Here is a 57,671-nt window from a genome sequence, read left to right on the forward strand (position 1 = left end):
AGCTGGCGCTCACCGCGCTGGAAAAATCCAAAGTCGCCTCCGCGCACAAACTCAAAAGCCTGGCCGTGATCAGCGCCCCCCAACTGCCGGAAGAAGCGGAATACCCCCGCAGGCTCTACGTGCTGGGCTCGCTGCTGCTGCTTTGCGGCTTGCTGTACGGCACCGTGCGCCTGACGCTGTCCATCATTGAAGATCACAAAATTTAAAACAATGCGCCTGACACCCCTCATCCTGTTGTTTGCCTCCAGCTCGGTCTTCGCCCTGCCAGGCACGCCCATGGGCAGCCCAGCCGCGCCCGATGCCGCCACCGTAGCCGCGATCAAAAGCGCGTCGACCACGCCCCCGCCCGCCGCGCCGCAGGCGGCCGCGGAACCGCAAGTCCCGGTGCAAGCGCCCAGCCGCATGTTCGGCTCGCAGCTGTTCGGCGGCGCCTTCCGCCACAGCGCCGGCATCGGCTTCAACCCCGACTATCAGATCAGCATCGGCGACCGCATCTCCTTGCGCCTGTGGGGCGCCTTCATGTACGAGGGCCAGCTGGCCGTCGATCCGCAAGGCAATATCTTCGTCCCCAATATCGGCCCCGTCACCGTGTCCGGCGTGCGCAACGGCGAACTCAACACGGTCCTCTCCAATCATGTGCGCCGCGTATACAAGGCCAATGTCCATGCCTACGCCTCGCTGGACATCGCCCAACCGGTGAAAGTCTTCGTCACCGGCTTCGTCAAGCAACCCGGCCTGTATGGCGGGATCGCGGCCGACAGCGTGCTGAGCTACCTGGACAAAGCCGGCGGCGTGGACGCCGAGCGCGGCAGCTATGTCGACATCTCGATCCGCCGCGGCGACGCCCTTCGTAAGCATCTGAACCTTTATGACTTCCTGCTGAATGGCAAACTGGATCTGGTGCAATTTTCCGATGGCGACGTCATCATTGTCGGTCCGCGCCAGCACACCTTCGCCGTCAACGGCGAGGTATACAACGCCAACGACTTCGAGTTCGGCAAAAACCAGATCAGCGTCCATGACGCGCTGGCCATGGCGCGCCCCAAGCCCGGCGCCACCCATATCAGCATCACTCGGCGGCAAGGCAGCGCAAAAACCAGCGAATACTATCCTCTCGCCGGCGCCGGCAGCGTCACGCTGAATGACGGCGATCAGCTGACCGTGACTGCCGATCGCTATGCCGGAACGATCCAGGTCCGCGTGGAAGGGGCGCATTCCGGCGAGCACGCCATCGTGCTGCCCTATGGCGCGACGATGGCTGACGTATTGGCCAAAGTCCGCTCCAACAGCATGTCGCAAACCGACTCTATCCAGCTGTTCCGCAAGTCGGTGGCCGAACGCCAGAAAGCCATGCTGGCCCTGTCCTTGCAAAAACTCCAGGAAACCGCCTTTTCCGCCCGCTCCTCCACCAAGGAGGAGTCCGAGCTGCGCACCCGCGAAGCCGAGTTGATTGAGCGCTTCGTCGCCAAGGCCGGCAAAGTCGAGCCCAAGGGCCAGGTCGTGCTGAACGAAAAAGCGCTGCAAACCACCCTGCTGGAAGACGGCGACGTGATCCGGATACCGGAAAAAACCAGCGTGGTCATGGTCCATGGCGATGTGCTGTTCCCCAATGCCGTCAGCTGGCAGTCGGGACTGAACGTGGGCGACTACGTGGAGCAAGTGGGCGGTTACAACCAGAGCGCCGACAAATCCCGCCTGGTTCTCATGAAACAGAACGGCGAGGCGCTGCCCGTCAGCGAACGCGCCAAAGTCGCAGCCGGCGACGAAGTGATGGTGATGCCCAAGATAGACAGCAAAAACATCGAGGTCACCCGCGGCATCACCCAGATTCTGTACCAGATCGCCGTAGCGGCGAAGGTGATTCTGGATCTCTGATCCGCACAAGAACACAAAGGGCCGGCGCGATGCCGGCCCCGCGCACAAGCTTAGGAGCATGCAATGAACAGAATCGTCATCGTCGGGCATCCGGCATCGGGCTATCAAGACATAGAGCACACCCTGCACCAATGCGGCATGCAGCCCGCCCTCCCCTCCCGCAGAGACAACTTGCTGCCGCAGGACATCACCGCCGCGCTGTGCAAAGCGCATGCCGCGCCGGCAGTCCAGATCCCAACGGAAGAAGCCGACCTTTCCCCGTTGGCGGTGGGGCCGCTATGGAACGGCATGGCGATGGACCTGATGCTCGGCAACCTGGACCAGGAATTATGGGGTTGGGCAGACCCGCAGACGCTCTACACGCTCGACTACTGGCAAGCGCTGGACCCGAAGCTGACCTTTGTCCTGGTCTATGATGAGCCGCACCGCGCGCTGATGCAGGCCAGCGCCCAGCTCCAGCCGCCGACGCTGCCCGATGCCCGGCGCATCCTGGACAACTGGACCGCCTACAATGGCGCGCTGCTGCATTTCTACCTGCGCCACCGCGACCGCTGCCTGTTGGTTCACGCGCAGCAAGTCCGCCGCGCCGCCGATCGCTATGTGCAACAACTGCAGCCGCTGCTGGATACGCCCTTGCAACATCAGCCGGCGCCGGACTTCGCGCCTCGAACCGCCGATGCCGCAAGGCCGTCCGCCTTTGCCCCCAGCAGCGTTTCGTCAACTCAGACGCTGCTGCCCGCTCAACGCCTAAGCGACATTGCCAACCTCACCGGGCTGGAAATAGGCTGCCTGCAAGACACCTTGCAGGCTTCCGCCACCGAGCGCCATCTGCTGACAGACATCCTGAAAACGGAGCATCAGGCCAGTCTGCAGCGCTATGCCGAACTGCAGGCATCCGCCTCCCTGCCGCTTGATCCTCCGATGCATGGACCGACGCAGGCTGTCGATGCCTGGAACGCCTGGACGCAACAACGCGCCATGACCGCCAACTTGGCCAACCGGCTGCACGGCGCCTATCAGGACACGGCCCAGCAGCTCGACGCGATCACAACCGCGCATGCTCAACAAGATGTGCAATGGCATGCCCGGCTGGAACAGGCGGAAGCGCGCCGGCAGGCGGAACAGGCCAACCACCATCAAGCCTTGAGCGAGCGCGAGCAGCAGCTGCAATGCGCGCATGACGAAAACCAGAGTCTGCGTGAACAAGCCAAGCAGTTTACTGATCAACAGAGCGCTGGAAGCCAACAACTCAGCGAACGCCAGCAACAGCTGCAATCGGCCAAAGAAGAAAACCACCTGCTGCTTGACCAGCTGCATCAGGTGCAGCTTGCATTGGAGCAGCAATATCTGGAAAAGAAGGCGCTGGAAACGCATCAGGAGTTGGCAGAAGAAAACGCCATGCTGCTCGATCAGTTGCAGCAAGCTCAGGATGAACTGGAACGCTACTACCTTGAGAACCAGAAACTGCAAAACGGCGGCGTCCTCCCCAACCCCAACTTGTACGGCGCCGCGGAGCACGTCAAGCAGCAGCTGGACTATCGCCTTGGCGCGGTCATGCTCAAGCACTCCCGCTCACTGCGGGGATGGCTATCGTTGCCGCGGGCTCTGGCGGCCGAAAAGCGCGCCTACGAGCGAGAATCGCAATCAGACGGCATTCGCCATCCTCTGCATGCCTATCGGGATGCTCAAGAGGCGGAGCGCATCAAGCAACACCTGTCATACCGGCTTGGCCACACCCTGCTCAAGCATGGCGGCTCGCCTATCCGCTGGATCACCCTGCCCTTCGCGCTGAGCCGCCAGATCATGGCATTCCGCGCGCAACGCTCATGAAGAGCGGCCGCGCAACAACCCTGGGCCAGTAGGAAACCATCATGCAGAACCTGCTCCAACAGGCCAATAAGGAATATCGCAATGGGAATTACCAGCAGGCCCTCGCGCTCTACGATGCCGCCTATGCCAGCTACCCGTTCAAGGGCTCCATCGCCGTACTGCGCGACCGTTGCCTGAGGCATTGCGCGGCCAAGCCCGCGCCGGTCTCCCTGCGCCAGGCTGCCGACGCCCCGACAGAAATGGCGCAAGCCTTGCACATCGTCGTCAAGGACGAGGCTGGCGCGCGCACTTACCGTTTCGATCCCTCGGTGCTGGATCACACGCTTGGAGAGGCTCTGCCCGACACGTTCTTCCCCATCGCGCCGCAAAGCCATGTGGCGGATGTTTCGTTGGCTCAAGGCATCCTGATCGAAATCGAGACCGGCTCTCTGCGCAACCGCGAGGCCTGGCTGAAGGAGCTGGTCAGCCTCGCCATCGCCGTCCATCATCATCAAGCGCCAGGATTCGACATCAGCTTCGCTTCCTATAACGATGACCATCTCGATGGGCAAACAGTCATCAAGATCCGCACCCCGTATCAGGTTTCGGCGGCCAGCAGCCTCGGTGAAACGGCTACCGGCTATGCGCGCTTGCATGCCATGCTGTTCGAGGCCAAGAAAAAACTGCAGCGCAATCTCGTTCCGCAGGCCGCGCCGGGCAAACCAGAGCCGGAACCGGCCTTCAATTGCGCAGAAGACTTTATCAGCCAGTGCCTTTCCTCACCCTATGTGCTGAATCTGCCGCACCGGACAGATCGCCGCCAAGCCGCCGAATATGCGTTTTCCGCACTGGGCGTTAAGCCGAGCTTCATTCATGGCGTGAATGGGAAAACCGCGCGCTCGGCTCAACCCCACTGGGAAAAGCATGTTCGCTACACGCGAAGCGCTCAAAACCGGCCAGCCTTCAAGTACGACTACGAGGTCGACTTCTACATCAAATATGCCAGTACTCAGCAAAGAGAAGACCATTACCTTGGCAAAAATGGAAAGCTATTAAGCCAAGCGTCTCTGGGCTATATGCTGAGCTACAGAAAGGCGCTGATTCAGGCGCTTACCAATACTCAATCAAAATATATCCTCATATGCGATGACGACATAATCATCCATAAGAATCATGCGCAGATCATCGACAGCATCGTCAAAGATCTTCCAACTGGATTCAAAATCCTGAGTTTAGGCGCGATTCAGTACAACTGGAACAGCAATATTCTCAATCGTTGCGGAGATTCGCTATACCAGTGCTTTGGCACCAGCATCGCTTCGCATGCCACGGTGTACGACCGATCCATAGCAATCGAGCTATTGGATGAACTAGAAAAAATGTCGCTGCCATTTGATGTTGGCGCATTGCATTACCTGAAGAAAAAATACTTTCACCAAAGCTATGTAGCCTACCCCAACCTTTTTATTCAAGACTCATCAGAGAGCGAAATCGCCGATACGCAGCAACAGCTGAAAACCGGAACCCAAAAAGACAACAAGTATCGTTGGGAGCTGATGGACTACCTCCATTATCCGACAGGAGCTATGGAATGAAATTCAGCATCATCGTCCCCTTCTATAATGAAGGGGAAAAAATGGTTCCGCTGATCGAGTCTTTATTGCGACTTGAGCAAGCATCCCAAGCGCACGAGGTCATTTTTGTCGACAATAAGTCAACGGATGGCAGCGTCAGCGTGGCAAAAAAATATGGCTTCGATGTCGAACCCGCTCCGCAATATGCTTCCAGCTATTATGCCCGCAACGTCGGCGTCTCCTGCGCAAGCGGCGAATACCTGCTGTTCATCGATGCAGACTGCATTGCGGACAAGAGTCTGTTGAAACAATACGAGCAATACATTGCCGCAGCCTCCCGCCCGCATCGCACCGTGTTCGCCGGCGGCATCCACCCCGCCGTCAACAATGGCAATCTGTTCGAACTGTATGCTGAAAATCGCAAGATTCTGAACCAGAAAAGCGCCATCACCGGATGGGCCTACCGTCCCTTTGCCCAAACAGCCAACGCGCTGTATTCACGAGAAATGTTTCTGGCCGTTGGCGGTTTCCATCACCAGATGAGCACCGGCGGCGATGCGGAAATCTGCTGGCGCTTTGCCGACCAGTGCAAGGCTGATTTCATCTATGCCGAATCCGCCTTCGTGCGACACAGGCATCGCGCCGATGCCGACTCTCTGGTGGCGCAATTCCAGAAATATGGCACCGGCCGAGTGCAGCAGGCGGCCTTGACGCAGGAATTCCTGAACGGCCAAAAAGACGAGAACTTTCTCGGCAAATTCAAGGCCATTGCCCCCTTGCTGCACTCCTTGCAAGAACAAGGCGTCAGGCAGGATGATCTTTTCCAGTTGCTGGATTTCATACGCGATAGCGCCTACGAATGCGGCGTCGTGACGGAAATCATCAAAACCGGCAAAACCGGCAAAAACCTGTCCGATGTCGCCGCCTTGCATCAGCTCCTGGACAAACGCGCGGAAGGCCAGCCATGTACGCGTTGACCTACGCCAACAAGCTCATCCGAAACGGGCAAATCCAAAACGCGCTGTCGGTGTGCCGGAAGATTCGCGCCGCCCTGCCCATCGCATTGCAAAAGCAAGTCGACTGGAACATCCGGTACTACGGCGACAGAGCCCATGCCGCCCCGGCGCACCCGGCAGATACTGAAGCCATCGACATCACCCTGACCACCATCAAGGCCCGCCTGCCTGCCGTGGCCAAGGTGATTGAATCGCTCCATCGCCAAACCATGCCGCCGAGGTCGATTCAACTGCATGTATCGCAAGATCCGCATCTGCTGGATGACGGCATTCAAGCCGCCGACCTGGAAAAACATGGGCTGAATGGCTTTGCCAAGCTGCAGGTTCATTTTGTCGGCAATACCGGGCCGTACCGGAAAATCATGCCTTATCTGGACAGGCATTTTTCCCAGCCGCAACGCGAAGACAGACTGTTCATCACGGTCGATGACGACACTTTGTATCCCCCGGACTTCATCGAGACACTGGCGCGGCACTATCGCCAACATCAGTGCGTGATCGCTTTCCGCGGCCGGAAAATCTGCTTTGAGAGCGGCCGCGTCGCGCGCTATGGCGCCTGGCCTCCTGGCACCAACACGCCCTCCCTGCTCAACATCCCGACAGGCAAGGATGGCGTCCTCTATGCCACATCCTTCTTCACCTCTTCATTCCTGAATCAGGATCAAGCCCTAGCCACCGCCCCGACTGCGGATGATTTGTGGATCAAGTGGCACACCTATGGCAATGGCATCCCATCCCTGATTGTCCGTCCAGAAGCCTGCCTGTCCGATCATCACGGCTTTCCACTCGTCAACTACGACCAGAGCTTCCGCGATCACAGCCTGTATCGGGCGCATAACTCGGGCAGCAGCGGAAATAACGATGCCGCCATCCAGAAGCTGGAACAACAGCTGACCCCGATAAGCCTGGTTGCGCAAGTAGAAAACCTGATCTGACAGCAGCGCCGCCCAAGGCATCCATACCAGACAGTGATCAAAGGCCATACAACATGACGACAACAAACAGAACCGCCATCGGCATCCGGTTTCACCGATACAACGACAGCGTCAAACAGACCGTAGACACCCTGCTGCAATCCGGTTGCTTTCAGGCTTCAGAGATCCATCTCGTCATGGACGTCTCCAGCGCTCATGCCCTGCCGCCACGCGACGTCATTCCCCTCTCCTCCGAGAAGATTCGCAGCATGGGCTTACTGGCCATCGAACAATATGGCTGGCATTGCGGCGATTACTTTCTATACGCGCTGCGCGAGAAAGTGAAAGCCGACTACTACTGGCTGATCGAGCCGGATGTCGCATTCGGCAAGGGCGCTGAAAAAGCGTTCTTTTCCAGAATGCGCGATATCGCATGCGACTACGCGGCCTTCAATCACACCGAAAAAGACGCCAGCTGGGCCTGGTACAAAGGCATGCGCCAGTTTTCCGACAAGGTTTATGGCTCGGCCTTTCCCATTACCCGCTGCTCCGCCAAGGCCGTGGACATGCTTTACCAGACCCGCAAGGCGCATAGCCAACAGTTTCAAGACAAGAAACTCCCCAGCCACTGGCCCAACGATGAAAGCTTTGTCAGCACCACGCTGGAAAATGCCGGCCTGCATTGCATAGACCTGCATAAGCAAAACCTGTGCTATTCCGCCAAATTCGGCACCTTGCTGCCCATCCTGCGTCACGCCGCCGCTACGCAGTCGGGCATCTTCCACCCGGCCCTGAGCTTCGACGAAATGAAGGCAAAGTTTCTACCCAAGCTGGAGATCGCCATTCGCAGCAAGCGCGTGGATGAATTTATCGAACGGGCTACGCAGGATATGACCCCGCAACAACTCAAAGACATGCTGGCGCTGGTGGTCAAAGCGCATCGTGTCCAGCCTCAGCAAGGATGAGCAACATGCAGGGCATGACTCCTCAAACCATGAGCCCCGACGCCATCATCCCGATGGAAACCTGGCTGGACATGCTGCGTGCCATTTTTCCGCCCCAAGGCGTGATGGTAGTCGGGGCAGGCATGGGTAGCAGCCTCTGGGTACAGTGGCTGCACAATCGTGGCATCGAGTCGGTCACGCTGATTGAGGGCGATCAACAGCAATTTGCCTGCTTGCAAAACCGGCAGGATGACAACCCTAGCTGGATGCTTCAACAAGCTGTTGTCGCGCGATCCCATCATGGAACCGTGTTCTATCAGGCCAGCCATAGCAGTGAGAATGGCTTACTCGCCCCAGAAACCTTGCAGAGCCTGTGGCCGAATCTGACGACTGTCAAACACACGGCCATCTCGTCCGCGACTACGCTGGACAGCCTGCATGCCGCCTCTGGCAAACCAACCAACTGGCTGGTGGTGGACTGCCTTCCCGCCGCAGATTTGCTGCAAGGCGGCGCCGCGCTGCTGCCGGCCCTCGACGTTGTCATCGCACGCGTCACGACTCGGCCAGACGGCCCTGCCGAAGCCTCGCTGGCCGCCCTCTCGGCCCAACTCGGGCAAGCCGGTTTACACCAGGTTTGCTGTCAATCCGAACGGCACCCCGACCTCGCCTCAGCCTGGTTTGTCAGAAGCTCTATCGCATTACGCGAAACAAGTCGGCATCTACAGCAGGAAATCATCCAACTCCAGCACGCATTGCAGCGCTCGCAATCGACACAGGAAACCGAACGTCATGCCATGAAGCGGCAAGCGGCGGCTGACCAAAGCCAGATAGACGAACTGCAAATCCAGATTGCACAGCTGAGCCAACAAACCGAAGCACTACGGCACGAGAAGCAAGCAGCCCAGCTGCAATATCAGACGCTGTCTGCCAGTATGAACACCGCTTTACAGGATACCGCCGCCCGACTGCAATCGCTGGATGAGCGGCAGCGTCATTTCCAGGATGGACTTGTTCAACTCGGCACGAATATCGGCCAACTGGAACAAACTGTCACCACGACACAAACCGCGCCCATCATTAAGCCGCGGGACATCGTCATGCTGATTCCTTCCTGCACGAAAAATGCAGACAAAGCCGCAGCTATCCGTAAAACCTGGGGGCGCGATGCCCTGAACAGCGGCTTCCAATGCTATTTCCTCATCGGAGATCCAGAACTGGCTGCCCCCAAACTGAATGGGGATACCCTCCATCTGCCTTGCCGAGATGATTACGAATCCTTGCTACTCAAACTGACCCTGGCTTACCAATACATCTGCGCAAACGACGCTGTCTTCAAGTTTATTTTCAAAATAGATGACGACTGCTATCTGAATGTTGATGCATTTACCTGCAACATTTTGCCTCAATTGAAAAGCAACGACTATCTAGGTGGCGCCGTGCACCCCAAAGGTGCCAAATTCAATAACCAATGGCACTTTGGAAAATGCCATAACAATAAATTTGAAAAAGCCTATGCATTCGATCAAGCCATGCAATCTTTTGCTAAAGGGGGATATGGCTACTTCTTGAGCAAACAAGCTGCACAAATTATTGCCAGCCATGCCAGCGACTTCAGGGCTGAATTAGAACAATTCGTATACGACTTTGAAGACATGAGGGTGTCAAGCATTCTGGCGAAGCACCATATTGTTCCTCTGCAATTGGCAAACTACACCGTAGCAAAAATAGAGAGCTACCGCATCAGTCGACCGCTCTTGGTATTTGATATTCAGGATGGAGAAAGCATTAAGGCCATTCACAATGAAAGCACGGCAATTCCATTGCAATAAAATCAGACTTTTAAAATAAAATTTTAACCTACTCATATTCTTGGGCAACACATGACCATTCTAGATCAGGCAATTTCTGCTTACCGTAATAAAGATTACTCAACAGCTTTGCAATTATTTTACCAAGCCGGCGAAAGATATGGCTCAAACTTGGTGGCAACCAATATCCGGCTATGTCAGCAGGGACTCACCGAGGCCGGTCAACCCTCTGCCTGCGCTCCCCTCATATCGGCCAAACTGGACCCCGCCACTCGCATTATGCTGGCCAATGCTCAGCAGCTTGAACTAACCGAGACAGAGCGAACCAGACTGCTTGCCGAGTATCGCTTAGCTACCCATAAAAAATCCGAAGACGTAGAAACCAAAACTGTCAATCCCATTCCAGCAGACTGGCCAAAAGATCTGGTATTACCTCCTTTGCCAGATAGCACCAACGACTACCTTTGGAATCGAAAACGCAAGTCTCTGCTTGATGTCGCTCCATCCCTGTCCAGTAACCCAGGCTTGAGTATCATCATCCCAACCTTCAACCGCAGCCGCATTCTGGATGTCACGCTGGCATGTTTATGCAGCCAGCAAACCCGTTTTCCGTTTGAGGTGATTGTGGCCGATGATGGCAGCAGGGAGGCGATCGATCTGATTGTTCGTCAATACGAGTCCTTGCTGGATATTAAATATGCCCGACAAAAAGACTATGGCTACCAGCTTTGTGCTGTGCGTAACCTAGGCTTGCGTACTGCCAAATATGACTTCATCGCCATTCTAGACTGCGATATGGCCCCTAATCCGCACTGGGTACAGGCCTATATGGAACTACTAGTTCAAGACGACGATGTTGCTCTAATTGGCCCCCGCAAATATGTTGACACCAGTGCCCATGCTCCAGAGACCTTCCGGCAAAGTCAGAATCTTCTTGCCCAGCTACCTGAAGTCATTACCAATAATAATGTAGCAGGAAAAATAGAACAGACTAAATCCGTCGACTGGCGGCTTGATCACTTCCATAAAACTGAAAATCTCCGCTTGTGTGATACCCCCTTCCGTTTTTTCAGTGGGGGTAACGTCGCTTTTGCAAAAAAATGGCTGGGAAAGGCTGGTTATTTTGATGAAGCCTTCAATCATTGGGGTGGCGAAGACAATGAATTTGGCTATCGTCTGTATCGTGCAGGCTGCTATTTCCGAGCGGTAGATGGTGCCATGGCCTACCATCAGGAACCGCCCGGAAAGGAAAATGAAACCGACCGCGAAGCAGGCAAGGCCATCACCATCAAGCTAGTACAAGAAAAGGTCCCCTACTTCTATCGAAAGCTGGAAGGGCTTGAAACAGCAAATCTACATGCCACCCCTCTGGTATCCATTTACATTCCAGCCTACAACTGTGCCGAGCATATCGTCCGCTGCGTCAATAGCGCCCTGAATCAGACCGTTACCGATCTGGAGGTCTGCATTTGTGATGACGGCTCCACTGATAATACATTGGAAATTATCAGCCAAAACTTTGGCGGCAACCCGCGCGTGCGTGTCATGAGCAAATCCAATGGCGGTATCGGCTCGGCCTCCAATGCCGCCGTGCGTATGGCCAAAGGCTACTACATCGGCCAACTCGACTCTGATGATTATTTGGAGCCCGATGCGGTGGAATTGTGTTTGAAGAATTTCTTTTCCGACCGTTCTCTGGCTTGTGTCTATACAACCAATCGCAATGTTAATTCGGATGGTTCATTGATTGCCAATGGCTATAACTGGCCTGAGTACTCGCGTCAAAAGCTGATGACGGCGATGATTCTGCATCACTTCCGCATGTTTACGAAACGAGCGTGGAATCTAACCAGTGGGTTTGATGAGAAAATTACTAATGCAGTTGATTATGACATGTTTCTGCAGCTAAGTGAGGTAGGTAAATTTAATCATCTGAATAAAATAGCTTACAACAGAGTAATCCATGGCCAAAACACATCTATAAAAAAATTAGACCTTCAAAAGAAAAACCATTTTGGAGTCGTAAACAAATCACTTTCACGACTTGGGATAAAAGATCTTGAATATACTCCATTAAATGAATTGGACTCAACTTGCCGACGTTATAAGCTCATCAAAATTAATTCTTGAAATTTGTGCCAATAGTGCTTAGCGGACGATTACTATTATGAAACGATTAATCTTTGATCTTGACAATACTATCTGCCAAACATTAAATGGCAACTATGTCGAATCAATACCAAACCTTCCACTAATTAAAATGATGTGGAAATACAAGAAGCTTGGATTTGAAATAATCATAAGCACCAGCAGAAACATGAGGACTTATGATGGATCAATTGGAAAGATCAATGCCAACACACTACCTATCGTAATTAATTGGTTGAACAAACATAACGTCCCATATGACGAAATATACACTGGAAAACCTTGGTGCGGCTTTGATGGATTTTATATTGATGACAAAGCGATTCGACCTAATGAATTTATAAATTTATCATATCAAGAAATTTGTAAGCTAATAGGAGTTGAACAGTGATTCTTATTACTTCTGGTGCGTTCACATGTGCAGAATTGCAGGCTGAACTAGGGAAAATACCATCCTCCTTTGTACCTCTCGGAAATCACCGTCTCTATGAACATCAAATCATTGCATTGAGAAAAACATTTCCAGAGAAAAAAATTTATATCTCAATAACCGATGCTTACCACATAGAGGGTCCGGACCAAAAGCGACTACATGACTTAGCTATCCAAGTCGTTTATGTACCTGATGGTTTTTCTCTCGGGGAGTCCTTACTTTATACAATAAATACTATAGGCGAATATGATAAAGATCTTTCAATATTGCATGGAGATACACTCCTGTCGGAAATTCCTATAGAAAGTGATATTGTTGCAATTTCGAGTTACAAAAACGAGTATGATTGGGAAATTGAGAATCAAAATAATGAAGAAATAAAAGCATGGTGCGGATATTTTTCATTCTCCGATGTAAAACTGCTCGCTCAAGTTTTAGCAAAATCTAGAGGAAACTTCGAAAGTGCTGTAAGGTTTTATAACAAGACAAGAATGTTGCGCTTTATTAATATTGAAGATTGGCTGGATTTTGGACATGTAAATAGTTACTTCCAATCTAGAACAACTATTACGACTCAACGTTCGTTCAATAATTTATTCATTGAAGATGGAGTCGTAACCAAATCAGGTAATAATTCCATAAAAATATCTGCAGAAGCAGATTGGTTCAGAAATATACCATGCAAAATTAAGAAATACGTTCCACAATTAATTTATGCAAGCAACGAAGGTAAAGCATGTTATGAAATCGAATACCTGCCTCTCTTGCCACTAAATGAACTATATGTTCATGGAAATCTGTCCCATCTATATTGGAAGAATATATATCTTTTAGCCAAAAAAGCTTTACAAGAACTTGGTTCTTGCTCCTATATTTCTGATGAGAGAAAAGCTGAGATAAACACGGAGTTTAGTGAACTAATCATTAACAAAACAAATGATCGCTTGAGGCAATTTTCCGAGTCTGCCGATTGCTCTCTTTCCGCAAAAACCTCTATAAATGGAGTAGCGCTACCTTCTCTCAAAGAAATTGTCTATGACTGTCAAAATTATGCAAATAATATTGATGCAATCTATGGTATTTCACATGGTGACTTTTGCTTCAGTAACATATTGTACGATTCAAGGTCAAATAGTATTAAGATGATTGACCCTAGAGGAGTAAATGCAAGGAATGAACTTTGTATTGATGGTGATCTTCGGTACGATGCTGCAAAATTCGCACACTCGGTTGTCGGCCTCTATGATCACATAGTATCCGGACTGTTTGAGATAAAAGAGCAGCATACTTTTCACTTTGAATTTAACATCCATATTACAGAAAATACCAAAAAATCCATCTCCGCCTTCGAGGAAATAGATCTACTACCCAATATTTCTACTTCACAACTTACCCCCGTCGTTATTTTACTATTTTTGTCCATGCTCCCTCTGCATGAAGAAAACAAAATCCGGCAAAAAGCATTTATTGCAAATGCGCTAAGGCTATACAAAAAATGGAAGGATCTCTGATATGTTCGTCATACCCATGGTTGGAATGAGCTCCAGATTTTTTGCTGCAGGGTATGAAATACCAAAATATCAGCTCCTACTTAATGGAAAATCTGTTTTCTATCATTCAGTCAGTTCATTTAAAGAATATTTTAAGGAAGATTTGTTTATCTTCCTTTGTCGTACCGATTATGGAACAGTCGAATTTATCGAAAATGAATTAAGCGACATGGGTATAAAATATTATAAAATAATTCCATTTTCTGAGAACACTAGGGGGCAGGCAGAAACCGTTTATCAAGGGATTCGAAGTGAAGTCCCTGATGATGAATTATACATATTCAATATCGATACATTTCTTACACATTTTTGTAAAGACAACCTTGATAGTAATTGCGACGCGTACCTCGAAGTATTCCAAGGTGAGGGTACGCATTGGTCATTTGTCCTGCCCGGTGAAAATGGATCCGTAATAAAAACAACAGAGAAAGAGCGAATCTCTAACCTTTGTAGTAATGGTCTGTACTACTTTAGTAAAAAATCTCTTTTCGATCTTGCTTTCGAAACAGCAATGCAGAAAATGCACACTGTTAAAGGGGAGTTTTATGTGGCGCCACTCTATAACTTCATAATAAATGATGGAAAATCTGTAAAATATAAATTGATAAACAAAAATGATATTGTATTTTGTGGGACTCCATCTGAATATGAGCAGATTTTACATGGCACAAATTACTCAGTTTAATTCCACGTTAATTAATAAGTAATTGTGAGGAAATTTTAAAATGGCTCATATGAATGTTGATGAGAAAAAATCAGAAATAATATTCTCTCCAAATGAATTAAGAAGATTAATTGAAAGATATAGTAAAGATGAAATATGCCATATCTTAATAAGAGAGTTTGATCGAATAGATCTGTTATCCAAAACTAGATATTTGTATAATTCCGCCCCTCCTTGGGGAGGATGGATTTTGGCAAGAGAGATAACAGACAACCTCTTCCGTGAGGTCAACCCTAGCTTAGATATCGAAAACAAGGGAGAAATATTTATTTCAAACTTGGCATATTTTAGCCCATCCATGCTATGGGAAAATCCTAACTTAGCAATAAATGAAATTTTCAAGATCAGAAATATTGAAAGAATAAACTTCATTTTATCAAATGAAGTAAATATAAAAAATATTGTCACTGTCATTTCCAATGGCGCTAAAAATGAATTATTTCCAGAAACAGCCATTCAAATTGCTCTTTCCGCATCCGCGATAACAGGGCTTGTTAACGAAGATGTTTTTTTCAATTTATTATTGAAATTAATACGCGACAATGAGTTTAATTCGGAAATGATTAAAGCAATCTTAAAATCAAAGCTAAATGCAAAGAAAAACTGCAATGAGATAAATACAAACTCCACACCAAAAATTGCTTTAATCGTTGCCGGTCAATTGAGAGGATATGAAAATTCACTCCCCTTGCTTGCAGAGCATTTCTCAAAGTTTGAAACTGATATTTTCTTATCAACGTGGCAAGAAGTTGGATTTACAAGAATCAACCCATCAAATGCAAGTAGAGTTTTAGATGATGATGCATTTTCTTATTTTACATCTCAGCTGGATAAAATAGACTGCGCTGATCTTTCAAATAAAATTATCGCTGTTCACGGTAAGTGTGTTTCAAAAGACTCACTTACCAAATATTTCACTTGGGCAAAAAATATATCGATATCAATAAAAGATGATAAGTCATACCCATACAATGAAATGACCAATCCTGAGAAAATGTATTACCATAACCAATATTGGATAAGTACTCTTGGTGATGATTTTTTTGACAAATATGACGTTATTGTCAAAATCAGACCTGATCTGTTGATTTCCAACAAATCTGATTTCACTCCATTTCTGATGAAAAATAATTGCATATATTCTGAATTTTCTAGCTCGTTTAGAGAGTGGGGTTATGGAATCGGCGATCAGATAATGTATGGCTCACCAACAGTAATGAAGAAAATGTTGAGATGCCACGGCGACAAAGGACAGGTCACCGGGATCATTAGAAATATCTATGGGAAATCTTCCGTCCATCAAGGGCATGTTAATTGTGGGTTAATGGCTTGGATTCATGGCTTCACCACACAGGAGTCATCTTTTAAATCAAAGGGATTATCGTCCTTCACAAGAATAAATAAAGACTCCCTTATAAATCTTATTGAAGAAATATAAAAATACACTACGACACCAAATTAAAGAATTAAAGTAAACATGAAAAAAATCACCATCGCCGGCACCGGCTATGTCGGTCTCTCCAACGCCATCCTCCTCGCACAACGCCATCAGGTAGTCGCGCTGGACATCGATCCACATAAAGTCCAGCAGATCAACGACCGGCTTTCCCCCATCGTTGATGCAGAAATCGAAGACTACCTGGCCAACAAGCCGCTCAATCTGCAAGCCACGCTTGACAAGCAAAAGGCTTATAAAGATGCGGATTTCGTCATCATCGCCACGCCGACTGATTACGATCCAGAGACAAACTACTTCAATACCCGCTCAGTGGAAGCAGTGGCGCGGGATGTGATGGCGATCAACCCGCAAGCTGTAATGGTGATCAAATCCACCGTTCCCGTGGGCTTTACCGAACGGCTAAAGAAAGAATTAGGCTGCGACAACCTGATCTTCTCACCGGAATTCCTGCGCGAAGGCAAAGCGCTGCACGACAATCTGCATCCCTCGCGCATTGTGGTGGGGGAACGCTCAGCCCGCGGCCAGATGTTCGCTGACTTGCTGCGCGAAGGTTGCCTGCGCAAGGATGTGCCGGTGCTGCTGACAGACAACACCGAGGCCGAGGCGATCAAGCTATTCGCCAACACCTATCTGGCGATGCGCGTGGCCTACTTCAACGAACTGGATACCTATGCCGCCATCCACGGATTGGATGCGAGCCAGATCATCGAAGGCGTGGGGCTGGATCCGCGCATCGGCTCGCACTACAACAATCCCTCCTTCGGTTACGGCGGTTACTGCCTGCCCAAGGACACCAAACAGCTGCTGGCCAATTATCAGGACGTGCCGCAAAACCTGATCCAGGCCATTGTGGCCGCCAACACCACGCGCAAGGACTTTGTGGCGGAAGACATCCTGAACCGCAAACCCAAAGTAGTGGGCATTCACCGGCTGATCATGAAGGCGGGAAGCGACAATTTCCGCGCCAGCAGCATCCAGGGCGTGATGAAGCGCCTCAAAGCCAAGGGTGTGGAGGTGGTTGTCTATGAACCGACGCTTCAAGAGGATGAATTCTTCCACTCCCGTGTCCTGCGGGACTTGGCGGCTTTCAAACAACTGTCGGATGTGATCGTGGCCAACCGCCGGACGCCGGAACTGGATGATGTGGCGAACAAGGTTTACACCCGCGATCTGTTTGGAGGGGATGCATAAAGCATCCGGATGGCGATGGTGAATGCTGCTTTTTTTTGGCACGGACTGCATGGCCGCTTTGCTCATGCGCTTTCCCGCCTGCCGCCGTTGACAGGACGGCAGCCAGGCAGGCTGGAACGATGGGCGCTGTACAAGCTGGGCATGCATCAAACGGCCAGCCATGCCCCATCCGCTTGCCATGCGGACCCCATCAGCGAGTTTGCGCGGACGGTCTCCGCGGCATCTTGCGGACATGCCCAAGCGGCGATGGACAGCCTGAATGCGTTGCGACAGCGGCGGGCGATATCGCGGCTGCGCATCCCGCTGGCCCATGCCCTGGCGCCATTGATGCCCGAGGCGGCCCTGCAGTTGCTGGAAACCTCTCAGCGACCGCCCGCGGCCCTGCAGATCGGCCTCTTGCTGCGCAATGGGCACACTGCCGAGGCCCGAGAGCGGCTGCGCGCCTTGCCTGCCGCAGCTTTCCAGCAGCAGCCGGAGCTGCATCTATTGCACGCCAACGCCTGCGGCGGCATGCCCAACAAACAGCTACAGCGGCTGAACGCCTTTCTGTCCGCGCATGCCCTCCCTCCCTTGCGCTTGCTCGATTCATCCCTGCCGCCATCCGCGTTGAACGTGGGCGCTGCGGAGCCCTACTGTCAAGCGCGCGGCCCACTGATAACCGTCTTGATGACCACGTTCCGCTCCGGTTCGCGCGCGGTTTCTGCCATTGAGTCGGTGCTCGCCCAGAGCTATCAGGACCTGGAGTTGATCGTGATTGATGATGCCAGCGACGACGATACCCCAGCTCTGGTGGCGCAGTTGGCCAGCCGGGATGCCCGGTTGCGATTGATCCGGCTGCCGCGCAATGTCGGCACCTTTGTCGCCAAGCGCATCGGGCTGGCGCAGGCCAAGGGAGAGTTCGTCACCTGCCATGACTCGGATGACTGGATGCATCCGGAGCGGCTGGCCCGGCAGGTGGCTCCCCTGCTGGCAAACCCGCGGCTGATCGCCACCACCTCGGACTGGGTGCGGATTCAGGACGATGGCGCATTCCATGCCCGCCAGGTGTACCCCCTCAAGCGCATCAATCCCGCCTCGCCCCTGTTCCGGCGCGAGCGGATATTGCGGGAAACCGGCGCCTGGGATTGCGTGCGCACCGGCGCGGACAGCGAGTTTCTGGCCCGATTGGCCCTGGTGTATGGCGCCAAGGCCATCAAGAAAATCCGGCAGCCGCTGACGCTGGGCAGCCACAGACCCGGCTCCCTGATGACCGCCGCCGGCACCGGCTACTCGGCTGCGGGCATTTCGCGGCATCGCTTGGCGTACTGGGAAGCCTGGTCACACTGGCATATCGCCACCCTGGCCAAGAGCCAAGTGCCCCGCATCCCGGCCTCTATCCGGGATGCCGCTTTGAATCGTCCCTTTCCGATACAGACAAACCAATGCATCGCGGCAGACCATCTGGAAGCCTGCCTGCTGGACACACTCAAATAATTCAGAAGCTGGAAAAGCACTTATGACTCAGAAAATCAAGAAAGCCATCTTTCCGGTAGCCGGCATGGGCACCCGCTTCCTGCCGGCCACCAAGGCCAGCCCCAAGGAAATGCTGCCCATCGTCGACAAACCGCTGATCCAGTATGCCGTGGAGGAAGCGGTCGCCGCGGGCATCACCGAACTGGTGTTCATCACCGGCCGCAACAAGCGCAGCATTGAAGATCATTTCGACAAAGCCTACGAGCTGGAAACCGAACTGGAAATGCGCAACAAGCATAAGTTGCTGCAACTGGCGCAGGATATCCTGCCGCCGCACGTATCCTGCCTGTATATCCGCCAGTCTGAAGCGCTGGGGCTGGGGCATGCCGTGCTATGCGCCCAGCCAGCGGTGGGCGACGAACCATTTGCGGTCATCCTCGCGGACGACTTGATGGACAGCGAGCCGGGCGCGTTGGCGCAGATGGTGAAACTGTATGAGCAGCAACACATTTCGATTCTGGGTGTGGAAAACGTTCCGCGCGAGGCCACCGGCTCTTATGGCATTGTGGAAACCGTGTCGCAAGGCCATGGCCCGCAACGGGTGACCAGCATCGTGGAAAAACCGCATCCGGATGTGGCCCCCTCCACGCTCGCGGTAGTCGGCCGCTATATCCTGACGCCGCGCATTTTCGACAAGCTGAAGACGGTGCGGCCGGGCGCCGGCGGCGAGATCCAGCTGACGGACGGCATTGCGGCGCTGATGAAGGAGGAGAGCGTGCTGGCGCTGCCGCTGGAAGGGACCCGCTACGATTGCGGATCCAAACTGGGTTACCTGAAGGCGACCGTGAGCTTTGGACTGCGGCATCCGGAAACCCGGCAGGCATTCTCCGCGTTCCTGGCTGAAACTCCGCTGTGACCATCGCCGTTTTTTCCCGCGGCATCCTGCGCATCCCGCATCTGGAAAATCTGCTGGGCCAGCCGGTTTCCGACATGCGCTGGCCTGGCTGGCGCCATGCCGGCACCCCGCCCTCCGCCGTGGCAGGCTGGGGCCTGCGCCCCAGCGCGGCGCGAGCGCGCGCCCACGCCATGCGGAAGGAGCTGCCTTACCTGGCGCTGGAGGATGGGTTTCTACGCTCGCTGGGCTTGGGCGTGGCGGGCGAGCCGCCGCTGTCGCTGGTAATCGACGATCTGGGCATCTATTACGATGCCAGCCATCCCTCCAGGCTGGAGCAGCTGATTGCCGCATCCGAGCCGAGCGCCGTTGAATGGCGGCAGGCAAACCGCGGTTTGGAATGGATGCGCCGCCATCGGCTATCCAAATACAACCACGCGCCGGACATGGCTCTGCCTCCGCGCGCAGGCCAAACCCGCGTCCTGGTGCTGGATCAGACCGAGGGCGATGTCTCGGTACGGCTCGGCGGCGCAGATGCGCAAACCTTCCGAACCATGCTGGATACCGCCTGCCGCGAGCATCCTGGCGCGGAGATATGGGTCAAGACGCATCCAGACGTGGTGGCCGGCAAGAAGCGCGGCTATCTGCCGCAACCGCCAAAGGGAGTGCGGCTGCTGGCGGAGGATGTTTGTCCGCAATCTCTGCTGTCCCAGATGGATGTGGTCTACACCGCGACATCGCATATGGGATTCGAAGCATTGGTGGCCGGCTGCCGCGTGGTGTGTTTCGGCATGCCATGGTACGCAGGCTGGGCGTTGACCGACGATAGGCATCCCCGCATGGCGGAGCTAAGGCCGCGCCGCGCGGGCCCGCGTTCACTGGAACAATTATTCCATGCGGCCTACCTGCGCTACGCCCGATACATCCAGCCGGAAACCGGCCAACCCGGAACATTCTTCGATGCGGCCGAATGGATACGCTTGAACCGCGGCTTGCAGGCGCAGAACCAGGGAACCTTATGGTGCGTGGGCATGAGCCTATGGAAACAGGCGGCGGTCCGGCCTTTTCTTAGCGCCCCCGGCAACCGGGTCCGCTTTGTCCGCAAGCTCCCCGCCAAGCTGGAGCCTGGCAGCCGCGTAGTCAGCTGGGGCCTGCGCTCTCCAGCGCGCGCGGCGGCCCAAACTGCCGGCATGCCGGCGCTGGCGATGGAGGACGGTTTCCTGCGATCGGTCGGCTTAGGCTCCAACCTGCTGCCCCCGCTTTCGCTGGTGGTTGACAGCGGCGGCTTGTATTACGCCTGGCAATCGGGAAGCGACTTGCAGCGCCTGCTGAATACCTCGATGCCGGATGAGGTAGAACTCGACCGGGCAGCCCGCCTACGTAAGCGGCTCGTGACCAGCCGCCTCAGCAAATACAATATCGGCGGCGCCTTTCAATTAGCGCCCCCCGCCAAGGGAATGCGCGTGGTGCTCGTACCCGGGCAGGTTGAAGACGATGCCTCCATCCTCATGGGATCGCCATCGATTCAGACCAATCTGACGCTCCTGCGATCGGCGCGGCAAGCCTGCCCGGAAGCTTGGTTGATTTACAAACCCCATCCTGACGTAGTGGCTGGCAATCGACGCGGCGCCATCCCGGCCGAGATGCTGGCCGGCTTGGCCAACCAGGTTGCGATTGATGCCGATATCGCCTCCTGCCTGGCCATCGCAGACGAAGTGCATACCATGACATCGCTAGCCGGTTTTGAAGCGCTGATGCAAGGCAAAACCGTGCATTGCTACGGCGCGCCATTTTACGCTGGCTGGGGCCTAACCCAGGATCGGCTGCATCTGCCTCAACGGCAGAAACGGCTCAATCTTGATGAGTTGGTGCATGGCGCGCTGATAGCCTATCCACGCTATGTTCTGCCTGGCAGCAAGGGATTTGCTCGCGTGGAAGCCGTGGTAAACCTTCTGGAACAGCTAAGCAACGATCGCCGAACAACCGCGCATGGCTGTTGGCTCACGCAGCTATGGCGCAAAATTAGAGGGCTGATAAAAACGTTCGCTCATCCATCATGATGGCTTTGGCCATGCCGGCTTGAAACAAATGAATTCAAAAAAGCGACCCTCGCTCGAATGAATTAATGCGATTTTATCATCACGGGCACAAGGCAAGGTTAAAGCCGCCATCCGCCCCATGCCGCAAATAATCAAAATCAAGAGCCTAACCCAAGGCTCCCATGCAATACGAATTGAAGCAAAACCAATTATGCTGGCAGCCCAATCTTTACTTAAGCATCGCAGACTACTGTTACTACAAGGCCCGATGGGTGGTTTTTTCAACCAGTTGGCAGACTGGCTGAGCGCACATGGCATTGAATCGCGGAAAATCAACTTCAACGGCGGAGACTGGCTATTTCATCGGCGCGCTGGCACGATACATTATCAAGGCCGCATGTCCACGTTGAGCCGCTGGCTACGCAGCTATATTCAACGTGAAAATATTGATGCTCTGGTATGTTTCGGCGACTGCCGCCGGCCGCATCAAGTCGCCGCGCTAGTCGCCAAAGAACTAGGGATAGCATTTTATGCTTTTGAAGAAGGCTATTTGAGGCCCGATTACATTACCTTGGAAGAAGGCGGCGTCAATGCCTTCTCGCAACTGGCGCAGAATCCAGAGCGCTATTTGTTGCACGAGCCCGTTCAACATGAGCGCCCGCAGCCCACACGCCCATCATTCCAGCGCATGGCGCTGACTGCAATGGCGTATTACAGTTCAGGCTGGCTGTTGCGCAAACAGTTTCCATACTATCGCCATCACAAGGATTTTTCGCCCTTCCGAGAATGCGCTTACTGGATGCGCGCCGGATGGCGAAAACTGCTATATCGCATAACCGAAAACAGGCTGATTCAACGTATCTCTGACCAATGGCACGACCAGTATTTTCTGGTGGCATTGCAAGTTTTCAATGACAGCCAGATTCGCCAACACAGCGCTTATAAAGACATACATGACTTCATTGTCGAGGTCATCGATAGCTTCGCCAAGCATGCGTCCTCTCAGCATCGCCTGGTATTCAAGCACCATCCGATGGATAGAGGCCACCGGAATTACAGTGAATTCATCCGACATCGCGCCGGCGAAGCTGGCATTGCCGACCGAGTACACTACGTTCATGACGCCCATCTGCCAACACTGCTCAAGCGCAGCCGAGGGGTCGTGACAATCAACAGCACAGTGGGTCTATCCGCTGTCTATCATGGCCGACCATTGATCGCCATGGGACGCGCTTTATACGATATCAGCGGCCTGACCTTCCAGCATGGGCTTTCCCGCTTCTGGAACGAGCATTACACCGTAGATAGCACCCTCTACAACAAACTGCGCTCGTACATGCTGAAGCACACGCAGCTCAATGGCGCTTTCTTCGGATACTCGCCCTGGATGAGTCATTCCAAACTAAAACCACAGCCTGACCGCTGGCACGCCACGCTTAGATTCGGCCAGCTCACGGGTCTGACCCTGCTGGTGGATGGCGGAGCCGCTGACCTGCTGGAAACCTGCCTGGAATGGCTTGCCATGATCGGTTAAGCCCCTGCCGGCACCTGAGTCCGAATGAAATTTTCATTGCATTTACATAAGCAAATTTCTTGCCGATGCAAACAATGGCACTATGAGCCTAGCAGCCAAAAAATATACAAAGCATCACCATATCCTCACCATGCCGGCCATTAGCATTGATATCCAGAAGTGGCTTTTTATTTAATTCAGAAAGAAGCCCATGAAGAAGATAGACTCACTGCGTACAGTTTTTGACAAGCCCATCCATCGCAGAGGTTTCCTGCTTGGTTCCTTGGCCCTACCTCTGGCCGCATGCGGGGGCGGCGGCAGTTCCAACACAACGTCGCCTCCCTCTCAGCTAGCGGCGACGATTCGTTTTTCGCAAGCAACTTCCGGAGCATTGCTGAATAGCACCTATGCAGGTCTCAGCTACGAGAAAACCCATCCCAATCTATTTACCCCAAGCAATGCCAATCTAATTAATCTATTTCAACTACTTGGCAACAACATTCTACGCCTCGGGGGCAACTCAACCGATCAAACCAGCTGGAATGGCTTGATTCCAGGCACAACTGCCATCACCCAATCCCAACTTTCCAATCTGGCGGCTTTCCTGCAAGCCACGGGATGGAAAGTCATTTATGGCCTCAACTTGGCTGGCAGCAACCAGACACCCGATGCGAACAATGCCCGGCAAGAGGCGCAAGCCGCAGCCTCGACATTAGGCAGCAGCCTCGTTGGCTTCGAGATTGGCAATGAGCCCGATTTATATGTCAGTCAACGCGGCTACCGGCCATCAGGATGGAATTACAACAACTTCCTGTCCGAGTGGAGAAGTCTGGCGCAGGTCATCCAATCCGTCGCGCCTGGCATTCCATTGACAGGACCCGCCTCATCCAACGAATACAAGCAGTTCACCGATCCGTTTGCCCATGATGCAGGCAGCAGCATTTCCATGTTGACCCAGCATTACTACATCGCCAACGGACAAGATCCGGCCTCCACTATAGGAAAAATGCTGCAGCCGGATCCCAAGCTAGCCTCCATGCTGCAGGCCGTCGCGCAGAGCGCCGCCAGCGCTGGCATAAGCTTCCGCATTGCGGAATGCAACTCCTTCTACGATGGCGGCGCTCCTGGCGTGAGCAATAGCTATGCTTCAGCATTGTGGGCACTCGACTATCTATTCACTTGCGCGCTCAATCAATGCCAAGGCGTCAACCTGCATGGTGGAGGCGGCAGCGTCTATTCAGCGCTGATAGACAACGGCACACGTATAACCGCAGTCAATCCTTTGTTCTACGGCATCATGCTATTCACGCTGGCAGCGCAAGGCCGCGCATACCAAGTCGATCTATCAGTCAATGACCCGAGCGCCAACTTCACCGCTTACGGTGTTTCGCGACAAGATGGCGGTCAAAATATTCTCATCCTCAATAAAGACTCCAGCCGATCCGTTCAGACAACCGTACACTTCGCATCGAACATCCAATCCCTCAAGCAATGGACGCTCACGAGTCCGGCATTGAATAGCCAGACAGGCATCCTGCTCAATGGGGCCGCTATCAGTCTCAATGGCGGTTGGAACAGCACGCCTCCCATTGTCAGCACTAGCAATGGCTCATTAAGCCTCAGTGTGCCGCCCATTACCGCCATCTTGCTGCAGTCTGCTTGATTACAAACCGGATACAACAAGGCCCAAACTGCGTCCACTCTTCACAGTTTGGGCCCTGAGCTATCGAGATAACAGACTAAAACTGTTTAACTCAATCAAAACCCGCCGGGTTCCGGCTCTGCCAGCGCCAGCTATCGCGGCACATTTCTTCCAGACCCTTTTCAGCCTTCCAGTCCAGCAGACGTTCGGCAGCGGCGGGGTCGGCCCAGCACTCGGCGATATCGCCCGGGCGGCGCGCGACGATCTCGTGCGGCACGGCCACTTCATTGACGCGCTCGAAGGTCTTCACCATGTCGAGCACCGAATACCCCTTGCCCGTGCCCAGGTTCGCCGTCAACAATCCCGGCTGCCTGTGCAATGCCTGCACGGCCTTCACATGGCCGACGGCAAGGTCCACCACATGGATGTAGTCGCGCACGCCGGTGCCGTCATGAGTGGGATAATCATTGCCGAACACCTTCAGGTAAGCTTGCTTGCCGCAGGCGACCTGGGTGATGAAGGGCATCAGATTATTCGGAATGCCGTTCGGATCTTCGCCGATATCGCCGCTCTCATGCGCGCCGATCGGGTTGAAATAACGCAGCAGCGCGATCCGCCACTCCGGCTCCGCCTTGGCGAAATCACGCAGCATGTCTTCGACGATCAGTTTGCTGCGGCCGTAGGGATTGGTCGCCGACAGCGGAAAATCCTCGGTGATCGGCGCGCTGGCCGGATTGCCGTAGACGGTGGCGGAAGAGCTGAACACCAGCCGGTTCACGCCATGGCGCTTCATCGCGCGCAACAGCGCCAGCGTGCCGCTGACGTTGTTCTCGTAATACTCCAGCGGCTTGGCCACCGATTCGCCCACCGCTTTCAAACCCGCGAAATGGATCACGGCTTCGATAGGATGGCGAAACGCTTCATTCAGCGCCGCCTCATCGCGGATATCGCCCTGGATGAAAGTCAGCGGCTTGCCGGCCAATGCCTGTACTCGCCGCAGCGCCTCTTCCTTGCTGTTGCACAGATTGTCCAACACCACCAGCTCATGGCCGGCCTCCAATAATTTAACGCAAGTATGGCTGCCGATATAACCGGCGCCGCCAGTCACCAAGATCATCGTTTCTTCCTATTTTTTGAGCGCGCCACCATTGTAGGGAAAGATAAAGAGCGCTGTCCAAAGCAAAACAGCGTCCGGACGGACGCTGTTTCATTGACGAGCCAAGCGATCAGTGCTTGCGCCCGATCGCCCGCGCCCCGATATCGCGGCGGTACTGCTTGCCGGCGAACTCGATGGCATCAGCCAATTGGTAGGCCCTGCCCTGCGCCATCTTGACGCTGTCGCCCAGACCCACCGCGCACAGCACGCGGCCGCCGCTGGCGCGCAGCTGATGCTGCTCGTCGAACGCGGTGCCTGCATGGAACACGATGCCGTCCTCGCTCTCGGCCGGGATGCCGTGAATGGCGTCGCCCTTGCGCGGAGCGTCCGGGTAGCCGGCGGCGGCCAGCACCACGCCCAAGGCGACGCGGCGGTCCCACTCGGCTTCAACCTTGTCCAACCTGCCGTTGACGCCGGCGTCCAGCAACACGGTGAAGTCGGTTTTCAGGCGCGCCATGATGGGCTGGGTTTCCGGGTCGCCGAAGCGGCAGTTGAACTCGATCACCCTGGGGTGGCCCTCGTCGTCTATCATCAGCCCGGCATACAGGAAGCCGGTATACGGATGGCCGTCCTTCTTCATGCCCTGCACCACCGGCTGGATGATTTCGCGCATCACGCGGTTGTGCACCTCGGGCGTCACCACCGGCGCCGGGCTGTAAGCGCCCATGCCGCCGGTGTTCGGCCCCTGGTCGTGGTCCAGCAACCGCTTGTGGTCCTGGCTGGTGGCCATCGGCAGCACATGCTCGCCGTCCACCATCACGATGAAGCTGGCTTCCTCGCCCACCAGGAAGTCCTCGATCACCACGCGGCTGCCGGCATCGCCCATCTTGTTACCCAGCAGCATGTCGTCGATGGCGGCGTGCGCCTCGTCCAGCGTCATCGCCACCACCACGCCCTTGCCGGCTGCCAGGCCGTCGGCCTTGATCACGATGGGCGCGCCCTTGCCGTCGACGTAGCCATGCGCGGCCGCGGCGTCGGTGAAGGTCTGGTAGCCGGCGGTGGGAATGCCGTGGCTCTGCATGAAGGCCTTGGCGAAGTCCTTGGAGCTTTCCAGCTGCGCGCAGTACTGCGTCGGACCGAACACTTTCAGACCCTCGTTGCGGAAGGCATCCACCACGCCGGCGGCCAGCGGCGCTTCCGGGCCGACCACGGTCAGGTCGATCTTCTCTTCCTTGGCGAAAGCCAGCCACTCGGCCACGCCGTTGGCGGGAATATTGGTCAGATTCGCGTCCTGCGCGGTGCCGGCGTTGCCCGGCGCGACAAAGACCTTGGACACGCGCTTGGACTTGCCAATGCGCCAGGCCAGCGCGTGCTCGCGGCCGCCGGAGCCGATCACGAGAACTTTCATCGGGTTTCCATTCTATTGTGTGGGGCGGCGGCCCTAAGCCGCCGCCTGTTGGCGCCTACCTGAATAGCATAGCGCCAAGTCGGTTTCATTACCGCCGTTTCCATCGGAACCCGGCGGCTTGTCCGCCGTTATCAGTGGCGGAAATGGCGCACGCCGGTCAACACCAGCGCGATGCCGTGCTCGTCGGCCGCGGCGAACACTTCTTCGTCGCGCATCGAGCCGCCCGGCTGGATGATGGCCTTGATGCCCTGCTCGGCGATGACGTCGATGCCGTCGCGGAACGGGAAGAAGGCGTCAGACGCCGCCACCGCGCCGGCCAGGCTCAAGCCGGCGTCCTGCGCCTTGCGCGCGGCGATGCGGGTGGAGTCGACGCGGCTCATCTGGCCGGCGCCGATGCCGGCGGTCTGGCCATCCTTGCAGAACACGATGGCGTTGGACTTGACGTACTTGGCCACGCGCCAGGCGAACAGCAGGTCCGACATTTCCTTGGCTGTCGGCTGGCGCTTGCTGACCACGCGCAGCTCGTCCAGGCCGACGTTGCGAACGTCCGGCGTCTGCACCAGCACGCCGCCGCCGACGCGCTTCAGCTCGAAACGGTTGGCGCCGGCCTGCAGCGGAATCTCCAGCACGCGGACGTTCTTCTTGGCGGCGATGATGGCCTTGGCTTCCTCGGTGAAGGACGGCGCGATCAGCACTTCCAGGAACTGGCCGGTCACGGCCTCCACCGTCGCCGCGTCCACCGGGCGGTTGAAGGCGATGATGCCGCCGAAGGCGCTGGTGGTGTCGGTGGCGAAGGCCAGCTTGTAAGCGGCCAGCGTATCCGGACCAACGGCCACGCCGCAGGGGTTGGCGTGCTTGACGATGACGCAAGCGGTATCGTCGAAGGTCTTCACCGCCTCCCAGGCGGCGTCGGCGTCGGCGATATTGTTGTACGACAGCTCTTTGCCCTGCAGCTGCTGATAGTGGGCGATGCTGCCTGCGGCCGGGTCCAGATCGCGGTAGAAGGCAGCGGCCTGGTGCGGGTTCTCGCCGTAGCGCATGTCCTGCACCTTGATGAACTGGGCGTTCAGGCGGTTCGGGAAGGCGACGCGCTCGGGCTTGCCCGCCACCACGCCGTCGGCCAGGCTGGTCAGGTAGTTGGAGATCGCGCCGTCGTAGGCGGCGGTGTGGGTGAAGGCCTTCTTGGCCAGCTCGAAACGGGTGGCCTTGGCCAGTTTGCCGCCGTTGGCCCTCAGCTCGCCCACCAGCGCCGGGTAGTCGGCGCTGTCGGTGACGATGGCGACGTGGGCCCAGTTCTTGGCCGCGGAACGCACCATGGTCGGGCCGCCGATGTCGATGTTCTCGATCGCGTCCTCCAGCGAACAGTCCGGATTGGCGATGGTGGCTTCGAACGGGTAGAGGTTGACGCAGACCAGATCGATGTTTCCGATGCCGTGCTCGGCCATCGTCGCCACATGCTCGGGCAGGTCGCGCCGGCCCAGGATGCCGCCGTGCACCTTGGGATGCAGCGTCTTGACGCGGCCGTCCAGCATTTCCGGGAAGCCGGTGTAATCGGACACCTCGGTCACCGGCAGGCCGGCTTCCAGCAGCAGCTTGGCGGTGCCGCCGGTGGACAGGATGTGCACGCCCAGGGCAGACAGCTCCCTGGCGAATTCCAGCACGCCGCTCTTGTCGGACACGCTGATCAGCGCTCGTTCGATCTTGGTCATGTTTCTCTACCGCTTTGGCTATGGATGAACACTATAAAAAACCGGCTCAGGCCGCCGACGACGCGCATCGGCGAGATTTCAACTTTAGCAATCGGCAGCCTGTCCATCGAATCCTGGCCTCCCGCCACGCGGGAGGGGCAAAAAAAACCGGCCACCCTGTTACGGTGTGGCCGGTTATCTTCAAATCAAATCATACGACTTCATCTTCTTGCGCAGCGTGTTTCGGTTCAATCCCAACAACTCCGCCGCTCGCGTCTGGTTGCCCTGGGTATGTATCAGCACCACCTCCAGCAGCGGCTTCTCGACACAGGCGAGCACCATGTCGTAGATCGCCGACGGCGCCTCGCCGTCCAGGTCGCGAAAGTACTGCTCCATCGCCAGCCGCACCGACTGCGATATGTGATCGTTGTTTTGCATCTTGTTATTGGTATCCAGAAGTCGGGTCCCCACCAGGCCGCGGCGTCAAGCGCCGCATGCCTCTCCCTCCGCCACGGCGTCGCCGTCGCGGTCCAACTTGTCCTCATCCTCGACTACATAGCTTAGACGATCGCCCGCGTCGCCCAGCCTGGAGAAATACTCACCCACCGCCAACCGCTGCTCGTCGGTGCTCTCCAGCTTGTACATCTGCTGGCGGAAGGCGTTGCCGCCAGCCAGGCCCTTGGTGTACCAAGCGATGTGCTTGCGGGCGATGCGGCAGCCCGAGTACTCGCCGTAAAAACCGTAAAGCTCGTCCAGGTGCTCCAGCATCAGCGCGCGGATCTCGCCCACCGTCGGCGGCGGCAGCATCTCGCCGGTCTCCAGATAATGCTGGATCTCGCGGAAGATCCACGGCCGGCCCTGCGCCGCGCGGCCTATCATGATCGCGTCGGCGCCGGTGTAGTCCAGCACCCGGCGGGCCTTCTCGGGCGAATCGATGTCGCCGTTGGCCACCACCGGGATGGACACCGCCTGCTTCACCGCGCGGATCGTGTCGTACTCGGCGTCGCCGCGGTACATGTCCTCGCGGGTGCGGCCATGCAAGGCCAGCGCGGCGATGCCGGCGTCTTCCGCCATCTTGGCCACCGCCAGCGCCGTCTTCACCTCGCGGCTCCAGCCTGTGCGGGTCTTCAGCGTCACCGGCACATCCACCGCCTTCACCACCGCCTCCAGGATGCGGCCGACATTGTCCAGGTCGCGCAGCAGCGCCGAGCCGGCCGCCACATTGCACACCTTCTTCGCCGGACACCCCATATTGATGTCGATGATCTGCGCGCCGTGCTCCACGTTGAGGCGGGCCGCGTCGGCCAGCATCTGCGGCTCGCCGCCGGCGATCTGCACCACGATGGGCTCGACCTCGCCTTCATGGTTGGCGCGGCGCAGCGTCTTGGGCGTGGTCCACAAGGCCTTGTTGGCGGTGATCATCTCGGAGACGGCCATCCCCGCCCCCAGCCGTTTGCACAGCATGCGGAAAGGCCTGTCCGTCACCCCGGCCATCGGCGCCACGATCAGCCGGTTTTTCAGTTGGTACGGTCCTATCTGCATGACAAATAAATTACGGGTAATGGCTGGGAAGGGTCGGTATTGTATAGCGATTTTCGCCGGGCGGGAAAAATTTTTGCTTATTTTTTAAGCAGCTTCGATAGCCGCGAGTAATCGCGGCCGGAAGGAATAAGGAATGGGGTGGGAGTCGGCCGATAAGCCGGGTTCTGTCGTTGGACAATCATTCCTCTAGGCCTGCCGTTGCCGACAGGCTCAAGCAACCTACCCGGGGACAACGCGAGCCACGTTAGCGCCCCCCTATTTGGTCTTGCTCCGGATGGGGTTTAGCCTGCCGTCCGTGTCGCCACGTCCGCGGTGCGCTCTTACCGCGAGCGGGTTGCCCCGCCCGTCCGGGCCGGCTTGCGCCTCCCGGTACACCTTTTCACCCTTGCCTGATCCGCCCTTGCGGGTTTTTCCGGGGCAAGCCCCGGGAAAAGACTTTGTCGACCTTGCGGTCGACAAGTCCGGCCATCGGCGGTTCAGCTCTCTGTTCCACTTTCCGTCGCCTCGCGGCGCCCGGTCGTTAACCGGCATCCTGCTCTATGGAGCCCGGACTTTCCTCCCCGTTCTTTCGAACGCGGCGATTGTCTGGCCAACTCCCGGGCGCGATTTTAACGGAAATTGAATATCGCTGCCCGACAATTTTTCATGACATTCAGGATAATCCCGTATACTGACCATCCCTTTTCGAAGTCCAGAGACCCTGATGGAATGGAATCCCGCCCGGCTGTCGCGCCTGCAGCTGTCCGGCACCCTCGCCATCGTGTTCGCGCTGGCGCTGACCCTGGCCAGCTATTTCCTGATCATGAGCTGGCGCGATTTCCAATCCGGGCGGCAGAACATCGAACAGGAAGCGACCGCGCGCGCGCGCGACGGCCTGCAGGCTTACGCCGACCACGCGGCGCTGCTTCTGTCGGCTCTGCGGGAGCGCACCAACGACACCATGCGCCACCAGCTGCGCGAGCAGGTGGACCAGGCCTGGAGCCTGGCCGACGCCATCTGGCGCCGCGAGCATGCCCGCCAGAGCCCGCGGCAGGTGCAGCAACTGATCGTAGAGGCGCTACGGCCGCTGCGCTACTTCGACGGCCGCGGCTATTTCTTCATCGACACCCTGAACGGCCGCTGCGTGCTGCTGCCCACCGCGCCCGAGCGCGAAGGCCAATCGCTGCTGGACAACCGCGACGACCGCGGCCGCCGCATCATGCAGGGCCTGCTGGATTCGGTGGACAACGCCGCCGGCCGCGGCTTCTCCGCCTACCGCTGGTACCTGCCCGGCGCCGGCCGCATGGACGACAAGATCACCTACGCCCGCCGCTTCCCCCGCTACAACTGGCTGATCGGCAGCGGCGAATACATCAGCAATGTCGAAGCCGCATTGCAGCAGCAAGGCCTGGATACCTTGGCGCGGATGCGCGCCGGCCAGGCCGGCGGCGAGCTGATGATCGTGGACGGCGGCGGCATCATCCGCCTGTACCCGACCCGGCCGGCCTTGGTCGGCAAACCCTACCTCAAGCTGCCGGCCCCCGAGCGCGCCCGCGTCGAACAGCTGGTGCAGCTGGGCAAGCACGGCGGCTTCGTCGAATACAGCCAGCAGGACGACGCCGGCCTGGCCTCCGACAGCTACCTCGCCTACAGCCGCCAGTTGCCGGGCTGGGACTGGACCCTGGTCACCAGCGTCAAGGTGCAGACGATACGGGACGACAGCCTGCGCGCCGCCCAACGGCTGAAGGGCCGGCTGGCCGAGCGCATCCTCGCCACGCTGGGCATGACCCTGGTGGCCATGCTGTTCGCCGGCCTGCTGTGCTGGTACTTCGTGCGCTGGGTCGGCGCGCTGGTGCGGCGCTACCAGCAGGATCTGGCGCAGAGCCATTTGTCGCTGAAGGAGCAGGCGCGGGAGCTGAAGCTCAGCCACTTCATGATCGACAATGCCACCGAGCTGGTGGCGCTGCGCAACAGCCGCGGCGAGGTGGTGTACTGCAACCAGGCGCTGCGGCAAGCGCCGCAACTGGCGGACGCGCTGTTCCGCCATCCCGGCGGCGGCTACCCGCTCACCTTCGAAACGATGGAGGGCGCGGGCGAGTCCGAGCGCTGCCTGGAAGTCACGATCAACCAGCTCAACTACCAGGGCGACGCCTACCTGTGCGCCACCGCGCGCGACATCAGCGGCCGCCGCCAGGCCGAACGCCAGCTCAGGCTGGCCGCCCAGGTGTTTGAATCCAGCAACGAGGCCATCCTGATCTCCGATCCGGACAACCGCATCCTCACCGCCAACCGCGCCTTCGGCCACATCACCGGCTACGGCGAAGCCGAGGTCCGCGGCCTCAAGGCCTCGATGCTGTTCTCCGACCGCCACGAGCCGGCCTTCTTCCAGCAGATGTGGCAGACGCTGCAGCAGCGCGGCCAGTGGTCGGGCGAGATCTGGAACCGGCGCAAGAGCGGCGAGCACTTCCCCTGCTGGGTCAACATCAGCGTGCTGCTGGACGCGCAGGGCGAGATCAGCCACTTCGTCGCGCTGTTCACCGACATTTCCGAGCGCAAGGAGCAGGAAGCGCGGGTCCAGCACATGGCCGAATACGACGCGCTGACCGACCTGCCCAACCGCGTTCTGGTCAACGACCGCCTGCACCAGGCGATACGCCAGGCCGAGCTGCAGCACAACCAGCTGGCGGTGCTGTTCGTCGATCTCGACCACTTCAAGAACATCAACGACACGCTGGGCCACTGCGCCGGCGACGAGCTGCTGAAAGAGGTGGCAAGGCGATTGGCCGGCGCGGTGCGCGGCCTGGACACCGTCGGCCGCACCGGCGGCGACGAATTCGTGCTGATCCTGCCGTCCATCAACCAGCCCGGCGAGGCGGCGCAGATCGCCGAGCGCATCCTGCGCACCATCCAGCAGCCGTTCCAGATCGGCGAGCATTCGCTGGTGGTCGGCTGCAGCATAGGCATCAGCCTGATGCCGGACGACGGCAGCGACATCCAGACCCTGCTGATGAACGCCGACCTGGCGATGTACCACGCCAAGGCGCACGGCCGGAACACTTTCCGCTTCTATACCCGCGAGATGAACACCCAGGTGGCCGAGCGGCTGCTGATGGAGAACCGGCTGCGGCGGGCGATGGAGCAGGAACAGCTGTACCTGGTCTACCAGCCGCAATACGACATGGCCGGACAAAGGCTGCTGGGCTGCGAGGCGCTGCTGCGCTGGCGCGACCCTGACGAGGGCCTGATCATGCCCGGCCGCTTCATCCCGGTGGCCGAGGACACCGGCCTGATCGTGCCGCTGGGCCGCTGGGTGCTGGACCAGGCCTGCCGCCAGGCCAGCCTGTGGCTGCATGCCGGACTGGCGCCGATGCGAGTGGCGGTCAACGTCTCCGCCCACCAGCTGATGCGGCATGACTTCATCGACGACGTGCGCGAGGCGCTGCAACGGCACGCGCTGCCCGGCCATTGCCTGGAACTCGAGGTCACCGAGAGCACGCTGATGGCCGACGCCGACCTGGCATCGCGCCAGTTGGCGGTGATCAAGGCGATGGGGGTGCGGCTGGCGATAGACGACTTCGGCACCGGCTACTCCAGCCTCGCCTACCTGAAGCGCTTCGCGCCGGATGTGGTCAAGATAGACCGCTCCTTCATCAGCGACCTGCCCGGCGACGAGGAAAACGCCGCCATCGTCAGCGCCATCGTCAACCTGGCCGGCGCGCTGAGCATGGAAACGCTGGCCGAAGGCGTGGAAAATGAAAACCAGCAGCGCTTCCTGCAGACGCTGGGTTGCGAAGCGATGCAAGGCTATCTGCTGGGCAGCCCGCTGGCCGAGGAAATGATGACGCGCCGGCTGGAACAGCAACAACCGCGCCCGATGCAGCCGGCCTAAGCGCGACGGTTCAGCGCGGCGACGCCAGCCAGCCGCCGACGGCCAATACCAGCAGCACCAGCGCCGCGGCCGCGCCGACATCCAGCAAGCGCGCCAGGCCCAGGCCGCCGACCAGCGTCAGGTGCGCGGCCGCCAGCGCGCTGCGGGCGGCGAAGGCGGGGCGGTAGGAGCGGAACAGCGTCAGGCTCAGCATCCCCGCCGCGGCCATCGCCCAGGCCAGCGGCGCGCTGTCGCTCAAGGCCAGTCCCAGCGCCACGCCGCAAGGCACGCCGATCAGGGCGGCGCTGACGCGTTGCCAGCTCTTGCTCCGCACCGCGGCCCAGCCGCCGACGCAGACGCTGGCGGCCGACCACACCAGCCATTGGCCGTACGGCAAACGGCTGGCCGCCGCCCACCAGGCCAGCAGGCCGACGCAAACAAAAGCCAGCCCGAACGCCGGCGACTCGCCCGGCTTGCGCTCGGCCCCGCCCACGCGGCCGGCCAACAAATGCAGCGTCCAGGCGGCCAGCGCGCCGCCGGCCAGCCAAGGCAGCTCGGCCGACGCGGGCGCGCCCCGTTCAGCCATCTCATAACCCAGATACAAGGCCGGGATGAAAGTGAAATTGGCGACCGAGCGCCAGGCGGCGCGGCGGCGGCCCAGCCGGCACCCCAGCTCCGCGGCCAGCCCGCAAGCCAGCGCGAACCACGCGGGCCAGCGCCACAGCCAGGCCAGGAGCAAGGCGCCGCCCAGCGCGGACAGCGCCTGGAACAAGCTGGCCGGCGCATCCAGCCGGCCGCGCTCCATCGCGATCAGGCAGCACACCGCCAGCATGCCGCCGCTCAGCCAGCGCGGGTCGCCGGCGATCAGCGCCATGCCCAGCGCCGGCAGCAGCAGAGCGACAGACCGCGACGCCAGGTAGCCGTCGCAGTGCCGGGCCAGCGCGGCGATCACAAGGCCTCCAGCTGCTCCTGCGTGACGATGCCGGCGATCGCCGCCAGCTGCCGCATCGACATCTGGTGCTCTTCCTCGCTGGCCGCCGCGCAGGCGGGCTCCAACACCAGCACGCGGTAGTCGCGGTCGTGCGCGTCGCGCGCGGCGGCCTGCACTGCCCAGGTGCTGCTGACGCCGGCCACCACCAAGCGTTCGATGCGCTGCGCGCGCAATACCGCTTCCAGGCCGGTGGCGTAGAAGGGGCTGACACGGTGCTTGGCGACCACCGCGTCCTCCGGACGCACGTCCAGCTCCGGATGGAAGGCGGTGCCTTCGCCCTGCAGGTTCAGCGCCTGCAACTCGGCCGTGCGGCTGAAGATGGCCGAGCCCTGCGGCATCTCGACATACGACGGCGAGAAGCCCACCTTGACGTGGATCACCAGCCAGTCCCGCGCGCGCGCCAGCGCGATCGCGCGGTTGGCCTCGGCGATCACGCCGCGCTCGGCGGCATGGCCGGCGCAGCGCGCCACACGGCCCTGCGGATGCATGATGTCGATGATGTAGTCCAGCGTCAGCAATGCGGTTTTCATGCTTGCTCCTTGATCGATGTAGGTTCGGACGCGGCGAGCCGCTCCAGCAGCTCGCCGGCCCGCAACAGGATGCCGCGCTCCTCGGCGCTCAGGCCCTGCAGCGCTTGCTGCAGCCAGCCGTCCCGCAATTGGCGGTTGCGCCGCAGCGCGGCCTCGCCGGCTTCGGACAGCCCGACGCGCACCCGGCGGCCGTCGTCCGGGTCCTGGGTGCGGCGGATCAGGCCCGAGGCGTCCAGCTCGCGCAGCGCGCTGGCCAGATTGGACGAGCGCAGGTTCTCGCGGCGCGCCAGCTCGGTCGGCGTGATGTCGCCGCCGGCGCGGTCTATCGCGCCCAGCACCGCCAGCAGCCCGAAAGGCAGGACATCCAGGCTGCCCTGGCGGCGCAGCCTGCGCACCATGGACATCAGCTGCCGGCGCAGCAGGCTGGCCTCGACGGTAGGCAGAAAATTGATTTCGCTCATTTATCTATTTTTACATAGCTATTAAAACATAGCAATATCGGGATGCAAGGCGGAAAAAAGCCCGGCGGTTTGGCCGGGCTTTCGATGGCGGCGCGAGACGCGCCTAGTCGAATCGCAGTGTATAGCGCGATTCAGCCGACATCGCGGTGCCAGCACGCAGAATCACCGACCAGCCCTTGGACAGCTGGTAGGCCAGCTTCACCGCCTGGTCGGCGCTGCTGATGCCGTACTCGTAGCCCAGGTAGAGCTCGCGCGTCAGCTGGCGGCCCACGGTCACCACCTGCTCGGCCGGGCTGACCGTGCCGTTGGCCAGCGTCTTCTCCTTGCGGCTGGACACGCCCAGGTCGTCGAACAGGCCGATGCGGTCGTTGATCGAACCCGCCAGCATCATGCCGGCCGACGCGGCCAGGTCGTTGTTGTCGCGGTCGCCGCTGGCGGGGCGGCCCAGCACCAGCCAGGCCAGCCTGTCCTTCTCCGCCATCGGCTCGTCGCTGATCAGCCTCACCTTGGGCATCGCCACCGAACCGCTGACCTCCACGCCCGCCCCCACCGGCGACAGCCGGCGCTTGGCCTGGACGTTGAGCAGCGGGTTGTCCAGCGGGCCGTTGAAGGTGATGGCGCCGAAGGTGATGTCCAGATCCTGGCCATAGGCCTTGTAGCGCCCCTTGACCACCTTGACCTGGCCCTTGGCCGCCGGCGCCTCGCCCGGATTGGCGCTGACATGGACCATGCCGGACAGCTCCACGTCCAGCCCCTGGCCGGTGAAGCGGAAGCGGTCGCCCAGATCCAGATCCAGCGCCACCGTCAGCGGCATGGTGGCGAAGGCGGACGGCTCGGCTGGCGGCCTGCCCACCACCACCACGTCGCCGCTCAGGTCAGGCGCGCCCAGCTTGGGCAAACCGATGCGGCCCTGGTCGGCGCGGATGCGCCCGCTCAGCGACAGCTTGCCGCCGACGAAGGCCAGCTCGCTCTGGCCGGACACCACCAGCCGGCGTCCCGGCCGGTCGAACACGCTGAAACGCTGCAGCGCCACCTTGACCCGCGCGTCGGGCAAGTCGTCGCTGAGATCCAGCGTGCCGCTGGCGGTGACGTCGCCCTTGCCGCTGACGAAGCGCAGCTGCTGCAAGGTCAGCTTGCGGCCGTCGATGCGGGCCAGCAAATTGCCGTCGGCCAGCGCGATGCCGGTGCGGCGGTCGGCGAATTTCAGCTGGTCGCCGCGGATCTGGCCCAAGGCCTGAGGCGCGGCCAGCGGGCCGCTCAGGTCCAGGCTGGCCTGCAGTTGCCCGCCCAGCTCCAGACCGGGGCCGGATAGCTCGGCCAGCGTCGACAAGGCCGGCAGACTAGCGCGCAAGGTGCCGGACAAGGGCGTGCGGCCGTCGATGTGGCCGCCATTCCACGGCAGGCTGCCCTGCCCCTGCGCCTGGGCGAAGCGGCTGTCCAGGTTGAGCTTGAACGCCAGCCGGCGTCCATCCAGATCCAGATCCACCCGCGCGGCCTTCAGGCCCAGCGGCACCGGCCGGCCCTTGCCTTGCGGCAGCTGCACGTCGCCGCCGCTGCGCCATACCGCCAGCTGGCCCTGTCCGGACGGCGCGAGCCCCCAGTCGGCGTCGAACTGCAGGTTCTGTTCCACCGGCAGCTTCAACAGCGGACCCAGCTCGGCCAACTTGATGCCGCGCGCGCTGCCGTGGCTGCTGAGCCCGCCGTTCGCCTGGCGGGTGAAATCGGCCAGAGTGAGATTGCCGCCCAGCAAAGCCAGCCGCGCGGCGCCCAGCTTCACCTGGCCGTCGCCGCCGACGAACAGCGAAGCCGGCGCCAACAGGCTGAGGCCGGGCTTGCCGGACAGATCGAGCTTTTGCACGCTGCCCTGCCAGCCGCCGGCCGCGGTCAAGCCGCCGCTGGCCGCCAGTTGCAAGCCGTAATTCAGATCGCCCTCGCGAAAGCGCCCGTCCAGCTGCAGGCCGTGGCGGGCGCGGGTGCCTGACGCGCGGGCATGCAGCTGCTCGGCGCGCAGCGTGCCGGCCTGCAGCGCCGCCACGTCCAGGCTGAGCTGGAAGGGGCTGGCCTGATCGGCCTTGATGTTGCCGGAGAACTGCAGCGATTGCAGCGCCACCCCGCCCGGCAGCTTCAGCCGGTCGGCCTGCAGCTTGGCGTTGAGCAGCGGCGCCTTGGGCACGCCGGCCAGTTCGCCCTGCCCTTGTATGGTGCCGGCGAAGCCGGGCCCCAGCAGGGATAGATTGGGCGCGTTGATCGCCAGCTTCAGCTTGTCGCCGGCCATGCCGTAACTGCCGTTGGCCTGCAGCCGGTTGTCCGCCAGGCGGATATCCATCAGCAATTGCTTGAGGCGGCGCTGGTCCAGCAGCACATTGGCGCTGCCGGACAGCGGCGCGCCGGACAGCTTGCTGGGCGCGAACTGCAGCTTGGCGCCCACCTCCATCGGTTCGGCCAGTTGGCCGGCCATCTTCAGCGTGGCGTTCAGATCGCCCTTGGGCAGCTTGGGCTGCAAACGCGACGGGTCGGCGCGGCTGAGCGCGCCGTTCAGTTCGAACAACTGGCGGCCGGACAAGCCCAGCTTGCCGTTGACGCTGATCGCGCCGCCGCCGGCGCCCAGCTCCAGCTTCTTCAGCAGCAGGGCCGGCTGCTTGCCGCCAGCCAGCTCCAGCAGTGCGTCGGCCCGCAGCTGGCCGCCCTTCAACTGGGCGGCGACGCGCGGCTCGGCCGGCGCGCCCTCCACCGTGATCCGGCCGCCTATGGTCTCGTCCGGCGCGGCCTCGTGCAGCTGGCGCAGCGCCACCTTGCTCAGATCGGCCGCCAGCTTGATCGCGCCCGGCTTGAATTCGCCCGACAGGTCCACCCGGCCGCCCGCCGCCTCGACATGGCTGTTGTACAGCTCCAGCGCCTTCTCGTCGGCGCGGAATTCGCCCACCAGCAGCGACAAAGGCAGTTTGTGCGCCGACAACGCGCCCGGCTCGGTGTTGATCAGCGTCAGGCCGCCCTTGACCCGCTGGCCGGCGTCCGGCTCGGCGAACACCGCGAAGCTGAGCCGGCCCTTGGGCCAAGACGGCAGCAGCGATTGCGGATTGATGTTGCCGACGCGGGCATCCAGCCGCGCCAGCCGGTTAAAGGGATTCGTGTCGAACGGCCGCAGCGCGCCGGACAGCTCCACGCTGACGCCCTTGCCGTCCATCTGGCCGGAGAAGGCCGGCTTGAGCAGATCGCCGGACAGGTCCAGCCTGGCCTTCACCGCCACCTGCTCCAGCTCGCCGCGCGCGGCCAACTGGCCGGACAAGGCGAACGGCGAAGCGGCGGCCAGCTCCAGGCCGGCATCGACGCCGCCCCACGGCGTGTCCAGTCGCTTCAATTTCAGACGATGGCGCGCGCCGTCGTAGTCGTAGCCGGCCTGCAGCCGATACAGGCTGACATGGGCCGGCTCCAGCGTCAGGCTGGCCAGCGACAGCTCGCCGACGCGGACCTTGAGCGGCAGCGCCAGCGATTGCGGCGCCTGCGGCGGCGCCGGTTTTTCTTCCGGCTTGGCCCGGCTCAGCACCCGCACGTGGCCCAGCGCCAGCCGGTCGATGTCCAGCTTGCCGCGCCACAGCTCCATCGGGTGCCAGTCCAGCTTCAGCGATTCGATGTCCACGTCGTCGCCGGCGCTGCGCACGCGGATGTCGCGCAGCGCGAAGCCTTGCCACAGCGCGCCATCGGACGCGCCGACGCTGAACACGCCGCCGCTGAGGCGGCCGGCGCCCTGCAAAGCCCAGGCGAAGCCGGCCGGGCTGGCGCTGATCCAAGCCAGCGCGGCCAACAGCAGCGCGAACATCAGCGCCAGCGCGCCGAAGAAGGCGCGCCAGCGGCGCGGCCGCCGCGGAGGGGTGGGCGCCTGCTCCGGCGCCTCGGTTTGGGGTGTCTGCTTGTCGCTCATGGGATCAGAAGGCCAGGCCCAGGCTGAGGTTCCAACGGATCTTGCCGTCGCGCTCAGCCTTGGCGATGTCGAAGGACAGCGGCGCCACCGGGCTCATCCAGCGCACGCCGACGCCGTTGGCGTGCTCGGGCTGGAAGCCCTTCCAGCTGTCGGCGGCGTTGCCAGCGTCGGTGAACAGCGCCAGGTACCAGTCCGGCTTGATCGGAATCTGGTATTCCAGGCTGCCGGTGGCCACCACGCGGCCGCCCAGCACCGAGCCGTTGGGGCCGGGCAGGCCCAGGCTCTGGTAGTCGTAGCCGCGCACGCTGTTGGCGCCGCCGGCGCGGAACAGCAGCGTGGACGGCACCTGGGCGCCGTCGCGCGCCCATACCTGGCCCAGCTCAGCCCGGACAACCAGGGTGCCGTACTTGGGGAACGGCGACCAGTAGCCGACCGCGCGGCCGTAGGCGCGCACCATCGAGGCGGTGGAGCCGAACTGGCCCACCGAGCCAGACAGCCGGCCGTCCAGCAGATAGCCGCTGCGCGGCCGCATCAGATCGTCCACCGAGCGCTGGGTCCAGCCGTACACCAGCTGGGTGACGTGGGTGTCGCTGGTCAGCTCGCCGCCGGCCTCGGCGCTTTCCTTCAGGAACTCCACCCCCATCCGCGCCTCGATATTGCCGCGGCTGCGGATGCGCCACACGCCGGCATCCACCGTGTTGGTCTTCAGGCCCTGCACCGTTTCCGACTTGAACGAGCTGGTGATGGAATGGGAGTAGCCGTCGGACTGGCGCGGGAAGCCCAGGCCGAAGCTGACCGCCTGCTGATCGCGCTTCCAGTCCAGCAGCAGCGAGCCGGTGTAGCCGCGGCGGAAGAGGTTGTAATGGTCATAACCGACCCGCACGCCGGGCCCCTCGACCGAATCGTAGGTGAGGCCCAGCTCCACCTTCTGCCGCGGCATCTCCACCACGTCCACCGTCACCGGCACCCGGTTGTCGGCGATATGGTCGAAATCGGCGCTGACGATCACCGACGAGAAATGCGGATCCTGCTCCAGCGCCGACTGGTAAGCCAGCACCTTGTCCTGGCTGTACGGCGAGCCGGGATTGAAGTCGGCCATGCCCAGCGCCACTTTTTCCGGATAGCGCTTGATGCCGTTGACGGTGATCTTGCCGAAGGTGATCAGCGGGCCGCTGTCCAGCTTCACTTCCAATGTGGCGCGGCGGGTGGCGGGATCGATCCTGGCTTCGCTGGACACGATGCGCGCCCGGGGAAAGCGGTCGGCCTGCAGCCGGCGCAGCACCGCGCGCTTGCCGGCGTCCCAGTCCGCCTGGCGGTAGGGCGCGCCCATCGGCAGCGTCCAGGCTTCCAGCACCTGGGCCAGCCGTTGTTGGTAATCGCTCTGCTGGCGGATGTCGCCGTCCAACCGGATGGTGACGTCGTCGATCAGCACCGGCTCGCCGGGGCTGACCTTGACCCGCACCCGGTTGCCGGCCTCCAGCGTCGTATCCACCTTGGCGCCGAAATAGCCCTCGGTCTCCAGCAGCTTCTTCGCCTCGTCCGGCGTGCTCTTCACCAGCGCCTCCAGCCAGCTCTGGTCGACGTCCGGGTCTTTCTGGTTCTCCATCAAATCCAGGTTGTCGCGCAGCAATTGCGCCAGATCGGACGGCGCGTCGATTTCCACGCTGTATTCAATGCCGGCCTGCGCTTGCGCCACCGCCAGACAGGCGGCCAGCGCCAACAGCCGGCCAGGGCGGCATGCGAGAAAGCGCGGAGGGAGGATGGAAAAACGTGGCATGGTTCGATTCAAAAGGGGATGTCGCATGGTAACGGAAGTCAGCGGGGCTGGCGACCGGCAAACGATTGTCAAACAAGGGGTATCTGACCATGTTCGCCCCGCTCAAGTTCACTCCGGGCTTGTTCATGCGCAAGGCATCAAAGTGGGAAAAGGCCGCATCCGCGAATATTTTCCCCATCAACGGCCAGCCCCATCCCCCTCGTTCGCTCTCCCTTCTCATAAAAGCACATTGAAATATAAAAATTAGTCAAAACATTAAATATGCATTTCAGTATTTCACACCGATCTCAATTGAAGCGACCGCCATGAAACCATCGTTGTCTGCCCTTCCCATTCGAACCCTGGCCGCCGCGCTGTTCGCCGGCCTGCAATTGCTCTCTCCCGTCCAGGCGGCGGAACTACCCGCCTCCTCCGAACCCGTCCAGCTACGCAATCAGGCCCCCGGCTTCTTCCGGATGCAGCTTGGAGACTTCATCGTCACCACCCTGTTCGACAAGAGCCTGCAACTGCCGACATCCGTGCTGCAAGGCGCCGCCCCCGGCCAGATCCAGACGCTGCTAGATACCGGCGACAACCCCCTGCCCACGTTTCCGGTTTCCGACAACGCCTTCCTGATCCACACCGGCCGTGAACTGGTGCTGATCGATACCGGCGCCGGGCGCTTCTATGGCGAAGGCGATGGCTCGCTGCTGGATAATCTGCGCGCAGCCGGCTACCAGCCCGAACAGGTCGGCAAGATCATCCTCACCCACCTGCATGCCGACCATATCGGCGGCCTGCTGCGCCCCGACGGCCAACCAGCCTTTCCCAACGCCGCCATCTACAGCCACTCGGCCGATTTCGCGCTCTGGACCAGCGCGGAAATGGCCCGGTCGGCGGACCCGGCCAAGCGCAAACTGCACGGCATCGTGAAAGTCGTCTCCGCGCCTTACCGCGCGGCGGGACGCTGGCATGCCTTTGATGGCCAGACAGAGATCGCGCCCGGCGTCACCGCCGTGCCGTTGCCGGGCCACACCGCCGGCCATACCGGCGTGAAGGTCAGCAGCCATGGCGAAACGCTGTGGGCGGTGGGAGACATGATCCACAACCTGGCCGCCCAATCGGCCCAGCCAGAAATCTATGCCAGCTTCGACACCGACGGCGGACAAGCGGCGGCCACCCGGCGGCAGGCCTTCGCCCGCATCGCCGCCGGCCATGACTGGATCGCCGCCGCGCACGCGCCCTTCCCCGGCATCGGCCGCCTGCGCGACGACGGCGGACGCTTCGCCTGGCTGCCGGCGGAACGATTGCCGCTTGCCGAGGTGCCACATTGACCCTACCGCCAACAAACGCAATGCTCCATCTTGTCCAGCCTTGCACAGAATATTTACCCGGTTATACCGCAGCGCTGGAACATAATTGGACACCCGACAGTGACCATGACCCAAATGGAGCAAGCCTCCTGCTCCGCACGATTCGACGCAATCCAATGGACTTCCTCGCCTCGCTATCCAATCCGAAAGGCCTGGGTGAATCGATCAGACTGGAGGATCGCAGTTTCGTACCGCGCCTGCCATGGATGCGTTTCTGGATACTGGATGAAAACGGTAGTTACGCCGGTGATCTGAATCTACGCTGGCAACACGGCTCTTCCGAATTACCACCTTATTGCCTAGGTCATATCGGTTACGCGATAGTACCCTGGCGGCGTGGCGCCTCTCTCGCCGCCCTTGCGCTGCGAGAACTAATGCCCATCGTCCGCGATCAAGGCTTGAAATGGCTGGACATCGCGATGGCTTCCGACAATCAAGCCTCAATCCGTACCGCACAGAAAGCAGGCGCGCAATGGATTCGGCGCTTCAACGCCGGACCGGAATATGGAAATGCAGAGGCAGAGTTGTATCGGCTCAGACTTGATGAATAAGCGTGCCCACTCGACGACAACCGACATCGACGCATGGCCGGAATGATGCTTCAACCTCAGCACGTGGATGGGTAGTGCCGCGAAATGGTCATTGCTGAAGTAGAACATCTCCAGGATTTCGCCGGCAACGCTAGCGAAATCCTGGACCGCCCCTTTGCCCGCCGCTTGCAGGGCAGGGCGAAATTGGCCTGAGACTCTGTCTCCACCCGCCTTAGCACGCCACCTGCGCCAACAACAGGCTGAAGCGCACGCGGTGCTGGCCGGGACCGCTGTAGTCGAGCGCGACCGGCACGCCCTCTTCCACGCCATCGCCCTCCAGCAGCGCGAAGCCCATCCGCCGGTGAAACGCGATGGACGCCGCGTTGCCCGGCGAGGTGATCGCCTGCGCCTCCGAACATCCCCGCTCGCGCGCCGCCGCGAAGAAGCGGCGGTACAAGCTGCGCCCAATCTCCTTGCCGCGGGCCGCCGGCGATACGCCGACAAAGTGGATGTAGCCGATCTCCGGCCGCGACTGGGACTGGAAACCCACCAGGAAGCCGACAATCTCCTCCCCCTCCACCGCCGCGAAGCCGGTATCGGCGAAATGGTCGAAGAACATGCGGTGCAGCAAATGCCTCACCTGGCGCCCGCCCCACCAATCATCCATCACCGAGGAAATGAACGCGAAATCGCTGGAGTGAATCTGTCGGATCTGCATGCGGCAAGCCTTTCTGTAGCGATCGTCGGCCAGCCTCACGCGCCGCGGCTGGCGGCGGAGAAAAGCGGAAGCCTCGGCCAAAACCGCATTATGCCATTGATATTTCCGCTTAAAACAAACCGTCACCGTAGTGGCTACGTATTTGTTCGTACAAAAACCATCTATCTTGAAGCAGGGTCGCTCCCGCTCGCCGCGCTTGCGATCAACCCTCAGAATCCTGGCGAGGCGACCATGTTTGATAGAAGCGACAAAGGCATCATGCTGAAGGCCATCGTGGTGGCCGCTCCCATCCTGCTGTGCATGGGCCTGCTGCCGGTCTTGTCCTTTTATATCGAAAAACTGCAGGAGCGTGGCAGAACGGAAATCGTCGAATACATCTCGATCGCCCAGGCGGCGATGGAGGTGAAGTTCGACGCCGCCGACCTGAACGGCTGGCAAACCGGCTACGCCTTCGACATCGTGCGCAACGTGGACGGCGCCAGCCGCGACAACGCGATCTCCCGGTCGGAATTCCTGCGCTCCGCCGACAATTTCCGCCGCGACATCCAGTCCCTGCGCGCCATGCCGCTGGCCGCAGACCAGCGCAGCCTGCTGGACAGCGTGCAGCTGGACTTCAACGCCTTCATGGAGCGCGACCGCGACATCATCGCCATGTACCGCTCCCACTCTCCCACCCTGCGCGACAAGGCGTCCAGCCTGGTGATGGGCGAGGAAATCCAGATCTTCAACCACATCTCCCAGAACACCAACGCGCTGGCCGTCTCCATCACGCTGGACCTGATGAGAAAAGTGGCGCAGTCCAACTCCTACGGCATCGTCGCCCGCTGGATCATGCTGGTGATGTGGATCGTCGCCAGCGCGATGGCCATCCTGCTGGTGCGGCTGCTGCACAAATGGCTGGGGCAGATGCGCGGCCTGATGGAAAAGCTGGAAGCCCTGGCCGGCACCGACGAGCTGACCCAGCTGCCCAACCGCCGCACCTGGGACATCCAGATAGAAATGATGCTGGCCACCGCCCGCCGCTACAACCAGCCCATCGCGGTGGCGCTGTTCGATCTGGACCATTTCAAGCATTTCAACGACAGCTACGGCCACCCCGAAGGCGACCGGCTGCTGCGCGAGGTGGCGGTGCTGATCAAATCAAGGATGCGGCAATCGGACCTGTTCGCCCGCTTCGGCGGCGAGGAATTCGTGCTGGCGCTGATGGACTGCGACCTGCCCCAGGCCGTGATCCGCATCGACTCGCTGCGCCGCAACCTGCCGGACAACCAGACGTTCTCGGTCGGCGTCACCTTGTGGCTGGAAGGCGAGCGGATACACAGCACGCTGGCGCGGGCGGACAAGGCGCTGTACCTGGCCAAGAACGGCGGCCGCGACCGGGTGGTGAGCGTGGAGCCGCCGGCGGGAAAGGGCGAGGAGCGCTAGGCAACCTAGCTAGACCAGCCGCTCAGCCGCAGAAAACAGGGCAGCCACCAGCCTGCCCCGCGTCATCCAACCCGCTTAGCGCTCAGCCGGCAATCCGCCCCATCCGTTCAGCCAGCCGCAAGTGGCAAGCTGAAGCCAGTTTGACCAAGTCGGTATTGTTCACCGGCATCCTGCCCGGCTCGGCGATCAGTTCCGCCAAGCCCTCCAGCGTGGCGACGGAACTGGTCAAGCCGATCAGCTTGCCATGCGGCCAGCGCTGCTTGTTGTGGCGCTCGTAATCCAGGGCCACCACCCAGCGCGAATGCTGCCACGGCCCGGGGCCGCGCAGCACCGCCTCCATCACCGCCCGCCCCACCTGCTGCGCCGCCTCGGCAGCCAAGGCCAGCGCCAGATGCAAGCTCTCCGCCGTGGTGGCCGGTCCGCCCTCATGCAACAAAGCCGGCCGGGTTTCCTCCTGCCACCAGCGCCGCAACCGCCGCGCGCCCGGTTTCTTGATTCTTCTGACCACCTCATCCAATTCGCCTTCGGACAGGCACAGCACCGGCTCGTCCTCGCCTGCCAGCAACAGCAAGCGGCCGGCCGGTTGTTCCAGTGTTTGCAGCAGGTCTTCCACTTCCTGCTTCATCGAGGCGGCGATTTCGGCGGCGACGAACCAGAAGCCTTCTTCGCGGCGGATGACGCGCAGCGGGAAGTTTTTGGCGTAGTCGAGGCGGAGGGGGAGGTTTACGGAGAGGTCGAGGTGGTGGTTCATGGCTGGGCCTCCTCATGCGAGTTGGCCGCTTGATAACCAGCTTGGTGCTGCGCGTGGCAATGCGTTCGCGTTGAGTCAGTCGGAGGGGAAGAGTGTCTGAAAGCGCGATGCGCTTCAGGTGAGAAACAAATCATGGCCATGGTGGCCTCCATGTGATTCGAGATGAGAAATCCACCTTGTCGGGGTGGGGGCGCTCTCAACGTCACATGAACGTCCGGGTCCTTACGGATACCCGACACCCCCCTTGATCGCATTGGCGTGCTGACGCACGTGTAGCGGAATGAAGGCGTAATAATACCGCCAAACTGGGCGGGTGCAGCATGTGACTTGAGAGAACGTCCAAGCTAATCCGCCTTCAGCTTTATGTCAACGCGCTAAGCATTGCTGCGTAATCAATGATTTGACTGCTAATCATTGCGGCCAAAACTTGTTGCTCTGAAGCGTTTTGGTTCCGCCCAAAGGGCGGCCAGGGGGCTGCGCGGCCAGCCCCCCGGCACCCCCAGGCCGCCCCAACAGCGCGGCGAAACCCCGTCTCCAAATCCATTCCCAAGGCGCCGCCCAACTCGCGGGGCGCTAACGTCGCCCCGCTCAAACAAATGGCGGCTTAAGACCTTGGGAATGGCTTCGGAGCCGGCTTGCGTTGATGGGATGGGGAGAAAGGGTTTGGTTTAGAGTTTGTTACTCAAGGTGTTGATGGACTACGTATTTGTACATAGGTGTTTTTCGGGGAGATTATCCACGAACAAACTATTCTGAGGAGTAGTTTGAGAGGGTGAAGAATAAAGTTAGATTCATGCAATGAGTTTATAAGCAATAATAAATTATTCCATACGTCATGATGATTGATTGGGAAGAGTGAGTTATTGAGGGTGAGATATGCTTAGCCAAAAAAAGAAACCGGTGTTTTTATGGCGTCCAATCATGCAGATATCAGGCATGCTCGATCCCTTTAGTAAAAATTCTCCCAAGCATAATGCAGATATTGCTGTTGGGAAAATTTTAAATTGGCTGGTAGAAAAACAGGGAATTGATTTGCCAGATAGTGCATTTCAAGGAGAATCGTTTGAGGTGGATGTGAAAAGCTCTCATCCTATAGAGGGAATTAAGCTGGATGAATTTTGGTCAATTCAGTTTAATAAGTCTGACGCTGAGGTCCCTGGAAGAGTTTGGAGAACTGAGGCAACAGTTGTGTATTTGAAATCATCTGCATTTGTAGGCGTCAGGCTTTCATTAATTGATTCGGTTTCTGATTATGAATATTCGTCTAGTGTGCCAACATTTATACAGGAATTGATTAGGAATCCTGGCATATGTGATTATGATGAAACACTATTCAGCACTGTTGTAATTGCAGAGTCAAGGGAAGAAGTACTTCGCTTAGTTAGTTTAATTCGTAATGAAAGTAGAACAAGGCCTGTAGTTGTTTTTACAGAAAATAGTGCATATGATGTGGAAGGTGAAGCAAATATTGCAGCGAGAAAATTGGCCAGCTTAGCTCATGTTTACATGATTAATAATCAGGGCTCTCGTATTCTTACAGATTTTTTAGGAGCAGAGTTCTCGGTCTGGGGGGGAGCAGTTAGAACATATCAACCAAAATTTAATTCTGAGGTTGATGAGCCGTTTTTTCATAGATTGGCTACTAGAGAATGGTTGCGGCGAAGGTTTACGAAGATAGAAAATTTTTTCTATGTATTGCTACAGTCATTTGCCCCAATAACTGTTCATGGCTCTTATCTTGGGGATATGCCTTTTTTCCAAGAGGTCAAACAAACTTGGTTAGAAAGTAAAAGAAGTAAAGAGAAAATTTCACCTGAAAAAGAATATCTACTAATGGAGATAGAGTTGTTGAAGGAGAAAATAGTAGAAAAAGAGTCTGAGTATAATTATGCGTTAGAAGAATTAAGTCGAGTTGAGCAGCAAAAAAATCAGTATCAAGCGCAGCTATTTTCGATTAGAGCACATAATGATAGGTTGGGAAAAAGGCTTGCTGGAATGCAGCAAGCAATAGAATATCCTGATAAATTTGATCAAATTCAAAATTGGGTTAATGAGAATTTTCCCTCAAGGTTGATTTTGCATAACAGAGCAGTTAGAGTTGCAGTTAAGAGCAAGTTCAACAACCCTATACTTGTATACAAGTGTCTAGCACGGCTTGCAAACGAGTACCGTGATGCAAGACGAAATGGTGGTAGTTTAGAGCATTTGTTTGAAGATCTAGGTGTTCAGTTAGCAAGAGTAGGAGATCAGGGCTTACTTAAGCAATGGAAAGATGAGTATTATATACGACACAATGGAATAAGTCGTTTTTTAGAATGGCATTTGAAAAAGGGTGTCGATAGAAATGAGTTAACAACTTTGAGAATATATTTCTTTTATGATGAAGATGATGAAATGGTTGTGATTGGTCATTTGCCGAGTCATCTAACAAATGATATGACTTAGCGTCTTACGAATAATGTTAATATCTTATAAGTACTAATCTTATTTGGAAAAATGATTTATAAAGACTTGCCTATCTAACTAGATGTGTCTCATACCAAATATGTTTGATCGGCTTTGAATAAGTGAATGGTGCATCGCTCCTTTGGGGAGGCGCACCCTACGGTTGGGATCGAACCGACGCGCCCCATGTCCCCATCAGCGCAAGCCGGCTTCGAAGCCATTCCCAAGGTTTTAAGACGCCGGTTGTTCGACGCGGGGCGACGTTAGCGCCCCGCTAGTTCCGGCGGCTCCTTGGGAATGGGTTTGGAGACGGGGTTTCGCCGCGCTGTTGGGGCGGGCTGGGATTGCCAAGGGGCTGGCCGCACAGCCCCTGGCCCGTTCGCCGGGCGGAACCGGCACCAAAATCAATCGTCCGCAAAGCGGACACAAATGCATTGTCGTCGCAACGGTGCGTCGCCCTTGCGGGATGATGCACCCTGCCTGTTGTTTGGGAAAACGGAAGATGTGCCCTGCCATTGATTAATGCAATAGAGCGCCTTCCCGCATAAAAACCGCCTAGCGGTGGGGGGGGTTAAAAATTATGGGGCAGTGTTCAAACGTCAAATGCATAAAAAAGCCCACCAACTGGCGGGCTAATGAACCTTAGATATTGGCTGATAATCCATAAATTAAAAAAACATACCAGCCCCTTCCATAGCACCAGCACCAAATCCGCCACCATTAAACTCACCCAACGATCCAAAGCCTATTTTCATATAAAAAAGAGCGGCCAGCAAGGCAAATCTAGAGCCCTTCCCTTTGATTTGTTGCGGAGAGTAACTTGACGAAAAATTACCTATTGAAGCACCTACGATTGGCCAACCACCACCAAATATCTCCGTTGAGCGAAATGTAATGGAAGGCGAAGAGCTTATCGCACAAACTAATTGATTTTCCGTTTCCCAAGAGACGAAGTTGCAATTTGTGAACCAAGAATTCTTAGCATCTGGAGAGAGTTTATACAACTTCGAGCTTGCAGCCTTTCTTACTCCGCCACGATCAAAATCAATAGTGTAATTCACAGCTCCAACAGCACCATCTGTTGAAGGAGACTGATCACTCATGTTATCTTTTTTAACTTCCAGAGAAATATTGCTTAACTGCCGCCCCTTCTCAAAATGCGTTACCCACTTCTCTTCTTTTGATTTTTCCAGCCATAAACTACCCATGCCATCATCGACATTTTGATTGACTTCAAAAACATTATTCCCTGGGTAAACAGTTCCAAGAAGAATCCAATCATTACCAGTTGCCAGCCTTATCTTAGCGGTATATACGTCAGCATGCGTACTTTGATTTAATATGTTGATTTTAACATGCTGAGCATATGAAGCCGCTGAGAAACCTACCAAAACCATGGCAGCAATGATTTTCATAAAATATCTCCTTTTCTGATTAGTGAATTCCTGCATGGGAAACAAACACTCACTCAATCTCACCCATGCACAACACGGAAAGTAAATCTTACTTAATTACACTAATCATACTAAGTGATTTATGTAACCGCTCTTGCGCTATAGCTTATATCAGGCATATTAACCTCAGCACACGCGACAAAAGCACATAAACATTTACTTACAAAATGCCATAATGCTACTGACATTTTGCCGTGTGCGCGTATGCTGAAACGGTTCAAGCCCGTAGGGTGCATCACTTCAAAAAGGAGAAGCCGATTAGACGCAATTTGATATGGGAAATGGTGCGTCGCCCCTACGGGGTGACGCACCCTACGAGTGGGACCTAACCGGCGCGCCCCATGTCCCCATCAGCGCAAGCCGGCTCCGAAGCCATTCCCAATGGTTTTAAGCCGCTGGTTGTTCGACGCGGGGCGACGTTAGCGCCCCGCTAGTTCCGGCGGCTCCTTGGGAATGGCTTCGGAGACGGGGTTTCGCCGCGCTGTTGGGGCGGCCTGGGATTGCCAAGGGGCTGGCCGCACAGCCCCTGGCCCGTTCGCCGGGCGGAACCGGCACCAAAATCAATCGTCCGCGCAGCGGACACAAAGCCTCGACACCACAACCGGTGCATCGCCCCTGCGGGGTGACGCATCCTACCCACGGCGAGACAAACGGCACGCCCGCAATGCGCGGCTTCCGCCCTACGAAATCCATTTACCATACCGCCCGGACAAAACAAAAAGGGCAAGCCCCAAGGCTTGCCCCTTCTCCATCTGTCGGCGGTGAACCCGCCGATCAAACCTTACTTCTTGCGTTGCGGCGGCAGGTCCGTGCAGGTGCCATGCGCCACTTCCGCCGCCATGCCGATGGACTCGCCCATCGTCGGGTGCGGGTGGATGGTCTTGCCGATGTCGGTCGCGTCGCAACCCATCTCGATCGCCAGGCACACCTCGCCGATCATGTCGCCTGCGTGCGGACCCACGATGCCGCCGCCGATGATCTGGTGGCTTTCGGCGTCGAAGATCAGCTTGGTGAAGCCTTCGTCGCGGCCGTTGGCGATGGCGCGGCCGGAGGCGGCCCACGGGAACACGCCCTTCTCGATCTTCAGGCCTTGCTTCTTGGCTTCGTCTTCGGTCACGCCCACCCAAGCCACTTCCGGATCGGTGTAGGCCACGCCCGGAATCACGCGGGCGTCGAAATAGGCCTTCTGGCCGGCGCAGTTTTCCGCCGCCACGTGGCCTTCATGCACGCCCTTGTGCGCCAGCATCGGCTGGCCGACGATGTCGCCGATGGCGAAGATGTGCGGCACATTGGTGCGCTGCTGCTTGTCCACCTGGATGAAGCCGCGGTCGGTCACCGCGATGCCGGCGTTTTCCGCGCCGATCAGCTTGCCGTTAGGCGCGCGGCCGGTCGCGTACAGCACCAGGTCGTAGCGTTGCGCTTCCTTCGGGGCTTGCTCGCCCTCGAAAGTCACCCACACGCCGTCTTCCTTCGGCTCCACGGCCACGGTCTTGGTGTTCAGCATGATGTTGTCGAAACGGTGCGCGTTCCACTTCTGCCATACCTTGACCAGGTCGCGGTCGGCGCCCTGCATCAGGCCATCCAGCATTTCCACCACGTCCAGGCGCGCGCCCAGCGTGGAGTAGACGGTGCCCATTTCCAGGCCGATGATGCCGCCGCCGATGATCAGCATGCGCTTGGCCACGCCCTTCAGCTCCAGCGCGCCGGTGGAGTCCACCACGCGCGGGTCGTTCGGGATGAACGGCAGCTTCACCACGCGGGAACCGGCGGCGATGATGGCGTTCTTGAATTTGACGATCTTTTTCTCGCCGGACTCTTCGCGGCCTTGGCCGGTGGTCACCGAGACTTCGATGTGGTGCGGATCGATGAAGTGGCCGTTGCCGCGCACGATCTCCACCTTGCGCGCCTTGGCCATGCCGCCCAGGCCGCCGGTCAGCTTGGCGATGACCTTTTCCTTGTAGCCGCGCAGCATGTCGATGTCCACTTCCGGCTTGCCGAACTTGATGCCGTTGGCGGCCAGGTGGCTCACTTCGTCGATCACCGCGGCGTTGTGCAGCAGCGCCTTGGACGGGATGCAGCCCACGTTCAGGCACACGCCGCCCAGGGTGGCGTAACGCTCGACGATGACCACTTTCAGGCCCAGGTCGGCCGCGCGGAAGGCGGCGGAGTAACCGCCGGGGCCGCCGCCCAGCACCATCACGTCGCATTCCACGTCGGCGCCGCCGCTATGGGAAGCGGCGACCGGAGCGGCTTGCGGCGCGAAGCCGGCCTGGGTGGTGGCGGAGGCGACGCCGGTGGTTTCCACCGGCTTCGGGGCGGCCGGAGCCGCGGCGGCTGCGCCGGCGGCTTCCAGGATGACGACCACGTCGCCCTCGGACACTTTGCCGCCCACGGCGACGCGCACTTCCTTGACGGTGCCGGCGGCTTCGGCCGGCACTTCCATGGTGGCCTTGTCGGTTTCCAGCGTGATCAGGCTGGCTTCTTTTTCAATCACGTCGCCCGGCTTGACGAACACTTCGATCACGTCCACGTTGTTGTGGCCGCCGATGTCCGGGACTTTCAATTCGATCAGATTGCTCATGGTTTTCCATCCGCAATGTTGGGAGGCCGGCGCAAAGCCGGCCGCCTCGAGTCTGGCTGATTCTGCAGGGTGGAACCTCCCCCCCGCATCCTGCGACAAGAAGGCGGAATGCCCCGGCCAAGCCGAGGCTTCCGCCCCGCCGTTACAGGATCAGACGGCGCACGTCGGTCAGCAGCTTGCCCAGGTGCACGGTGAAGCGCGCGGCGGCCGCGCCGTCGATCACGCGGTGATCGAAGGACAGGCTCAGCGGGCACATCAGGCGCGGCGCGAATTCCTTGCCGTTCCACACCGGCTTGATCTGCGACTTGCAGACGCCGAGGATGGCCACTTCCGGCGCGTTCACGATAGGCGTGAAGCTGGTGCCGCCGATGCCGCCCAGGGACGAGATGGTGAAGGTCGCGCCTTGCATGTCGGTCGGCTTCAGCTTGCCTTCACGGGCCAGCTTGGACAGGTCGGTCAGTTCCTGGGCGATCTGGCGCAGGCCCTTCTTGTCCGCGTCCTTGATCACCGGCACCACCAGGCCGTTAGGCGTGTCGGCGGCGAAGCCGATGTGGTAGTACTGCTTCAGCACCAGGTTGTCGCCGTCCAGCGAGCTGTTGAAGTTCGGGAAGGCCTTCAGCGCTTCGGCGGCGGCCTTGATGATGAAGGCCAGCGGGCTGATCTTCAGGCCGGACTTTTCCCATTCCTTGCCCACGGTCTTGCGGAAGTCTTCCAGCTCGGTGATGTCGCACTCGTCGTTGAACGTGACGTGCGGGATCATCACCCAGTTGCGCGACAGATTGGCGCCGGAAATCTTCTGGATGCGCGACAGCGGCTTGGTTTCGATCGGGCCGAACTTGGCGAAGTCCACCTTCGGCCACGGCAGCAGGTCCAGACCCACACCGGAGCCAGCCGGCGCGGCGGCCGGGGCCAGAATAGCCGGGTTCTGCATCACGTCCTTGACGAAAGCCTTGACGTCGTCTTCGGTGACGCGGCCCTTGCGGCCGTTGCCCTTCACCTTGCCCAGGTCCACGCCCAGCTCGCGCGCCAGACGGCGCACGGACGGACCGGCGTGGGCCTTGGAGAAGGCGATTTCGTCGATGGCGGCGGCCACGGCTGCGGCTACCGGCGCCACGGCCGGAGCGGCTGCAGGCGCGGCGGCTACCGGGGCCGGAGCGGCCGGGGCTGCTGCCGGAGCCGGCGCAGCGGCGGCCGGAGCGGAAGCGGCGACTGCGCCCTCCACCACGACAATCAGGTCGCCTTCGCTGACCTTGTCGCCCACCTTGATCTTCACTTCCACCACGCGGCCGGCGGCGGTGGCCGGCACTTCCATGGTGGCCTTGTCGGTTTCCAGCGTGATCAGGCTGTCGTCGACGGCGATTTCATCGCCCACTTTGACCGTCACTTCGATCACGTCGACGCCGTTATGGCCGCCGATGTCCGGCACGCGGATTTCGCTGCGGCCGGACGCGGCGGACGCGGCGGGCGCTGCCGGCACGGCGGCGGGAGCGGCGGCGACCGGAGCCGGGGCAGCGGCCGGAGCGGCTGCGGGCGCCGGCGCGGCGGCTGCCGGGGCCGGAGCGGACGCGGTAGCGCCCACTTCGATGATGGCGATCACGTCGCCTTCGGAAATCTTGCCGCCCACGACGGCTTTCACTTCCTTGACCACGCCGGCGGCTTCGGCCGGCACTTCCATGGTGGCCTTGTCGGTTTCCAGGGTGATCAGGGAGTCGTCCACGGACACGGTCTGGCCCGGGGCGATGAATACTTCGATGATGTCTACGTTGCTGTGACCGCCGATGTCGGGCACTTTCAGTTCGATCAGATTGCTCATGAGCTTTCCATTCGTAGGGCGGAAGCCCCTCTCGGGGCATTCCGCCGGATATCCGCTACAGATTCGCTTGCCTTGCAAAGACGGAAGGCCCCGGCCTGGGCCGGGGCTTCCATCCTGGAATTACACCTTCCAGCTCGGCAGCTTGTCAGTCTTGATGCCGTACTTGGCGATGGCTTCCGCCACCTTGGCGCCGTCGATCTTGCCGTCGCGGGCCAGAGCGGACAGAGCCGCCAGCGCCACGTGGTAGCGATCCACCTCGAAGAAGGAGCGCAGGTTGGCGCGGCTGTCCGAGCGGCCGAAGCCGTCGGTGCCCAGCACGACGTAGCGGCCCGGCACGTAGGCGCGGATCTGGTCGGCGTAGTTGCGGATGTAGTCGGTCGCGGCGATCACCGGGCCGTTGCGGCCGGCCAGCTGCTGCTCGACGTAGGAGGACTGGGCCTCGGCGGTCGGGTTCAGCAGGTTGTGGCGCTCGGCTTCCATGCCGTCGCGGCGCAGCTGGTTGAAGGAGGTCACGCTCCAGATGTCGGCGCCGATGCCAAAGTCGGCCTTCAGCAGATCGGCCGCGGCCATCACTTCGCGCAGGATGGTGCCGGAGCCCATCAGCTGCACCTTGACCTTGGCGTCGCCGCCGTCCTGCAGCAGGTACATGCCCTTCAGGATGCCCTCTTCCGCACCTGCCGGCATCGCCGGGTGAACGTAGTTTTCGTTCATCAGGGTCAGGTAGTAGAAGACGTCTTCCTGTTCGGCGTACATGCGGCGCATGCCGTCCTGCACGATCACGGCCAGCTCGTAGGCGAAGGTCGGGTCGTAGCTGATGCAGTTCGGGATCAGGCCGGCCTGGATGTGGCTGTGGCCGTCTTCGTGCTGCAGGCCTTCGCCGTTCAGCGTGGTGCGGCCGGCGGTGCCGCCCAGCAGGAAGCCGCGGGCGCGCATGTCGCCGGCAGCCCAGGCCAGGTCGCCGATGCGCTGGAAGCCGAACATCGAGTAGTAGATGTAGAACGGAATCATCGGCTGGCTGCTGTTGGCGTAGCTGGTCGCCGCGGCGATCCAGTCGGCCATCGCGCCCGGCTCGTTGATGCCTTCCTGCAGGATCTGGCCGTCCTTGGATTCCTTGTAGAACATCAGCTGGTCATGGTCCTGCGGCACGTAGTTCTGACCCTGGGTGGACCAGATGCCGTACTGGCGGAACATGCCTTCCATGCCGAAGGTGCGGGACTCGTCCGGCACGATCGGCACCACGCGCTTGCCGACGTTCTTGTCCTTCATGATGGTGCCCAGCATGCGGACGAAGGCCATCGTGGTGGAGAACTCGCGGTCGCCCGACGCTTGCAGCTGCGCGTCGAAGGCGGACAGTTCCGGCACCGCCAGCGGGTGGTTGACCGGATTGCGGGCCGGCAGGTAGCCGCCCAGCGCCGCGCGGCGTTCGCGCATGTACTTCATTTCCGGGCTGTCTTCGGCCGGTAGGTAGTACGGCACGTTCGGCAGGTCGGCGTCGGACACCGGGATGCCGAAGCGGTCGCGGAAGTTGCGCAGGCTGTCCAGGTCCATCTTCTTGGCCTGGTGGGCGATGTTCTTGGCTTCGCCGGACGCGCCCATGCCGTAACCCTTGATGGTCTTGGCCAGGATCACGGTCGGACGGCCGTTGGCGTTGTAGCTGGCCTGGTGGTAGGCCGCGTACACCTTGTGCGGATCATGGCCGCCGCGATTGAGATTCCAGATCTCTTCGTCGGACATGTTGGCCACCATTTCGCGCAGCTCCGGGTACTTGCCGAAGAAATGCTCGCGAACGTAGCCGCCGTCCTTGGACTTGAAGGTCTGGTAGTCGCCATCCACGCACTCGTCCATGCGCTTCTTCAGCAAGCCCTTGGTGTCCATGGCCAGCAGCGGGTCCCAACGGGAGCCCCAGATGACTTTCAGCACGTTCCAGCCGGAACCGCGGAAGTCGCCTTCCAGTTCCTGGATGATCTTGCCGTTGCCGCGCACCGGACCGTCCAGGCGCTGCAGGTTGCAGTTGATCACGAACACCAGGTTGTCCAGGCCTTCGCGGGCGGCCATGGCGATGGCGCCCAGCGATTCCGGCTCGTCCATCTCGCCGTCGCCGCAGAAGCACCACACCTTGCGGCCCATGGTCTTGGCCAGGCCGCGGCTTTCCAGGTACTTCAGGAAGCGGGCTTGGTAGATGGCCATCAGCGGGCCCAGGCCCATCGATACGGTCGGGAACTGCCAGAAGTCCTTCATCAGCCACGGGTGCGGATAGGAGGACAGGCCTTGGCCGTCCACTTCCTGGCGGAAGTTGTCCATCTGGTCGGCCGACAGGCGGCCTTCCATGAAGGCGCGGGAATACACGCCCGGGGCGATGT

The 57,671-nt window shown here is 58.9% G+C and carries 40 protein-coding genes and 1 other RNA gene (2 of these 41 running past the window's edge); 24 read left to right on the forward strand and 17 right to left on the reverse strand.

The features are described 5' to 3' along the window. From ACX17K_RS05000 to ACX17K_RS05090, 19 genes are all read left to right on the forward strand, one after another. A protein-coding gene (locus ACX17K_RS05000) for a KpsE/RkpR family capsule polysaccharide export protein (protein ID WP_200895964.1) crosses the window boundary here: on the forward strand, positions 1 to 206 show its 3' end. It extends 970 nt beyond the left edge of the window; 206 of the gene's 1,176 nt are visible here — the last part of the coding sequence; its start codon lies off the left edge, out of view; its stop codon occupies positions 204 to 206. A 70-nt stretch (positions 207 to 276) separates the two neighbouring features. Continuing rightward, entirely contained in the window at positions 277 to 1,875 is a 1,599-nt protein-coding gene (locus ACX17K_RS05005) for a polysaccharide biosynthesis/export family protein (RefSeq protein WP_493773927.1), read from the forward strand. Between the two features lie 63 nt (positions 1,876 to 1,938). Further along, positions 1,939 to 3,705 (forward strand): DUF8374 domain-containing protein, encoded by a 1,767-nt coding sequence (locus ACX17K_RS05010; RefSeq protein ID WP_493773928.1) that lies wholly within the window; start codon positions 1,939 to 1,941, stop codon positions 3,703 to 3,705. Between the two features lie 41 nt (positions 3,706 to 3,746). Then, entirely contained in the window at positions 3,747 to 5,279 is a 1,533-nt protein-coding gene (locus tag ACX17K_RS05015) for a glycosyltransferase family 25 protein (protein WP_493773929.1), read from the forward strand. Continuing rightward, the gene (locus ACX17K_RS05020; protein WP_493773930.1) at positions 5,276 to 6,235 is read left to right on the forward strand and encodes a glycosyltransferase family 2 protein; all 960 of its coding nucleotides are present in this window, start codon (positions 5,276 to 5,278) and stop codon (positions 6,233 to 6,235) included. Before ACX17K_RS05015 ends, ACX17K_RS05020 begins: the two co-directional genes overlap by 4 nt. Continuing rightward, positions 6,223 to 7,209 carry a hypothetical protein gene (locus ACX17K_RS05025; protein ID WP_493773931.1) on the forward strand — a complete coding sequence of 329 codons (987 nt, stop codon included), beginning with the start codon at positions 6,223 to 6,225 and terminating at the stop codon, positions 7,207 to 7,209. The genes ACX17K_RS05020 and ACX17K_RS05025 overlap by 13 nt, the downstream gene beginning before the upstream one ends. A 53-nt stretch (positions 7,210 to 7,262) precedes the next feature. After that, positions 7,263 to 8,153 carry a hypothetical protein gene (locus ACX17K_RS05030; protein WP_493773932.1) on the forward strand — a complete coding sequence of 297 codons (891 nt, stop codon included), beginning with the start codon at positions 7,263 to 7,265 and terminating at the stop codon, positions 8,151 to 8,153. A gap of 5 nt (positions 8,154 to 8,158) precedes the next feature. Then, the gene (locus tag ACX17K_RS05035; protein ID WP_493773933.1) at positions 8,159 to 9,961 is read left to right on the forward strand and encodes a glycosyltransferase family protein; all 1,803 of its coding nucleotides are present in this window, start codon (positions 8,159 to 8,161) and stop codon (positions 9,959 to 9,961) included. 51 nt (positions 9,962 to 10,012) lie between these two features. After that, positions 10,013 to 12,070 carry a glycosyltransferase family 2 protein gene (locus ACX17K_RS05040; RefSeq protein WP_493773934.1) on the forward strand — a complete coding sequence of 686 codons (2,058 nt, stop codon included), beginning with the start codon at positions 10,013 to 10,015 and terminating at the stop codon, positions 12,068 to 12,070. A 37-nt stretch (positions 12,071 to 12,107) separates the two neighbouring features. Next, positions 12,108 to 12,479, forward strand: coding sequence for an HAD family hydrolase (locus tag ACX17K_RS05045; RefSeq protein WP_493773935.1), 372 nt, complete (start codon positions 12,108 to 12,110; stop codon positions 12,477 to 12,479). Then, complete coding sequence (locus ACX17K_RS05050) at positions 12,476 to 14,032, forward strand: hypothetical protein (protein WP_493773936.1); 1,557 nt, start codon at positions 12,476 to 12,478, stop codon at positions 14,030 to 14,032. Before ACX17K_RS05045 ends, ACX17K_RS05050 begins: the two co-directional genes overlap by 4 nt. 1 nt (position 14,033) lies before the next feature. Next, positions 14,034 to 14,756 carry a glycosyltransferase family 2 protein gene (locus ACX17K_RS05055; protein ID WP_493773937.1) on the forward strand — a complete coding sequence of 241 codons (723 nt, stop codon included), beginning with the start codon at positions 14,034 to 14,036 and terminating at the stop codon, positions 14,754 to 14,756. Positions 14,757 to 14,796: 40 nt separating this feature from the next. Further along, the gene (locus ACX17K_RS05060) at positions 14,797 to 16,233 is read left to right on the forward strand and encodes a hypothetical protein (protein WP_493773938.1); all 1,437 of its coding nucleotides are present in this window, start codon (positions 14,797 to 14,799) and stop codon (positions 16,231 to 16,233) included. Positions 16,234 to 16,272: 39 nt separating this feature from the next. Next, positions 16,273 to 17,445: a nucleotide sugar dehydrogenase gene (locus tag ACX17K_RS05065; RefSeq protein WP_493773939.1), complete on the forward strand. Its 1,173-nt coding sequence runs from the start codon at positions 16,273 to 16,275 to the stop codon at positions 17,443 to 17,445. A gap of 9 nt (positions 17,446 to 17,454) precedes the next feature. Next, entirely contained in the window at positions 17,455 to 18,918 is a 1,464-nt protein-coding gene (locus ACX17K_RS05070; protein ID WP_493773940.1) for a glycosyltransferase family 2 protein, read from the forward strand. Positions 18,919 to 18,940: 22 nt separating this feature from the next. Next, complete coding sequence (gene galU / locus ACX17K_RS05075) at positions 18,941 to 19,813, forward strand: UTP--glucose-1-phosphate uridylyltransferase GalU (protein ID WP_493773941.1); 873 nt, start codon at positions 18,941 to 18,943, stop codon at positions 19,811 to 19,813. Next, positions 19,810 to 21,849, forward strand: a complete 2,040-nt coding sequence (locus tag ACX17K_RS05080) for a capsule polysaccharide biogenesis protein (RefSeq protein ID WP_493773942.1) — start codon at positions 19,810 to 19,812, stop codon at positions 21,847 to 21,849. Before galU ends, ACX17K_RS05080 begins: the two co-directional genes overlap by 4 nt. Before the next feature lie 190 nt (positions 21,850 to 22,039). After that, positions 22,040 to 23,362, forward strand: coding sequence for a capsule polysaccharide biogenesis protein (locus ACX17K_RS05085; RefSeq protein ID WP_493773943.1), 1,323 nt, complete (start codon positions 22,040 to 22,042; stop codon positions 23,360 to 23,362). A 190-nt stretch (positions 23,363 to 23,552) separates the two neighbouring features. Beyond that, on the forward strand, positions 23,553 to 25,004 hold the full coding sequence (locus ACX17K_RS05090; protein ID WP_493773944.1) for a glycosyl hydrolase family 79 N-terminal domain-containing protein: 1,452 nt from the start codon (positions 23,553 to 23,555) through the stop codon (positions 25,002 to 25,004). 91 nt (positions 25,005 to 25,095) lie between these two features. On the opposite strand, the gene galE is transcribed toward ACX17K_RS05090, so the two are convergent. The 6 genes from galE to rnpB all read right to left on the reverse strand — a co-directional run bounded on the left by galE (position 25,096) and on the right by rnpB (position 31,314). Further along, positions 25,096 to 26,100, reverse strand: coding sequence for a UDP-glucose 4-epimerase GalE (gene galE / locus ACX17K_RS05095; RefSeq protein WP_493773945.1), 1,005 nt, complete (start codon positions 26,098 to 26,100; stop codon positions 25,096 to 25,098). Between the two features lie 109 nt (positions 26,101 to 26,209). Continuing rightward, entirely contained in the window at positions 26,210 to 27,487 is a 1,278-nt protein-coding gene (purD, locus tag ACX17K_RS05100; protein ID WP_046156301.1) for a phosphoribosylamine--glycine ligase, read from the reverse strand. 131 nt (positions 27,488 to 27,618) lie between these two features. After that, positions 27,619 to 29,196: a bifunctional phosphoribosylaminoimidazolecarboxamide formyltransferase/IMP cyclohydrolase gene (gene purH, locus ACX17K_RS05105; protein ID WP_493773946.1), complete on the reverse strand. Its 1,578-nt coding sequence runs from the start codon at positions 29,194 to 29,196 to the stop codon at positions 27,619 to 27,621. A gap of 180 nt (positions 29,197 to 29,376) precedes the next feature. Then, the gene (locus ACX17K_RS05110) at positions 29,377 to 29,613 is read right to left on the reverse strand and encodes a helix-turn-helix domain-containing protein (RefSeq protein WP_011134100.1); all 237 of its coding nucleotides are present in this window, start codon (positions 29,611 to 29,613) and stop codon (positions 29,377 to 29,379) included. Positions 29,614 to 29,658: 45 nt separating this feature from the next. Beyond that, on the reverse strand, positions 29,659 to 30,717 hold the full coding sequence (dusB, locus tag ACX17K_RS05115) for a tRNA dihydrouridine synthase DusB (RefSeq protein ID WP_493773947.1): 1,059 nt from the start codon (positions 30,715 to 30,717) through the stop codon (positions 29,659 to 29,661). 137 nt (positions 30,718 to 30,854) lie between these two features. Next, positions 30,855 to 31,314: RNase P RNA component class A (rnpB, locus tag ACX17K_RS05120), an RNA gene on the reverse strand. Between the two features lie 106 nt (positions 31,315 to 31,420). Between rnpB and ACX17K_RS05125 the strand changes: the two genes are divergently transcribed. Then, on the forward strand, positions 31,421 to 34,585 hold the full coding sequence (locus tag ACX17K_RS05125) for a bifunctional diguanylate cyclase/phosphodiesterase (RefSeq protein ID WP_493773948.1): 3,165 nt from the start codon (positions 31,421 to 31,423) through the stop codon (positions 34,583 to 34,585). A gap of 10 nt (positions 34,586 to 34,595) precedes the next feature. Here ACX17K_RS05125 and ACX17K_RS05130 read toward each other — a convergent pair whose 3' ends face one another. The 5 genes from ACX17K_RS05130 to ACX17K_RS05150 all read right to left on the reverse strand — a co-directional run bounded on the left by ACX17K_RS05130 (position 34,596) and on the right by ACX17K_RS05150 (position 42,242). Next, the gene (locus ACX17K_RS05130) at positions 34,596 to 35,516 is read right to left on the reverse strand and encodes an FUSC family protein (protein WP_493773949.1); all 921 of its coding nucleotides are present in this window, start codon (positions 35,514 to 35,516) and stop codon (positions 34,596 to 34,598) included. Next, a complete protein-coding gene (locus ACX17K_RS05135; protein ID WP_493773950.1) occupies positions 35,513 to 36,085 on the reverse strand; it encodes a cysteine hydrolase family protein in 573 nt (190 codons plus the stop codon). The genes ACX17K_RS05130 and ACX17K_RS05135 overlap by 4 nt, the downstream gene beginning before the upstream one ends. Beyond that, the gene (locus tag ACX17K_RS05140) at positions 36,082 to 36,546 is read right to left on the reverse strand and encodes a MarR family winged helix-turn-helix transcriptional regulator (protein WP_231149735.1); all 465 of its coding nucleotides are present in this window, start codon (positions 36,544 to 36,546) and stop codon (positions 36,082 to 36,084) included. Before ACX17K_RS05140 ends, ACX17K_RS05135 begins: the two co-directional genes overlap by 4 nt. A 103-nt stretch (positions 36,547 to 36,649) precedes the next feature. Continuing rightward, on the reverse strand, positions 36,650 to 40,465 hold the full coding sequence (locus tag ACX17K_RS05145) for a translocation/assembly module TamB domain-containing protein (protein WP_493773951.1): 3,816 nt from the start codon (positions 40,463 to 40,465) through the stop codon (positions 36,650 to 36,652). Positions 40,466 to 40,469: 4 nt separating this feature from the next. Continuing rightward, positions 40,470 to 42,242: an autotransporter assembly complex protein TamA gene (locus ACX17K_RS05150; RefSeq protein ID WP_493773952.1), complete on the reverse strand. Its 1,773-nt coding sequence runs from the start codon at positions 42,240 to 42,242 to the stop codon at positions 40,470 to 40,472. 305 nt (positions 42,243 to 42,547) lie between these two features. Here ACX17K_RS05150 and ACX17K_RS05155 point away from each other — a divergent pair, with 305 nt between their 5' ends. Next, positions 42,548 to 43,555, forward strand: a complete 1,008-nt coding sequence (locus tag ACX17K_RS05155; protein ID WP_493773953.1) for an MBL fold metallo-hydrolase — start codon at positions 42,548 to 42,550, stop codon at positions 43,553 to 43,555. 155 nt (positions 43,556 to 43,710) lie between these two features. Next, positions 43,711 to 44,145 carry a GNAT family N-acetyltransferase gene (locus tag ACX17K_RS05160; protein ID WP_493773954.1) on the forward strand — a complete coding sequence of 145 codons (435 nt, stop codon included), beginning with the start codon at positions 43,711 to 43,713 and terminating at the stop codon, positions 44,143 to 44,145. Positions 44,146 to 44,356: 211 nt separating this feature from the next. Here ACX17K_RS05160 and ACX17K_RS05165 read toward each other — a convergent pair whose 3' ends face one another. Next, complete coding sequence (locus ACX17K_RS05165) at positions 44,357 to 44,842, reverse strand: GNAT family N-acetyltransferase (RefSeq protein ID WP_493773955.1); 486 nt, start codon at positions 44,840 to 44,842, stop codon at positions 44,357 to 44,359. A gap of 231 nt (positions 44,843 to 45,073) precedes the next feature. Between ACX17K_RS05165 and ACX17K_RS05170 the strand changes: the two genes are divergently transcribed. Next, on the forward strand, positions 45,074 to 46,267 hold the full coding sequence (locus tag ACX17K_RS05170) for a GGDEF domain-containing protein (protein WP_493773956.1): 1,194 nt from the start codon (positions 45,074 to 45,076) through the stop codon (positions 46,265 to 46,267). An 82-nt stretch (positions 46,268 to 46,349) separates the two neighbouring features. Here ACX17K_RS05170 and ACX17K_RS05175 read toward each other — a convergent pair whose 3' ends face one another. Continuing rightward, positions 46,350 to 47,018 (reverse strand): BRO-N domain-containing protein, encoded by a 669-nt coding sequence (locus ACX17K_RS05175; protein ID WP_493773957.1) that lies wholly within the window; start codon positions 47,016 to 47,018, stop codon positions 46,350 to 46,352. Between the two features lie 876 nt (positions 47,019 to 47,894). Here ACX17K_RS05175 and ACX17K_RS05180 point away from each other — a divergent pair. Next, complete coding sequence (locus ACX17K_RS05180; RefSeq protein ID WP_493773958.1) at positions 47,895 to 49,463, forward strand: hypothetical protein; 1,569 nt, start codon at positions 47,895 to 47,897, stop codon at positions 49,461 to 49,463. 668 nt (positions 49,464 to 50,131) lie between these two features. Here ACX17K_RS05180 and ACX17K_RS05185 read toward each other — a convergent pair. The 4 genes from ACX17K_RS05185 to aceE form a co-directional block, all read right to left on the reverse strand. Beyond that, on the reverse strand, positions 50,132 to 50,878 hold the full coding sequence (locus tag ACX17K_RS05185; protein WP_493773959.1) for a hypothetical protein: 747 nt from the start codon (positions 50,876 to 50,878) through the stop codon (positions 50,132 to 50,134). An 820-nt stretch (positions 50,879 to 51,698) separates the two neighbouring features. Continuing rightward, positions 51,699 to 53,498, reverse strand: coding sequence for a dihydrolipoyl dehydrogenase (gene lpdA, locus ACX17K_RS05190; RefSeq protein WP_424646276.1), 1,800 nt, complete (start codon positions 53,496 to 53,498; stop codon positions 51,699 to 51,701). A 142-nt stretch (positions 53,499 to 53,640) separates the two neighbouring features. After that, the gene (gene aceF, locus ACX17K_RS05195) at positions 53,641 to 55,311 is read right to left on the reverse strand and encodes a dihydrolipoyllysine-residue acetyltransferase (protein WP_493773960.1); all 1,671 of its coding nucleotides are present in this window, start codon (positions 55,309 to 55,311) and stop codon (positions 53,641 to 53,643) included. Between the two features lie 120 nt (positions 55,312 to 55,431). After that, positions 55,432 to 57,671, reverse strand: partial view of a pyruvate dehydrogenase (acetyl-transferring), homodimeric type gene (gene aceE / locus ACX17K_RS05200; protein WP_231155339.1) — the 3' portion only. The gene runs 424 nt beyond the window's last position; the window shows 2,240 of its 2,664 coding nt (coding positions 425-2,664); the start codon falls outside the window, past its right edge; its stop codon occupies positions 55,432 to 55,434.

It is taken from the genome of Chromobacterium sp. INPA-IVC, assembly GCF_059047085.1.

Excerpts from the sequence above, each read along its gene's own strand:
- galE (WP_493773945.1), bottom strand. The coding sequence starts at position 26,100 with ATGATCTTGGTGACTGGCGGCGCCGGTTATATCGGCAGCCATACTTGC.
- ACX17K_RS05090 (WP_493773944.1), top strand. The coding sequence starts at position 23,553 with ATGAAGAAGATAGACTCACTGCGTACAGTTTTTGACAAGCCCATCCAT.
- ACX17K_RS05020 (WP_493773930.1), top strand. The coding sequence starts at position 5,276 with ATGAAATTCAGCATCATCGTCCCCTTCTATAATGAAGGGGAAAAAATG.
- ACX17K_RS05045 (WP_493773935.1), top strand. The coding sequence starts at position 12,108 with ATGAAACGATTAATCTTTGATCTTGACAATACTATCTGCCAAACATTA.
- ACX17K_RS05030 (WP_493773932.1), top strand. The coding sequence starts at position 7,263 with ATGACGACAACAAACAGAACCGCCATCGGCATCCGGTTTCACCGATAC.
- ACX17K_RS05185 (WP_493773959.1), bottom strand. The coding sequence starts at position 50,878 with ATGAAAATCATTGCTGCCATGGTTTTGGTAGGTTTCTCAGCGGCTTCA.
- ACX17K_RS05135 (WP_493773950.1), bottom strand. The coding sequence starts at position 36,085 with ATGAAAACCGCATTGCTGACGCTGGACTACATCATCGACATCATGCAT.
- ACX17K_RS05015 (WP_493773929.1), top strand. The coding sequence starts at position 3,747 with ATGCAGAACCTGCTCCAACAGGCCAATAAGGAATATCGCAATGGGAAT.
- ACX17K_RS05180 (WP_493773958.1), top strand. The coding sequence starts at position 47,895 with ATGCTTAGCCAAAAAAAGAAACCGGTGTTTTTATGGCGTCCAATCATG.
- aceF (WP_493773960.1), bottom strand. The coding sequence starts at position 55,311 with ATGAGCAATCTGATCGAACTGAAAGTGCCCGACATCGGCGGTCACAGC.
- ACX17K_RS05155 (WP_493773953.1), top strand. The coding sequence starts at position 42,548 with ATGAAACCATCGTTGTCTGCCCTTCCCATTCGAACCCTGGCCGCCGCG.
- ACX17K_RS05125 (WP_493773948.1), top strand. The coding sequence starts at position 31,421 with ATGGAATGGAATCCCGCCCGGCTGTCGCGCCTGCAGCTGTCCGGCACC.
- ACX17K_RS05165 (WP_493773955.1), bottom strand. The coding sequence starts at position 44,842 with ATGCAGATCCGACAGATTCACTCCAGCGATTTCGCGTTCATTTCCTCG.
- ACX17K_RS05160 (WP_493773954.1), top strand. The coding sequence starts at position 43,711 with ATGGACTTCCTCGCCTCGCTATCCAATCCGAAAGGCCTGGGTGAATCG.
- ACX17K_RS05035 (WP_493773933.1), top strand. The coding sequence starts at position 8,159 with ATGCAGGGCATGACTCCTCAAACCATGAGCCCCGACGCCATCATCCCG.
- ACX17K_RS05010 (WP_493773928.1), top strand. The coding sequence starts at position 1,939 with ATGAACAGAATCGTCATCGTCGGGCATCCGGCATCGGGCTATCAAGAC.
- ACX17K_RS05055 (WP_493773937.1), top strand. The coding sequence starts at position 14,034 with ATGTTCGTCATACCCATGGTTGGAATGAGCTCCAGATTTTTTGCTGCA.
- ACX17K_RS05085 (WP_493773943.1), top strand. The coding sequence starts at position 22,040 with ATGCTGGCAGCCCAATCTTTACTTAAGCATCGCAGACTACTGTTACTA.
- galU (WP_493773941.1), top strand. The coding sequence starts at position 18,941 with ATGACTCAGAAAATCAAGAAAGCCATCTTTCCGGTAGCCGGCATGGGC.
- dusB (WP_493773947.1), bottom strand. The coding sequence starts at position 30,717 with ATGCAGATAGGACCGTACCAACTGAAAAACCGGCTGATCGTGGCGCCG.
- purH (WP_493773946.1), bottom strand. The coding sequence starts at position 29,196 with ATGACCAAGATCGAACGAGCGCTGATCAGCGTGTCCGACAAGAGCGGC.
- ACX17K_RS05040 (WP_493773934.1), top strand. The coding sequence starts at position 10,013 with ATGACCATTCTAGATCAGGCAATTTCTGCTTACCGTAATAAAGATTAC.
- ACX17K_RS05140 (WP_231149735.1), bottom strand. The coding sequence starts at position 36,546 with ATGAGCGAAATCAATTTTCTGCCTACCGTCGAGGCCAGCCTGCTGCGC.
- ACX17K_RS05110 (WP_011134100.1), bottom strand. The coding sequence starts at position 29,613 with ATGCAAAACAACGATCACATATCGCAGTCGGTGCGGCTGGCGATGGAG.
- ACX17K_RS05025 (WP_493773931.1), top strand. The coding sequence starts at position 6,223 with ATGTACGCGTTGACCTACGCCAACAAGCTCATCCGAAACGGGCAAATC.
- purD (WP_046156301.1), bottom strand. The coding sequence starts at position 27,487 with ATGAAAGTTCTCGTGATCGGCTCCGGCGGCCGCGAGCACGCGCTGGCC.
- ACX17K_RS05175 (WP_493773957.1), bottom strand. The coding sequence starts at position 47,018 with ATGAACCACCACCTCGACCTCTCCGTAAACCTCCCCCTCCGCCTCGAC.
- ACX17K_RS05145 (WP_493773951.1), bottom strand. The coding sequence starts at position 40,465 with ATGAGCGACAAGCAGACACCCCAAACCGAGGCGCCGGAGCAGGCGCCC.
- ACX17K_RS05150 (WP_493773952.1), bottom strand. The coding sequence starts at position 42,242 with ATGCCACGTTTTTCCATCCTCCCTCCGCGCTTTCTCGCATGCCGCCCT.
- ACX17K_RS05060 (WP_493773938.1), top strand. The coding sequence starts at position 14,797 with ATGGCTCATATGAATGTTGATGAGAAAAAATCAGAAATAATATTCTCT.
- ACX17K_RS05065 (WP_493773939.1), top strand. The coding sequence starts at position 16,273 with ATGAAAAAAATCACCATCGCCGGCACCGGCTATGTCGGTCTCTCCAAC.
- lpdA (WP_424646276.1), bottom strand. The coding sequence starts at position 53,498 with ATGAGCAATCTGATCGAATTGAAAGTCCCGGACATCGGCGGCCACAAC.
- ACX17K_RS05005 (WP_493773927.1), top strand. The coding sequence starts at position 277 with ATGGGCAGCCCAGCCGCGCCCGATGCCGCCACCGTAGCCGCGATCAAA.
- ACX17K_RS05170 (WP_493773956.1), top strand. The coding sequence starts at position 45,074 with ATGTTTGATAGAAGCGACAAAGGCATCATGCTGAAGGCCATCGTGGTG.
- ACX17K_RS05070 (WP_493773940.1), top strand. The coding sequence starts at position 17,455 with ATGGCGATGGTGAATGCTGCTTTTTTTTGGCACGGACTGCATGGCCGC.